The organism is Enterobacter cloacae complex sp. XAL002 (assembly GCF_049236805.1).
GTDB lineage: Bacteria > Pseudomonadota > Gammaproteobacteria > Enterobacterales > Enterobacteriaceae > Enterobacter > Enterobacter intestinihominis.
In genome coordinates this window covers 230,021-286,594 of record NZ_JBMKJN010000001.1, presented here as the reverse complement: position 1 = coordinate 286,594, position 56,574 = coordinate 230,021, and the positions used below count along the sequence as shown (strand labels likewise).

Sequence of the window (56,574 nt, the reverse complement as noted above, 5' to 3'; positions counted from 1 at the left end):
TCTGCCCCTTTAGCTACCCCTAGCAGCAACGGATGGTTCTTATCCCACTCCACGTCGAGCGATTCGAATACCGCCTTCGCCTGCCCCAACTGCCCTTTCCCGCCGTCGATAAGGATAACGTCCGGGATTTTGCTCTCTTCAATCGCTTTACCATAGCGACGACGCAGCACCTGATTCATGGCGGCATAATCGTCACCGGGCGTAATGCCGGTGATGTTATAGCGACGATACTCTGCCCGCAGTGGGCCATTGGCATCAAAGACCACACACGACGCCACGGTCTGCTCACCCATCGTATGGCTGATGTCGAAGCATTCCATGCGTTTCACTTCCGGCAGCTTGAGCAGCGCAGCAAGGGCTGTTAAACGTTGGCTGACGGTCGATTGCTGGGAAAGTTTGGTGGTCAGCGCCGTGGCGGCATTGGTTCGCGCCAGCTTCAGATAACGCGCACGATCGCCGCGCGGTTTCGTCTGGACATTCACCCGGCGGCCTGCCAGCTCTGAAAGTGAGTCCGCCAGCAGGGTTTTATCGTCCAGCGTGAAGTCGAGCAGGATCTCCGAGGGCAGCGTACGCATCTGGCTGCCCTGCAAATAAAACTGGCCGACAAAGGTCTCCACCACTTCACCCATCTCAGTCCCGCCCGGCACTTTCGGGAAGTAACTGCGGCTGCCGAGCACTTTGCCCTGACGAATAAACAGCACGTGAACGCAGGCCAGGCCGGCGTCAAAGGCAACGCCGATGACATCGAGGTCGTCGCCCGTATTGGAAACAAACTGCTTCTCGGTCACCCTGCGCACCGCCTGGATCTGGTCGCGGATGCGTGCGGCCTCCTCAAATTCCAGCGCCGCGCTGGCTTTTTCCATGCGGGTAATCAGTTGCGTCAGCACCTGATCGTCTTTCCCGGCTAAAAACAGGCGGACATATTCCACCTGCTGCGCGTACTCTTCTTCGCTCACCAGCCCTTCAACGCATGGTCCCAGGCAGCGGCCAATCTGATATTGCAGGCATGGCCGGGAGCGGTTGCGATAAACGCTGTTTTCGCACTGGCGAACAGGGAAGATTTTTTGCAAAAGCGCCAGCGTTTCCCGCACGGCATAACCATTCGGGAAGGGGCCGAAATATTCTCCTTTCGCATGCTTAGCGCCACGATGCATCGCCAGCCGCGGGTGCGTGTCGCCGCTCAGGAAGATAAACGGATAGGACTTGTCATCACGCAGCAGAACGTTGTAGCGCGGCTGATACAACTTAATGTAGTTGTGCTCAAGGAGCAGCGCTTCCGTTTCCGTGTGCGTTACGGTGACATCAATGTTGTGTATAAGTGCGACCAGCGCTTCGGTTTTACGGGAGGCAAGGTTGCTGCGGAAATAACTTGAAAGGCGTTTCTTCAGATCTTTCGCCTTACCGACATAGATAACCGTACCGCCAGCATCATACATCCGGTAGACGCCAGGCTGGCTGGTGACGGTTTTCAGAAATGCTTTTGAATCGAACGCTTCACTCACTGACTTATTAACGACTCCGCATTGCACAAACCATGGCGAATGGCCAGGTGAGTCAGTTCGACATCACCGTGGATGTTCAGTTTACTGAACATCCGATAGCGATAGCTGTTGACCGTTTTCGGGCTGAGATTCAGCTGTTCAGAAATCTCATTCACCTTCTGACCTTTAGTGATCATCAGCATAATCTGCAATTCGCGCTCAGACAAACTGGCAAACGGAGATTCCGTTTTTTCCGGTTCAATCTGACTCAACGCCATCTGTTGAGCAATATCAGAAGCGATATAGCGCTGCCCTGCGTGAACGGTGCGGATCGCATTGACGACTTCCTGCGGCGCAGCGCCTTTACTGAGATACCCCGCAGCCCCCGCCTGCATGACCCTGGCGGGCAGCGGATTTTCGGTATGGACGGTCAGCATGATGACTTTGGTATCAACGAACATGCGCGCGATTTTGCGCGTGGCTTCAAGCCCGCCAATACCGGGCATGTTCATATCCATCAGCACCACGTCTGCGGAGTTCGCGCGACACCATTTGACGGCATCTTCGCCACAGCACGCCTCGCCGGCAACTTTAATACCCTTTATATCTTCAAGAATGCGTCGTATCCCTGCGCGCACCAGTTCGTGGTCATCAACAAGAAGGACGTTGATCAAAGGAAATGTCTCCAGAATAGGGATAACGCTACTGACTGCTAATTGGGTTTATATTAACGGTTTTCCATGCAAGATTAAAACGCTAAAAAATCGGCTATACGATTCGGGTCTCGTTTTTGGAAATTAGGCTGTACAGTAAGTGGAAAGAAAACCCATGTGTACTGGGCTTTACCGCTATTTTTTTAGCACCAGCATTCAAAAAGCCACCAAAACATTTGTTAACGTAAACTAAAAAATGCTCTCATTTTTTTGTAACAACAATTAACGGATGGCGTACCGGCGATAAACATTTAATTGTCGCTAACATATTGGGCAGATTACCTTCATAATCCGCACCGGCCAATAATCAATACGCGTAAAAGTATAAAAAACAACCACTGCATTTTTTGCCGCAGCTTGTGGTATACTCCGCCGCCTTAACTTTCATCGTCGCGCTCATGCGCTGTTTTATAATGAGGAAAATAAATGAGCACACCTGAATTTGCCACTGCCGAGAATAACCAGGAACTGGCACAGGAAGTAAACTGCCTGAAGTCGCTGCTGACGCTTATGCTACAGGCGATGGGCCAGGCTGATGCTGGACGTGTGATCATTAAAATGGAAAAACAGATCGCGCAGATGGAAGATCAGGCGGAATCCGCTGTTTTTGCCAATACAGTTAAGCAAATTAAACAAGCCTACCGCCAGTAACAAAAAAGGCTGGATGCAGTGCATTCAGCCTTTTCCTCGTCTGACACGCAGAACGTGATATCAGTCAAATAAGCCCAGTCGCCGCGGCATAACACGCTATCTGAATCTTATTCGGCGCGTTGAATTTCTTCTGCATATTCTTCTGATGGAAGTTGACGGTATTTTCCGAGATGGAAAGAATGATGGCAATTTCTGCCGACGTCTTCCCTTCTGCGGTCCACTTCAGAATTTCCCGTTCACGCTTGCTGAATTTCATTTCCGGCGGCATCACCGTCTCATGTTCAAAGCGCAACAGTGTAGTGAGCGCCATCTGAACCAGCATTTGTAAACGCAGCTCAATTTCTTCACTGGATATCGAGTGTGCCTGTAAGCTAGTACATGACACGGAGAGGAAGCCGAGCGCATGATTTGGCAGCATCAGACACTGGGTAATTCCCTTACGTAAACCGTGGTCCCGCGCGCCGTCCCATAATTGCTGGGCATCCGTGAATAATTCATCCGTCCAGGGCAAATGACCCTGAATGAAATTCTCCGGCTTCAGTACCGGGTCAATGGCGAAATAATTCTCGGATTGATATTGCGCCATCCATTGTTGCGGATAACTGGAATGGACGGATGTTCGCGGGCGGGTAAATGGCACAGGGTGTCGAACACAAAGCGCATAATAATCGAATTCAAGCGCCTGCGTTTGTCGCTGAAGTTCCTGATATACCTCGTCAGCACAGGTCATTTCCTGAAACCGGAGGACGCATTCCCGTCGCCAGGTGAAAAAGTCTATATCCCTCATACTTGCCGAATGAAGCCTCTGATAAAGATAATCATTATTATGGTGAATATAACCTAACACATAAAGCAGGATCATTTATATAAAATATCGACCACAGACGGATTATCTTTAATTTGGCGATGGCTTATCCACATCGGGCGGAATAAAAAATCAACAAAACTGAAGTTATGGGAGGATAATTTGCTCCAGAAGCGACATCTGGAGCAAATTGAGCGTGAAAATGCTACTGCATTAAGAATTTTTCAAGGAACTGGCGGGTTCGAGGCTGCTGAGGATTGGCAAACAGCGCCTTAGCTGGCCCCTGCTCTACTATTCGCCCCTGATCCATGAAAATTGCCCGATCGGCAACGTCGCGAGCGAAGCTCATTTCATGCGTCACAATCACCATCGTGCGTTTTTCCTGCGCCAGCTGTCGGATAGTGTTAAGCACTTCCCCGACCAGCTCAGGATCGAGTGCGGATGTGGGTTCGTCGAACAGGATCACATCCGGGCGCATCGCCAGCGCGCGCGCAATGGCGACACGCTGCTGCTGTCCGCCAGATAACCGACGCGGATAGCTCGTCTCCTTCCCGGCCAGGCCAACCTTCGCCAGCAGCTCGCGGGCGCGGGCCGTCGCGTCTTCCTTTGGTTCACCCTTTACGATGACCGGACCTTCGATAATATTTTCCAGCACCGTACGGTGCGGAAAGAGATTAAAGCTCTGGAATACGAAGCCAACATGCTGACGCAGGCGGCGAATCAGCCCTTTTTGCTGGCTGATGGGTTTCCCGGTATCAATGGTGATATCGCCCACGCGGATCGTCCCGCCTTCAGGCTGCTCAAGCAAATTAATGCTGCGCAACAGCGTGGTTTTCCCTGACCCACTCGGGCCGATAATTGCCACCACTTCGCCCTGCTCAACCTCAAGGTCGATGCCGTGCAGCACCGTTTGCCCGTGGAATTTTTTCACCAGGTTTTTGACGTCAATTGCACTCATTTTGGATCTCGCTCCTGGCGGTTAAGCTGGTTTTCAAAATAGTTTTGCAGGGCGGACAGCACCGTCGCCATCACCCAGTAAATCAGCGAGGCCGCCAGATACATGGTAAACACTTCCAGCGTGCGCGAGGTGATCAGCTGCGCCTGACGGAACAGCTCCGGCACCTGAATGGTCGCCGCAAGCGAGGTGTCTTTCACCAGGCTGATAAAGCTGTTGCTCAGCGGAGGTAGCGCCACGCGCGCCGCCTGGGGCAGGATCGCCCGGCGCAGCGTCTGCCACGGGGTCATCCCGATACTGGCCGCCGCTTCCCACTGTCCTTTATCGATGGACGAGATCGCCGCACGCAGCGTTTCAGAGGTGTACGCCGCCGTATTCAGCGACAGGCCAATCATCGCCGCCGGGATCGGATCCAGCTCGATACCGAACTGGGGCAGCCCGTAGTAAATCATAAACAGCTGGGCGATAAGCGGCGTTCCGCGAAACACGGAGATGTAAAACCGCGCCAGCCACCGCACCGGCCAGACGTTCGACATGCGCATCAGTGCCAGCACAAACCCGAGCACCAGCCCGAAGAACATCCCGCCGATACTGAGCTGTAAAGTAAACACCGCGCCCTTAAGCAAGAACGGCAGCGAATCAATAACCAGTTGAATACTTTCTTGCATTATTATTTTTCTACCTGATTTTTAGACATGGGGATGATAGGCAAACAGCGCAGGCGCCCCGCCAGTATGAACAAACAAAATAGGTCCTTCATCCTTAAAGCGCTTGCGGGCGATACCGTCGATAAGGCCCGCCATCGCCTTACCGGTATAGACAGGGTCAAGCAGAATACCTTCGAGGCGGGCCAGCAGCTTAACGGCCTCCATCCCTTCATCATTGGGGGTACCATAGCCCGGCGCGAAGTAGTCATCCCACAGCAATATTTCCGCCTTCGCCTGAAGCGCAAGCTGTTCTGCCACCGCCTGTTGCAGGGTGACGACTTTCGGCTTTTGATCCGCAACGCTTCTGGAAACCGTCACGCCAATCAACTCTACGTCCGGCATCAGTTGCTCAAGCCCGACCGCTAAACCGGCATGGGTACCCGCGCTGCCGGACGCCACTACCACCGAGGACAAACTCACCGCGCCTTCGCACTGCTGGGCGATTTCCAGCGCGCTCTCAACATAGCCGAGAGCACCCAGCGCATTCGAGCCGCCAACCGGGATGACGTACGGACGAAAGCCCTGCGCTTCCAGGCGCGTCGCCAGTTCATCAAGCTGTGCAGCCGGGTCGGTCAACGCGTCAACCATTTCAACCTGCACGTTGAACAGATCCAGCATCAGGCGGTTACCGTTAGTCAGGTAATTCTCTGCCTGCGTGCCAATCGGGTTCTCCAGCAGGGCTACGCAGTGAAGGCCCAGCTTCGCCGCCACTGCCGCCGTCTGGCGAACGTGGTTAGACTGAATTGCCCCGGCGGTGATCAGCGTATCCGCGCCCTCGCGCAGGGCATCGGCGGCGAGAAATTCCAGCTTGCGCAGCTTATTCCCGCCCATCGCCATGGGCGTCACATCGTCACGCTTAATGAAAATATCGCGCCCCAGATAGTCAGAAAATCGCGGCAGATACTCCAGCGGCGTGGGTGCGCCGATAAATTCCAGACGGGGAAAGCGCGTTAAATTCTGTAGTGACATGGTTCCTCCGGTCACGCAAACAATTGTTATTTCATTATGCACGCAGACGCGCTAGAAATAAAAAAGGCGCTTTTAAAAGCGCCTTTTTTTGTCGGTCAGAGACTTATTTCGTCACGTCTGCGCCGAACCACTTCTCAGAAAGCGCCTTCAGGCTGCCGTCTTTCTGCATTTCAGCAATGGCAGCATCAATGGCTTTCAGCAGATCTTCGTTACCTTTACGCACCGCCACGCCGGACTCCTGACGGGAGAACGCATCGCCCGCGACGGCCAGGGTATTGTTGGTTTTCTTCACCAGATCCAGCGCTGCCAGGCGGTCAACCAGAATGGCGTCGATACGGCCTACGCGCAGATCCTGGTATTTCGTCGGGTCATCATCATAGGTGCGGATGTCCACGCCCTGCACGTTCTGGCGCAGCCACTCTTCGTAGTTGGTGCCCAGACCGACGCCGACTTTCTTACCTTTCAGATCCGCGGCGGATTTGATGCTGCCTTCGTTACCTTTCTTCACCAGCGCCTGGATACCAGACACAGTGTACGGCGTAGAGAAGTCATACTTCTTCTTACGCTCGTCAGAAATGGTCACCTGGTTAATCACCACGTCGATACGTTTGGAATCCAGTGACGCCAGCATACCATCCCATTTGGTCGGTTTCAGGGAGGCTTTGACGCCGAGATGCTTGGCCAGCTCTTGCGCAAACTCCACTTCAAAACCGGTCAGCTTACCGTCGTCGCCCTGGAAGCTGAACGGAGGATAGGTTCCTTCCAGCCCAACCAGCAGCGTGCCGCGCTCTTTGACTTTGTTGAGCAGATTATCTGCCGCGAACGTTTTCACGCTCATCCCCGCGACCAGCGCAACGGCCATCATCCCCATCAGCGCCTGACGACCCAGAACTGCTAATTTCATAAGTACTCCGATACAGTGGAATTTTTGAGTAGTGTAGAGAAATCGCCTGCAACGTCAAAGGCGGCTGCGCTACATCTTATTCTTTTTTAATATATATCAGAAGTTGTTCCGGCGTGGACTTTCTGCTTTATGACGCCCGGCATCTGGACTTTATATTGCGCGTACTTTCGCAGCGCGATGCGGTAATTGTTGGTACTGGTGGCGGGCAGCCAGGGCTCCAGATTTTCATCCAGGTATCCGGTCGTCAGCAGATCGCGGGAGATATTTTGCATGGTCAAATGCTGACCCAGGCGGCGCAGGCGAACCACGTATTCACGCACGGTGCCGTGACTCATCTCCGTTTGTTCAAACAGGAATTGCTTGAAGCCGATAATATCGAAGAAGTCGCTTTGCTCTTTGCAGTGGAGATCGCCACAGAAACGGCAAAGCGCTACCCACTCTTTTTGCTCTTCAAGCCAGGCGGCTTCATCCATCAGCGTGTCGAGGCGGGAAATCGCAATCTTATTCACGATTTCACCGCGACGAACCAGCGTGATGCGGTCGAGTAATTTTTTACAGTGGGCGCAATGCGTCTGGCTGTGTTTAAAGTCTTTCAGGTAGCGGCTTAAAGGCCGTCTTTTAGATTGCTGCACCGTCATGATAACTCCTGGTTGTCAATACGTTGTGCGGCATTTCCAAGGCGAATGACTCACCTATAACTTACCCAGTTTTGTGCGCAGGCGTTTAATGGCCTGGCTGTGCAGCTGGCTCACCCGTGACTCGCCCACCTCCAGCACGGCGCCAATCTCTTTGAGATTGAGCTCTTCCTGGTAATAGAGGGTTAACACCAGTTGCTCACGTTCAGGTAAAGCTTCAATCGCTTCCATCACGCGCTGGCGTAAATTCCCTTCCAGTAAGTGGTGTAACGGGTTTTCTTGCTGATGTTCATCCGTCACCAGCTCGATGCTATCGCCATGCTCTTCGCGCCACTCATCATAAGAGAAGAGTTGGCTGTTATTGGTATCGAGCAACATCTGGCGATACTCTTCAACAGGAATGTCCAGACGCTCCGCCACTTCGGTTTCCGTCGCGTTGCGCCCCAGTTCCTGTTCCAGCTGCCCCATCGCATGCGCCACTTCGCGCGCGTTGCGGCGAACGCTGCGCGGCACCCAGTCGCGGCTGCGCAGCTCGTCCAGCATCGCACCACGAATACGCTGCACTGCGTAAGTCGTAAATGCCGTTCCTTGCAGAGCGTCGTACCGGTCAACTGCATTCAATAACCCGATACCGCCCGCCTGTAGCAGATCGTCCAGTTCCACGCTCGCCGGCAAACGCACCTGGAGGCGCAATGCTTCGTGACGCACCAGCGGAACATAACGCTGCCACAGCGAGTGTTTATCCATTACACCTTCAGCGGTATAGAGTGAATTCACGATAAACAGCCCTGCGTTAGTTGAGTTATCGGCATGATTATCCGATTCTGGAGGGGTTTTAATCGGGTGAATAGTGGGTGAAATGAGGGGTTATTTGGGGGGTTACGCTTGTGCATGGATAGAAAAAACCCCGCCGAAGCGGGGTTTAAGCGTAATCAGGCGATTAGCCTTGCAGCAGAGACAGAACCTGCTGAGGAACCTGGTTAGCTTTGGACAGCACGGAGTTACCGGCCTGCTGAACGATCTGCGCTTTGGACATATTTGACACTTCGGTCGCATAGTCGGCGTCCTGAATACGGGACTGCGCTTCAGACAGGTTGGTGGTGGTGTTGTTCAGGTTGGTTACCGCAGAGCTCAGACGGTTCTGAACCGCACCCAGTGAAGAACGGAACTGGTCAACAGAAGCGATCGCTTCGTCCAGTTTAGCCAGTGGGTTAGATGAAGAACCTGTAGTCAGGTTTTTCAGGCTCAGGCTTGAAGTATCGATAGTGAAGGCTGCAGTATCACCACCAGCGGTGGTTACAGCAGCTTGTGGATCAAGAGCAATGAAATAATCTTTACCTTTTCCTGCTTCGCTTTCAAAACCATTTGCTTTCAGGTTGTTGACTTCAGCTGCATCAGTTGGAGTAATGGTTACTTTCGCAAACAGATTACCATTATCATCTTTGTAAACTGCATCACCTTTTAAAACGACACTTGTATCTGCAACACCAAGACGAGTCGCTAAATCTTTTGGAGTTTTTTCAACTACGGTTGCTTTGTCAACGCTAGTGGTAGCGCCATAATACGCTGTGAAATCGGCGTTAGCTACTGTACCTAAAGTTCCTTTTTCATCTTTAGGACCGTTAACGTTGAAGCTGTCCAGACCCAGAGTTTTGGAGTCAATTTTCTTCAGATCAATGGTGATGGTTTCGCCATCGTTAGCACCAACCTGAATATTCATTTTGCCGTCTTTTGCCAGGACGTTCACGCCGTTGAACTGAGTCTGGCCAGATACACGGTCAATTTCAGACAGACGGGATTTGATTTCGTCCTGGATTGAAGACAGGTCAGAATCAGAGTTGGTGCCAGTTTGAGACTGAACGGTCAGTTCACGGATACGCTGCAAGTTGTTGTTGATTTCAGACAGTGCGCCTTCAGTGGTCTGAGCAACAGAGATACCGTCGTTAGCGTTACGTGCAGCCTGAGTCAGGCCTTTGATGTTAGAGGTGAAGCGGTTAGCAATCGCCTGGCCCGCAGCGTCATCTTTCGCGCTGTTGATACGCAGACCAGAAGACAGACGCTCGATAGAAGAAGACAGAGCGGACTGGTTCTTGTTGATGTTGTTCTGAGTGATCAGCGAGAGGCTGTTGGTATTAATGTACTGTGCCATGATTTCGATTCCTGTTGTTCATCAAATCTGTTTGGTTAGATTTGGGTTTCCACCCTTCGGCTTCATCGCCGTCAAAGGTGTTATCGTCTGGTCCAAAACAACCTTTAGATTTTTTTTCAGGATCGCGTTAATTTTTTTAGCCACGGAAAAGCTCTTCTCTATTAGCGTTATTCCCGCCATTAAAAAAAAGAAATTAACCGTAAACTTTCCCCCATAAAGGCCGATAACCCCACTATTCGTTCTACGTGTCGATAGATTAAGGAATAAATATGGCAAGTATTTCATCATTGGGGATTGGATCGGGTCTTAAGTTAGCAGACATTCTGGATAGTCTGACTACGGCCGAAAAAGCGCAGCTGACGCCGATTTCCAAACAACAGTCATCTTATACCGCCAAGCTGAGCGCTTACGGCACGTTGAAGAGTTCACTGGAAGCCTTTCAGACTGCCAACACCGCGCTGAATAAAGCCGATCTGTTTACGGCGACCAGCACGTCGAGCAGCACCACGGCATTCAGCGCCACCACCACCGGCAGCGCGATTGCCGGTAAATACACCATCAGCGTGTCGCAGCTGGCGCAGGCGCAAACCCTGACGACCAAAAATGCGCAGCCGGACAGCAAAACGGCCATTGCCACGGCTGACAGCAAGATCACCTTTACCGCCGGTAACGGTAAAGATCCGGTGACCGTCGATATCAGCGCGGCAAACTCCTCGCTGACCGGCATTCGCGATGCGATTAACAAAGCTGACGCCGGCGTGACCGCCAGTATTATTAACGTCGGTAATGGTCAGTATCGTCTGTCCATCACCTCCACCGAAACCGGGGCGGACAACGCGGTCAGCATCAGCGTGAGCGGCGACAGCGCCCTGCAATCCTTTATGGGTTACAACGGCACCAGCACCGACGCCAGCAACGGCATGACGGAAAGCGTCACCGCGCAGAACGCGAAGCTGAAGGTGAATAACGTTGATATCGAAAACAGCAGCAACACCATCAGCGATGCGCTGGAAGATATCACCCTGAACCTGAACGATGTCACCACCGGTAACCAGACGCTGACGATCGCTAAAGATACGTCGAAAGCGGAAACGGCGATGAAAGCCTGGGTGGATGCCTACAACACCCTGCAAGATAGCTTCGCCTCACTGACAAAATACACGGCGGTAGATCCGGGTAAAGATGAGCAAGATACCAGCAACGGCGCCCTGCTCGGAGACACTACGCTGCGTACTATCCAGACGCAGCTGAAAACCATGCTGGGCAATACCGTCGGCGGAACCGCCTATAAAACGCTGTCTCAGGTCGGCATTACTTCAGATCCAAGTACGGGTAAGCTGGAGCTGGACAGCGACAAGCTGAAAAAAGCGCTGACGGATAACCCGTCTGCCGTGAAAGATTTGGTTGTGGGTGACGGTAAAACCACCGGGATCACTACCACCATGGCCACCCATCTGACTGACTGGCTTTCCAGTAAAGGCATTATCCAGGCGGCCAAAGATGGCGTCAGCAAAACGCTGAACAAGTTAACGGATCAATATAACGCCGTGAGCGAACGTATTGATGCAAGAGTGGCGCAGTACAAAGCCCAGTTTACCCAGCTGGACGTACTGATGACCTCGCTGAACAACACCAGCAGCTACCTGACGCAGCAGTTCGAAAATACGTCCAGCAACAAGTAGTAAACGCTAATCAGACCCGAGGGGGATAACATGTACGGCGCAAAAGGCACGCAGGCCTACGCAAAGATAGAAGTTGAAAGCGCGGTGATGAGCGCCAGCCAGCAGCAGCTGGTAATCATGCTATTTGATGGAGCCCTCAGCGCGCTAGTACGCGCGCGTCTGTTCCTGGCAGACGGTAATATTCCTGCTAAAGGGCTGGCGCTCTCAAAAGCCATCAACATTATCGAAAACGGGCTGAAGGTTGGCCTGGTGGAAAATAACGGTGATGAGCTTACGCAAAACCTGATTGCCCTTTATGCCTATATGGTACGTCGCCTCCTGCACGCCAACGTGAATAACGACGCCAGCGCCATCGAAGAGGTGGAAAACCTGCTGCGCAATATCGCTGACGGGTGGAAGGAGGTTGCCGGTACGCCACAACTGATGCAGGACGCCGTCTAATGAGTAACGCACCGCAACTTTATGCCCTTTATCAGCAACTCCTTGAGCAGAGCCAGTTGATGTTGCGACTGGCGCGGCAGGGACTATGGGATGATCTAATCATCTGTGAAACCGACTATGTTAATGCGGTGCACTCACTGGCTCGTCTCACTCAGGAAAGTGAACCTTCGATGCAGATTCAGGAGCAGCTTCGCCCGACGCTGCGGGTGATCCTGGACAACGAAGGCCAGGTAAAAACATTGCTGCAAGCCAGAATGGATGAGCTGGCGAAGCTGGTTGGGCAATCCTCCATCCAGAAAACCGTTCTCTCCACCTACGGTAACCAGGGCGGTCATGTCCTTGTTCCGCAAAGTAATAGCGATATTAATTAGCCATTTAACTGGCGGGCAAGCGTTAACCGTTTCGTTCGCCAGGCATTTCTGCCAAACCTGCTCCATACTTGAGTTTCGCGACCTCATGGAGATGGTGCATGCGCAACCCAACACTTTTACAATGTTTTCACTGGTACTACCCCACCGGCGGTGAATTGTGGCAAGAAGTCACGGCATTAGCCCCCAACCTGAACGAAATCGGCATCAATATGGTCTGGTTACCCCCGGCCTACAAAGGCGCATCCGGCGGCTATTCCGTCGGGTATGACTCTTATGACCTTTTCGACCTCGGTGAGTTTGACCAGAAAGGCAGCGTCGCCACCAAATACGGCGATAAAGCCCAGCTGCTGGAGGCCATCAACGCCTTAAAAAGCAACCAGATTGCGGTGCTTCTGGACGTGGTGGTCAACCATAAAATGGGGGCCGATGAAAAGGAACCCGTCCGCGTGCAGCGCGTGGATGCTCAGGATCGCACCCAAATCAGCGATGAGATCATCGAATGTGAAGCCTGGACGCGCTACACCTTCCCCGTTCGGGCCGGGCAGTATTCGCAGTTCATCTGGGATTACAAATGCTTTAGCGGTATCGACCACATTGAAAATCCCAGTGAGGACGGTATCTTCAAAATCGTTAACGACTACACCGGCGAAGGCTGGAACGATCAGGTCGACGACGAGATGGGCAATTTCGATTACCTGATGGGTGAAAATATTGATTTTCGCAACCACGCGGTGACGGAGGAGATCAAATACTGGGCGCGCTGGGTGATGGAGCAAACCCACTGCGACGGCTTCCGCCTGGACGCGGTAAAACACATTCCAGCATGGTTCTATAAAGAGTGGATTGAACACGTCCAGGAGGTGGCCCCGCAGCCTCTGTTTATTGTGGCGGAATACTGGTCTCACGAAGTGGATAAATTGCAGCAATACATCAATCAGGTGGACGGCAAAACCATGTTGTTTGACGCGCCGCTGCAAATGAAATTTCACGAAGCGTCACGCCAGGGACGCGACTACGATATGAGCCAGATTTTCACCGGTACGCTGGTGGAAGCCGATCCGTTCCATGCCGTAACGCTGGTGGCCAACCATGACACCCAGCCCTTGCAGGCGCTGGAAGCCCCGGTTGAAGCCTGGTTCAAACCGCTGGCCTACGCGCTCATCCTGCTGCGTGAAAACGGCGTGCCGAGCGTGTTCTACCCGGATCTTTTTGGCGCCAGCTATGACGACACTGGCGGGGATGGTGAGACGTATCACATTGATATGCCGGTGATTGAACAGCTCCACGAGCTGATCCTCGCCCGGCAGCGTTTTGCCCACGGCGTGCAAACCCTCTTTTTCGATCATCCAAACTGCATTGCGTTTAGCCGCAGCGGGACAGAGGAGCACCCGGGCTGTGTGGTGGTGCTGTCGAATGGTGATAACGGTGAGAAGACGATCTGCCTCGGCGAGAATTACGGCAATAAGACCTGGCGGGATTTTTTAGGCAACCGCGAGGAAACCGTGACCACGGCGGCGGATGGCGAAGGGACGTTCTTCTGTAACGGGGGAAGCGTCAGCGTCTGGGTGATTGAGGACGCGCTGTAGTACGGGATAGGTGCGGCCTGATGCCCTCACCCCGACCCTCTCCCACAGGGAGAGATATCCCCAGTAATTTGAAAGCAGAAGCAATAACGTTGCCTTCATAATAACTGAGGGCTTTCAGCGATGCCCTGGTCCGGCTGTAAATCGCCGAAGCGTTTCCGAAAGGCCGGGGCGAGGCGCAGGGAAGCGCCGAGAGGGCGTGGCCTGCATGGATGCAGGCTCATGCCCGTCCCGATAGCCTGAAGGAAAAAGCTGAGGGTACCGCGAAGCGGCGATTTTCCGCCGGGAGCCCGGGTCGCCAGGGTGGTGGCGACTGAGCCACCCTGGCACGTTCACCGCTCATGTCGCTACAGAGTAGCAAGGAACATAAAGTGAACGGAATGACCACCAGAGCCGTATGTTCCCCCTCACCCCAGCCCTCTCCCTCCAGGGAGAGGGGGCCGACGGTGAAGGCATTATTTTGTGGAGATCCCTCAGACCACGGGTAGAGGGCGCAAACTCCAAAACGGTTACGGAAGCTTACTCTCCAGCGGATTCTTGCTCAGGTAATCTGCGCATTCCACCGTTGGGCGGTCAACCTTGTACAGTTCCATGCCGTCATACTCCAGCGCCGCCCCATCACGATCGAGCGGATAGACGTCTCGTTTTTCGGTCACGTTATAATAATCATCTGAACGCAGCATGATCTTACCCGGCACCGCGATAACGCGCTGCCACTGACGGCAGTCCAGGGTATCACCCTCTGGCGTCACCACCAGCGTGGCAATCGCCTCCGGGCTCACCATCGCGCTCTGCGGCCCTTTCGACTGCCAGTAACCTGCCAGATGCGAAGGTGCCGGATGCTTAACCACTTCCTGATAGTTTTCGACCTGAACGCATCCCGCTAACGTCAGAATTGCAGCCACAATTGCTACTTTTTTCATCATCTTTCCTGCATGCGAAGAAAAAAATATTGTGGCATTAAAGCCATCAGGCTGCCAGCGTAAGATTGGAAGGTTTCACACCTGCATCGACATCACGTCCTGATACGCCGACACCAGCTTGTTACGCACCTGCAACCCCATCTGCAATGACACCGACGCTTTTTGCAGATCGGCCATCACATCGTTGAGCGCCACGCCGGGTTCACCGAGGGTAAATCTCTCAGCCTGGGTACGGGCCGCGTTTTGCTTATCGCTGATCCGGTCCAGCGCCGCATGCAGTTGACCGGCGAAGCTAATGCCCTGCGGCTGGTCAGTTACGCTCTGATTACGGGCGGTCATCGCCGTCGCCTGTAACTGACTGAGTACCCCTTCAATGCCCTGTATAGCCATGACTCTCCCCTGGATGGTTTTTTACGAGGTCAAGACTAACAGCTTGTCAATAAGATAATGGCGGTAAATAGCGTTAAAAAACCAGGTTATTTGACGCATAGAAAATCCCGATTCATCAAATAATGGCAGGGCCATCAGTATGGAACTTTTGTCGTGTTTGCCGACCCGGGAGTCAGTTTTGTTTCTCTACACGAATAACGTAAACCACCAGGATTTAAGAGGTGCGCAATGAGTGCGACAGCAGCATCGACAGCGCCGCAGAATAAATCACTCGAGTGGATGAACCGCCTTCGCGCCAACCCTAAGATCCCGTTGATTGTGGCAGGCGCTGCCGCCATTGCGATCGTTGTCGCGATGGTCTTATGGGCAAAAAGCCCGGACTACCGCACGCTCTACAGCAACCTTTCCGACCAGGATGGCGGTGCCATCGTCACCCAGTTGACCCAGATGAACATCCCGTATCGCTTTGCCGATAACGGCGGTGCGCTTGAAGTGCCGGCAGATAAAGTGCACGAGCTTCGCCTGCGTCTCGCCCAGCAGGGGCTGCCGAAAGGCGGCGCGGTTGGGTTTGAACTGCTGGATCAGGAAAAATTCGGCATCAGCCAGTTCAGCGAGCAGGTTAACTACCAGCGCGCGCTGGAAGGTGAGCTGGCCCGTACGATTGAAACCTTAGGCCCGGTGAAAAGTGCCCGCGTGCACCTGGCGATGCCTAAGCCGTCCCTGTTTGTCCGCGAACAAAAGTCCCCTTCTGCCTCTGTGACGGTTAACCTCGAACCCGGTCGTGCGCTGGATGAAGGCCAGATCAGCGCCGTCACGCACCTGGTCTCCAGTGCGGTAGCCGGTCTGCCGCCGGGTAACGTTACGCTGGTGGATCAGAGCGGTCACCTGCTGACGCAGTCCAACACCGCCGGGCGCGATCTCAACGACGCCCAGCTGAAATACGCCGCCGACGTGGAAGGCCGTCTCCAGCGTCGCATCGAAGCGATTCTGGGCCCGGTGGTGGGCAACAGCAACGTGCATGCGCAGGTCACCGCGCAGATTGATTTCTCGAATAAAGAACAGACCGAAGAGCAGTACGCCCCGAACGGGGATGCTTCTCGCGCCGTGTTACGCTCGCGTCAGATCAATGAGACGGAACAGGTCGGTGGCCAGTATCCTGGCGGTGTGCCGGGTGCGCTCTCTAACCAGCCTGCGCCTGCCAACGCCGCGCCAATCTCCACGCCGCCGGCCAACCCGCAGAACGGTCAGCAAACGAATCAGCAGACGACCTCGACCGCGAACAGTGCCGGCCCGCGTAACAGCAGCCGTAACGAAACGACCAACTACGAAGTCGACCGGACTATCCGCCATACCAAACTGAACACGGGCGATATTCAGCGTCTCTCTGTTGCCGTGGTGGTGAACTACAAAACGCTGCCGGACGGTAAACCGCTGCCGCTCACGGCAGAGCAGATGAAGCAGATCGAAGATTTGACCCGCGAAGCGATGGGCTTCTCTGAAAAACGTGGCGATACCCTCAACGTTGTGAACTCACCGTTCAACCCGGTGGATGAGACCGGTGGCGAACTGCCGTTCTGGCAACAGCAGGCGTTCTTCGATCAGCTGATGTCCGCAGGCCGCTGGCTGCTGGTGCTGATTGTCGCGTGGCTGCTGTGGCGTAAGGGTGTCCGTCCTCAGCTTCAGCGTCGCGCTGAAGCCGAAAAAGCTGCGCTGGAACAGAAGAACGCGCGTCCGGACGAGGAAGAAGCGGTTGAAGTTCGTCTCAGCAAAGATGAACAGATGCAGCAGCGTCGTGCTAACCAGCGTATGGGCGCAGAGGTGATGAGCCAGCGCATTCGCGAAATGTCAGATAACGATCCGCGCGTCGTCGCGCTGGTCATCCGCGGTTGGATGGGTAACGAACATGAGTAATACGCTTACAGGCACCGATAAGAGCGTCATCCTGCTGATGACCATTGGCGAAGATCGCGCGGCGGAGGTGTTTAAACACCTCTCTCAGCGAGAAGTGCAGATCCTCAGCGCGGCGATGGCCAACGTGCGCCAGATCTCCAACAAGCAGCTGACCGAAGTGCTGGCGGAGTTTGAGCAGGAAGCCGAGCAGTTTGCTGCGCTCAACGTCAACGCCAACGAATACCTGCGCTCCGTGCTGGTTAAGGCGCTGGGCGAAGAGCGCGCCGCCAGCCTGCTGGAAGATATTCTCGAAACGCGCGACACCGCCAGCGGGATCGAAACGCTCAACTTTATGGAGCCGCAAAGCGCCGCCGATCTTATTCGCGACGAGCACCCGCAGATTATCGCCACCATTCTGGTCCACCTCAAACGGGGCCAGGCGGCCGATATTCTGGCGCTGTTCGACGAGCGCCTGCGCCACGACGTGATGCTGCGTATCGCCACCTTCGGCGGCGTCCAGCCAGCCGCGCTGGCGGAGCTGACCGAAGTGCTGAACAACCTGCTCGACGGCCAGAACCTCAAGCGCAGCAAAATGGGCGGCGTGAGAACGGCAGCGGAAATCATCAACCTGATGAAAACGCAGCAGGAAGAGGCGGTTATTACGGCGGTGCGCGAGTTCGACGGCGAACTGGCGCAGAAAATTATCGACGAGATGTTCCTGTTCGAAAACCTGGTCGAAGTGGACGATCGCAGCATCCAGCGCCTGCTTCAGGAAGTGGATTCGGAGTCCCTGCTTATCGCCCTCAAAGGCGCCGAGCAGCCGCTGCGCGAGAAGTTCCTGCGCAACATGTCCCAGCGTGCGGCCGATATCCTGCGCGACGACCTGGCCAACCGTGGCCCGGTGCGTTTGTCTCAGGTGGAGAACGAACAGAAAGCGATCCTGCTTATTGTTCGTCGTCTGGCAGAAACCGGCGAGATGGTGATTGGCAGCGGAGACGACACCTATGTCTGATGAACTGTCGTGGAAGCGCTGGACGCCTGACGACCTCTCCCCTCCCACCGCAGAGTTCACCCCTGCCATAGTGTCGTCCGATGAGGGCGACGCCGGGGCGGGCGTGCCCGAGCTGAGTGAAGAGGAACAGCGCGCCCAGATGCTGGCCCAGATGCAAATGCAGGCGCACGAGCAGGGCTTCAACGCCGGGATGAACGAAGGCCGTCAGACCGGGCACGCACAGGGTTATCAGGAAGGGCTGGCGAAAGGTTTAGAGCAGGGCATTGAGCAGGCGCGCCAGCAGCAGGCGCCGCTGCATGCCCGCATGCAGCAGCTGGTGAGCGAGTTTCAGCACACGCTGGATGCGCTGGACAGCGTGATTGCCTCGCGCCTGATGCAGATGGCGCTGGAGGCGGCCCGTCAGGTGATCGGCCAGACGCCGGTCGTGGATAACGCCGCGCTGATTAAGCAAATCCAGGGGCTGCTCCAGCAGGAGCCGCTGTTCAGCGGCAAACCGCAGCTGCGCGTGCATCCTGATGATTTGCAGCGCGTGGAAGAGAGCCTCGGCGCGACGCTGAGCCTGCACGGCTGGCGGCTGCGCGGCGATCCGTCGCTCCATCACGGAGGCTGTAAGGTCTCGGCGGATGAGGGCGATCTGGATGCCAGCGTCGCGACCCGCTGGCAGGAACTGTGCCGCCTGGCGGCACCGGGAGTCGTCTGATGACCGCACGCCTTACGCGCTGGCTTAACACGCTCGATAATTTTGAAACGAAGATGGCGCAGCTGCCATCCGTTCGTCGTTATGGACGCCTGACGCGTGCCACCGGTCTGGTCCTGGAAGCCACGGGTCTGCAACTTCCGCTCGGCGCCACCTGCGTGATTGAGCGTCAGGACGGGAGTGAGACGCGTGAAGTGGAAAGTGAAGTGGTCGGGTTTAACGGCCAGCGACTGTTCCTCATGCCCCTTGAGGAAGTGGAAGGGATTTTGCCCGGCGCCCGCGTCTACGCGAAAAACATCAGCGGTGACGGCCTGCAAAGCGGCAAACAGCTCCCGCTCGGTCCGGCGCTGCTGGGGCGCGTGCTGGACGGGAGCGGCAAACCGCTCGATGGCCTGCCCTCCCCTGATACCACCGAAACCGGCGCGCTGATCACCCAACCCTTTAACCCACTGCAACGCACGCCAATCGAGCACGTACTGGATACCGGCGTGCGGCCAATTAACGCCCTGCTCACCGTGGGACGCGGCCAGCGTATGGGGCTGTTTGCCGGCTCCGGCGTGGGTAAATCGGTCCTGCTCGGCATGATGGCGCGTTATACCCAGGCGGACGTTATCGTCGTCGGCCTGATTGGTGAGCGTGGTCGCGAAGTCAAAGATTTCATCGAAAACATTCTTGGTGCGGAGGGTCGCGCCCGCTCGGTGGTGATCGCCGCCCCGGCGGACGTGTCGCCGCTGCTGCGTATGCAGGGTGCCGCCTACGCCACGCGTATCGCGGAAGATTTCCGCGACCGGGGCCAGCACGTGCTGCTGATTATGGACTCCCTGACCCGCTACGCGATGGCGCAGCGTGAGATTGCGCTGGCCATCGGCGAGCCGCCCGCGACCAAAGGTTACCCGCCGTCGGTCTTCGCCAAGCTCCCGGCGTTGGTTGAGCGTGCGGGGAACGGCATCAGCGGCGGAGGCTCCATCACCGCGTTCTATACGGTACTGACCGAAGGCGATGACCAGCAGGACCCGATTGCCGATTCTGCGCGCGCGATCCTCGACGGCCATATCGTGCTGTCGCGCCGTCTGGCCGAAGCCGGGCACTACCCGGCGATTGATATTGAAGCCTCGATCAGCCGTGCGATGACGGCCTTGATCACCGAACAACACTACGCGCGCGTGCGTAACTTCAAACAACTGCTCTCCAGCTTCCAGCGCAACCGCGATCTGGTAAGCGTCGGAGCGTACGCCAAAGGCAGCGATCCGATGCTCGATAAAGCGATTGCCCTCTGGCCGCAGCTGGAGGCATTTCTGCAACAGGGTATTTTTGAACGCGCCGACTGGGAAGATTCCCTCCAGGCACTGGAGCTGATTTTCCCGCAGGTGTAACACAGGTGGAGGGCGAAGGTCATGGCGCAGAACAGCGCGTTATCAACGCTGAAAGATCTGGCTGAAAAAGAAGTTGATGATGCCGCATTGCAACTTGGCGCAATGCGACGCGGGTGCCAGCAGGCTGAAGAACAGTTGAAGATGTTAATCGACTATCAGCATGAATATCGCACCAACCTTAACACCGACATGACGCAGGGCATTGGTAGCCAGCGCTGGATTAACTATCAGCAGTTTATCCAGACGCTGGAAAAGGCGATTGAGCAGCATCGCCAGCAGCTTAACCAGTGGACGCAAAAAGTCGATACCGCGCTGAATTTCTGGCGCGAGAAAAAACAGCGGTTGCAGGCCTGGCAAACCTTACAGGACCGGCAGATTGCAGCCTCGACCCTGGCGGAAAACCGTCTGGATCAGAAAAAAATGGATGAGTTTGCCCAGCGCGCATCAATGAGGAAACCAGAATGATCACACTGCAACAACTGCTGATGACCGACAGCGACCCGTCCGGCGGCACACTGACCGGAAAAGGCGCTGAGGGCGCGCAAGATTTTCTCTCTCTGCTGGCGGGCGCGCTGACCGAGACCACCGGCAAAGGCAAAGATGCTCCGCTGACGCTGGCCGATCTGAAAGCGGCGGGAAGCAAGCTGTCGACAGCGGCACAGGAAAAAAACGGTGATACCACGCTCCAGGCCAAAATCGCCGAGCTGCTCTCCCGCCAGGAGACCCTGACTGATGAAGATACCGCCGTCTCCCTGCAAAGCCTCGTCTCCGGCCTGAAACCCGCAGCGAATACGGATGCGCTGAAGGCGCTGACCCGGACGGACGCGAAAGCAAACAGCGAGACCACGACTGAAGAAGAGGAGCTGGCCGGGTTAAGCGCGCTGATGGCGATGTTACCACACCAGCAGACTACCACCCCAATGGCGACGCAGCCAGCAAGCACCGGGGAGGTCGCCCCTCGTGTCGCCCTCCCCTCTGCGCTAGCCCAGACGGACAACGGCCAGCATCAGCCGCTTAGCCATGCGTTAACGGGTCAGGAAAAAACGTCGGTTCAGGACAGCGACACGTCGCTGCCCGCCACGGCAGCCGTTACGCCAGCTGTTGCCGCCGTCGCGGAGAAGCAGGACGTAGTGAGCACGGCGTCGTCTGCCGTCAGCCCAACCGCGACGCTGGCCCCGATCGTTAGTCACCTGGCAACCCCCCAGTCTGCCGCTACCGTTGCGACCGCGCCGGTGTTAAGCCAGCCGCTGGGCACGCACGAATGGCAGCAGAATCTAAGCCAGCACATCACCCTGTTCACCAGACAGGGCCAACAGACCGCAGAGCTACGCCTGCACCCGGAAGATCTGGGTCAGGTGCAAATTTCGCTTAAGCTGGATGACAACCAGGCGCAGTTGCAGATGGTTTCGCCCCACAGCCACGTTCGTGCGGCGCTGGAAGCGGCCCTGCCGATCCTGCGCACGCAGCTTGCGGAAAACGGCATTCAGCTTTCCCAAAGCAGCGTCAGCAGCGAAGGCTTTGCCGGGCAGCAGCAATCTTCATCCGGGCAACAACAGCACGCTTCGCGTTCAGGCCAGCATGGCGGGTTTAACGAGGAGAGCGAAGAGTTATTGCCTGCCCCTGCCGCCCTGCAATCCGCCGCGCGCGGCAGCCGTGCCGTAGACATCTTTGCCTAAACGCCAGAGGTAACGTGATTATCCCCGTCTTTTCCACGCTTTGACCTAAGCCGGACACGGGATAATCACCGTATTAAGCTGTACCGAAACAGGAAGCTCGTATCAGATGACAGACTCCGCTATCACCAAAAAAAGCAAGCGTTCCATCTGGATCCCGCTGCTGGTGTTGATTACCCTCGCGGCCTGCGCCACCGCAGGCTACAGTTACTGGCGTATGCAGCAGGAACCCTCCAGCGCAGCCGCCAAAGCTGAAGCGCCGCCTCCACCGGCGCCGGTCTTCTACCCGCTGGATACATTCACCGTGAACCTCGGCGATGCGGATCGCGTGCTTTACGTGGGCATTACGCTGCGTCTGAAAGATGAAGCGACCCGTGCACGTCTGAACGACTACCTGCCAGAAGTGCGTAGCCGTCTGCTGCTGCTGTTTTCTCGTCAGGATGCCTCCGCGCTCGCCACAGATGTGGGCAAGCAAAAGCTGGTCGATGCGATCAAACAGACGCTGGCGACCCCGCTGGTCAACGGCCAACCTAAGCAGGAAGTCACTGACGTTCTGTATACAGCCTTCATTCTGCGGTAACGACATGGGCGACAGTATTCTTTCTCAGGCAGAAATCGATGCGCTGCTCAATGGCGACAGCGATAAGAGTGACGATCCGAAGCCGGGTCTGACCGGCGACGATAATATTCGTCCCTACGATCCCAATACCCAGCGTCGCGTGGTGCGCGAGCGTTTACAGGCGCTGGAGATCATCAATGAACGTTTCGCACGTCAGTTCCGAATGGGGCTGTTTAACCTGCTGCGTCGTAGCCCGGATATCACCGTCGGTGCGATCCGCATTCAGCCGTATCATGAGTTTGCCCGCAACCTGCCGGTGCCAACCAACCTTAACCTGATCCATCTGAAACCGCTGCGTGGTACCGGCCTGGTGGTGTTCTCGCCAAGCCTGGTGTTCATCGCGGTGGATAACCTGTTCGGTGGCGATGGCCGTTTCCCGACCAAAGTGGAAGGCCGCGAGTTTACCCATACCGAACAGCGCGTTATCAACCGCATGCTGAAGCTGGCGCTGGAATCCTACAGCGACGCGTGGAAAGCGATTAACCCGCTGGAAGTGGAGTACGTCCGTTCCGAGATGCAGGTGAAGTTTACCAACATCACCACTTCACCGAATGACATCGTGGTGAACACCCCGTTCCACGTCGAAATCGGCAACCTGACGGGCGAGTTCAACATCTGCCTGCCGTTCAGCATGATTGAACCGCTGCGCGAACTGCTGGTGAACCCGCCGCTGGAGAACTCACGCCATGAAGATCAGAACTGGCGTGAGAACCTGGTGCGCCAGGTTCAGCACTCGCAGCTGGAGCTGGTGGCTAACTTTGCCGACATCTCCATGCGGTTATCGCAGATCCTGAAATTACAACCCGGCGACGTTTTGCCGATAGATAAACCCGACCGCATTATTGCCCATGTGGATGGCGTACCCGTGCTGACAAGCCAGTACGGCACAATTAACGGCCAGTATGCGTTACGCGTTGAGCACTTGATCAACCCGATTTTGAATTCGCTGAATGAGGAACAGCCCAAATGAGTGACATGAACAATCCGTCCGATGAAAACAGCGGAGCACTGGACGATCTGTGGGCTGACGCGTTAAACGAGCAAAAAACGACGCCGACGAAAAGCGCGGCAGACGCGGTCTTCCAGCAGTTAGGCGGCGGCGACGTCAGCGGGACGTTACAGGACATCGACCTGATTATGGACATTCCGGTCAAGCTGACCGTTGAGCTGGGCCGCACCCGCATGACTATTAAAGAGCTGCTGCGCCTGACGCAGGGTTCCGTTGTAGCCCTGGACGGTTTAGCGGGTGAGCCACTGGATATTCTGATCAACGGCTACCTGATTGCACAGGGCGAAGTAGTGGTGGTGGCCGATAAATACGGCGTACGTATCACCGACATCATTACCCCTTCCGAACGTATGCGTCGCCTGAGCCGTTAAGTATGAAAACCCAGGCAACACTGTCCGCGCCCTCCGCCGTACCCGGCTCCCCGCTGCTTCAGGTGAGCGGCGCGCTGTTCGGTATTATTGCCTTTATCCTTATCGCTGCCTGGCTGGCAAAGCGTTTCGGTCTGGCAGGGAAAACGGCCGGCACGCGCGGACTGAAGGTCAGCGCCAGCACCACACTCGGCCCACGCGAGCGCGTGGTCATTGTGGAAGTGGAAGATGCGCGACTGGTGCTGGGCGTGACCGCCTCCAGCATTAACGTTCTTCACACGCTGCCCCCTGCGCCTGTCACGGTGGAGGCTAACGCCCAGGCCCCTGCGGATTTTCAGTCCGTTATGAAGAGTTTGCTCAAGCGTTCCGGGAGATCCTGATGCGCCGTTTGTTATTGCTTACGCTGGCAGGTCTGGGCCTGTTCGCGCCTTCTGTGTATGCGCAGCTGCCGGGGCTGGTTTCCACGCCGCTGGCGAACGGGGGACAAAGCTGGTCCCTCTCCGTGCAGACGCTGGTGTTCATCACCTCACTGACCTTTATCCCGGCGATCCTGCTGATGATGACCAGTTTCACCCGCATCATCATTGTGTTTGGTCTGCTGCGAAATGCGCTCGGCACGCCGTCCGCGCCGCCCAATCAGGTGCTGCTGGGTTTAGCCCTGTTCCTGACCTTTTTCATTATGTCGCCGGTGATCGACAAGATTTACACCGAGGCGTACCAGCCGTTCAGCGAAGATAAAATTTCCATGCAGGTTGCCCTGGAAAAGGGGGCTCAGCCATTACGTGAATTTATGCTTCGCCAGACGCGCGAAGCGGATTTGGCCCTGTTTGCCCGTCTCGCTAACACGGGCGAGTTACAGGGACCGGAAGCGGTGCCGATGCGCATTCTGCTGCCAGCGTATGTGACCAGTGAACTGAAAACGGCGTTCCAGATTGGCTTCACCATTTTCATTCCGTTCCTGATTATTGACCTGGTGATCGCCAGCGTCCTGATGGCGCTCGGGATGATGATGGTCCCGCCCGCAACCATTGCCCTGCCCTTTAAGATCATGCTGTTCGTGCTGGTCGACGGCTGGCAGCTGCTGGTCAGCTCGCTGGCGCAGAGTTTCTACAGTTGAGGAGCGCGCAATGACGCCTGAGTCGGTCATGATGATGGGCACGGAAGCGATGAAAGTCGCGATTGCCGTCGCCGCGCCCCTGCTTCTGGTTGCGCTGGTAACCGGTCTGATTATCAGTATTCTTCAGGCCGCCACGCAGATTAACGAAATGACCCTGTCGTTCATCCCGAAGATCATCGCCGTCTTCGTGGCGATTATCGTTGCCGGGCCCTGGATGCTCAATTTGCTGCTGGACTACATGCGCAACCTGTTCACCAATCTGCCTTACATCATCGGCTGACGGACGATGCTGCAATTCACCAGCGATCAGTTTGTTCAGTGGCTCGGGATCTATTTCTGGCCGATGCTGCGCATCATGGCGCTGATCTCCACCGCCCCCATACTCAGTGAAAAGTCGGTGCCTAAACGCATCAAAATTGGGTTGGGCATGGTTATCACCATTATCGTTGCCCCTTCCCTGCCGGCGGTGGATATTCCGATTTTTTCCCCGAATGCGATCTGGATTGCCCTGCAACAGGTGATGATTGGCGTGGCGGTCGGATTTACGATGCAGCTCGCCTTCGCCGCGGTACGAACGGCGGGCGAACTGATCGGTTTGCAGATGGGTCTGTCTTTCGCGACGTTCGTTGACCCGGGCAGCCATCTGAATATGCCCGTGCTGGCGCGTATTATCGACCTGCTGGCGATGCTGTTGTTTCTCTCGTTCAACGGCCACCTGTGGCTCATCTCTATGCTGGTGGACACCTTCCACACGCTGCCGATTGGCGACAACCCGGTGAACAGTAACGCTTTTCTGGCGCTGGTGCGGGCTGCCGGGCTGATCTTCCTCAACGGGCTGATGCTGGCGCTGCCTGTCATAACCCTGTTGCTCACCGTTAACCTCGCATTGGGTTTACTCAACCGAATGGCCCCGCAGCTGTCGGTATTCGTCATCGGCTTTCCGGTGACGTTGACGGTTGGCCTTTTATTAATGTCATTATTGATGCCACTTATCGCCCCCTTCTGCGAGCATTTATTCAGCGAGATATTCAATCTCTTAGCGGATATTGTCAGCGAACTTCCACGCAAATAATAACCCGCAGTGTTTGCAATGTCTTTCTGAGGATATTCCTAAAAATAATCTTGAAAAACATCTACCAGGATATATCTGACGCGGTTTAAATGTTTCTAACCACCTCACAATACTTAATATTTACTTTACTTTAAGATGATTCCTGGCAAATTATACGTAACTTTACGGGATAGTGAGTTCGCCTGAAAGTCTTTGTCATGCTCACAGGTTTTATTAGATTTTTTCCATCCCGTATGGCTGTTTATGAGCTCTCAGGCAGGTGGTGAATTATCGTTACGCATTGAGTGAGGGTATGCCATGTCAACGATCATTATGGATTTATGCAGCTACACCCGGCTAGGGTTAACCGGGTACTTAGCAAGCAGAGGGGTAAGAAAGAGAGACATCAACGATGCACACACCGTTGAAGAACTCGCAGCCGCTTGTGAGACTCACAAGCCCGGCGTGGTGTTTATTAATGAGGACTGTTTCATTCACGACCCCGCTAACAGTCAGCACATTAAGCAGATCATTAATCAGCATCCCAGAACCCTGTTTATTGTTTTTATGGCGATCGCCAATATTCATTTCGATGAGTATTTGTTGGTGCGTAAAAACTTATTAATCAGTTCGAAATCGATTAAACCAGAGTCGCTTGATGACATTCTGGGCGATTATTTGAATAAAGAAGTTAAGAATGTAGGGGCGGTTAACTTACCCACTCTATCATTAAGCAGAACTGAATCAAGTATGCTAAGAATGTGGATGGCTGGACAAGGGACAATTCAGATCTCAGACCAGATGAATATCAAGGCAAAAACAGTATCGTCACACAAAGGAAATATTAAAAGGAAAATTAAAACGCATAATAAGCAAGTGATATACCATGTCGTACGCCTGACAGATAATGTGACGAATGGGATTTTCGTTAATATGCGCTAATTTGCACGGCCATGTTGTACCCTACCTTGATCTCTGGCCTGGCCAGAGATTTTGCTTTTCAGCAGCCGGGCCGGGGAGAAGACGCCCCCGACGCCGACCTATTCCGCCGTTTCCACAAAGATCCCATCCGGGTGCCCCAGTTCGTTGAAGAACCAGATGCCGAGCGGGTAATCTTCCAGCGACACCAGATACATTGTGCCTTCATTAAACTCTTCTATTGCCAGCACCACGCCCGGGCGGCGCGGCCCACCGTCCGTTTTGACGGTTACCCGATCGTTGACCTTCATACATTCCTCCTGTGGTTTTGAGCCAGTGTAGAACAAATTACCCTGGCTGGCATCGCCGCCTGACGCGAATGGCGTTTTTGTGTGCGGTCTATACTTAGCTGTTGAGACGGTTAAATGAGGAGCCCGCCATGAAGACTGACAAAGAGTACAGCGACACCATTAAGCGTGAGGTGGAAGTGGATGTCGATGCCCTGCTTGCCGCCATTAATGAAATCAGTGAGTCCGAAGTTCATCGCGCGGAGGATAATTCAGACCGTGTCGTGGTCAATGGTCGTGATTACCATACCTACCGTGAACTGGCTGAAGCATTCGAGCTGGATATCCATGACTTTAGCGTCTCGGAAACGAACCGCTAAGGCGAAAAAAATCCCGGTCATGGGGATGACCGGGATCAAACTTGCTTATGCAAGAAGCACTTGTAAATTCGTTACACCAGGAAATCTGATGCAGGTAAGACATTATCCCCAACAGATTTGTCTTACAAGCATATATTCTCTTAGCGAATATTATATTTTATACATGTGAATTTTGGTTATGAGTATAAACATGCGCCGCGTGTGGGTTTATCGGGATCGTTTCCACTTCAACGGGACATCAATGCTGAGTTTTTTTAAGACTTTTCTTAGATGAACATCATTATTCAGGAGACGTTATGCCTTCGCTAAAGGAGACTCTGCTCGTCTTTACCGATCTCGACGGTACGCTGCTGGATTTTCACACTCTCGACTGGCAGCCTGCCGCTTCCTGGCTGAAGAGATTACAGGATGAACAGGTACCAGTCATTCTGTGCAGCAGCAAAACCGCGTCCGAAATGCGTGACATCCAGCAGGAACTTGGCCTTGGCGGGCTGCCCTACATTGCGGAAAACGGCGCGGCGATCCAGCCTGACGTACGGTGGGAAAACGCCGCACGGTTCATCTCAGAAAAGAAGCATGACGATATCCGGCAGTTTATTGCCCGGGTACGCCAGGAGATGCATCTGAAATTCACCACCTTCGACGATGTGGATGAGCGCGTGGTCGCCGAATGGACCGGGCTAAGCCGTCCCCGTGCGGCGCTTGCACGTAAACACGAGGCTTCCGTGACGCTGATCTGGCGTGACAGTGATGAACAAATGAAACGCTTCGCAGCCGAACTGGCCCGGCAGGGGCTGAAGATCGTCCCGGGTGCTCGCTTCTGGCATATTCTGGACACGAGCTGTGGCAAAGACGTGGCGGTGCACTGGCTTGTGGAACAATATCGCCTGCACGACGTATTTGACCCGACAACGCTGGGCCTGGGCGACGGCCCCAATGATGCCCCTCTGCTGGACAGCGTAGCCTTCGCCGTGGTGGTGAAAGGCTTCAACCGGGAGGGGGTCAGCCTTAAGAACAACGATCCCACACGGGTTTATCGCACTCAGCACACCGGACCGGCCGGCTGGCGCGAGGGGCTTGATTACTTTTTAACGTGATCCTGCCAGATGACCCGGTTACGCCCGCGCTGTTTCGCCTCATACAGACGCGCATCGGCGGTGGATTGCAGATTTTCGAAGTGATAATTGCCCTTCTCCTGCGCGCCAGAGACGCCAAACGACGCGCTCACGCGCAGGGTAGTACTTTTCTTAATCAGGATCTCTTTGCTGTCGATACGCTCACGGATCTGCTCTGCAACTTCCGCCGCCTCTTCAAGCGTCATGCCGGGCAGCACCACACAGAACTCTTCGCCGCCGACGCGCCCGGCAATATCTTTAGTGCGCAGGGTACTGGCAATCAGCCCCGCAGCATGGGACAACACCTTATCACCCGCCTGGTGCCCGAACCGGTCATTAATGCTCTTAAAGCAGTCAAGATCGATCTGGATGACAGAGAAAGGCAGCGCCTGCTGTTCACACTGCTTCGCCAGTATTTTCGCCCGCTCAAACAGCGACCCACGATTATTCAACCGGGTCAGAGGGTCGTGCCAGGCCTGCCATTGCAGCGAATTCTGCAACGAATACATATTACTGACCATGCGCCGGATCACCAGCCATGAGATGAGCAGCATCGCGGTGAACAGCGCCCAAAGCAATGCCAGCACAATACTGATGCTGCCGAAATCGCCGCGCACCCCTTCTTCCAGGGTGTGCACGCGCAGGACAATGCCATCAAAGTGGTCGAGACGCTCCCAGCTGACAAAACGACTCCCCAGGCGAATGCCGCCTTCGGAATCCGATTCTATTGCGTGCGCTATCTGCGCTAGTTCGGGCGCGTCAAAATGATTAACGTCCGCAGCAGATGATCCAGACGTCGCAAGCAGGGTGAGACGACTGTCATACAGCTGGTATTCCCCTTCCGGGTTATCGCCTACGGCCTCCACCAGCAGACGACGCAGGGTGGCAAAGGTGAAATCCATCGCCACCACGCCATACCAGACGTGATTGTAATAAACAGGCACACTGGCGGTGATCAGCGGCTTCTTGCCCACGAAGGAGGAAGGAGGCGAGATAAACCAGCGCACGGCACGCGCACGGTTCCCACGCTCGGACTGTTGGGTAAACCAGGGCTGAGTGACCAGATAGTAGTAACGCTGCACGATATCGCTGGCATTTTCCGGCGTATCCGTTTCCAGAAAGAATCCGGCGCGAGAGACATAAATCACGCGCTCTTCGTTGCCGGAAGAACTGGATGCCAGACGCAATAAATACCCCACTTCAAGCGCGGCGGACAGTTCATTATCAAGAAACTCATCATCGCGATTCAGAAGGGTGGTCTTTTCAACGAAGGCATCCGACACACCGTTGATCGGCAATGTGCGCTGTTTATCAACCTCAATTTGCCAGGTGGGGGATGCGCGCAAACGGGCAAAACGCTTTACCGCATCATGCAGAACGCCAAACGCCAGCGGCGTTTCCAGCGCATCACGCATGCTGTGGCGAAAAAACAGCATTTTATCGACGCTGAACTGGAGTTGTCTGTCCAGCGCACTGGCAACCGTTTCCAGATGGTTACGCTGACTGGAGATATAGGCATCTTCCAGTACCACAACTTCGCGCCAGGTCAGGAGGGTGGAAAAGATCAGGACAACGATAAAACAGAGGTTAACAACCAAACGGGGATTGCTACGCTTATGCAGCCACTGCAAAAAAGATTGTTTTACAACAAAGGTATTGTGCTGCACACGCACTCCCTGAGTGTCGCTCACCATCCGATATGATAAGTCTTCTGCCAGTAAAAACGCCCGGCAAGGCCGGGCGTTGTGTGATTAAGCCTTATCGCGTTTTTGCCTTTTATCACCAGGCTGAAGCTCATCTTCACGAAAAGCCTCCCGCTTAATGCCGTATCCGTCATGCCACCGACACTCCACCATTCCACTGGAATAACCGGTGACAATCATGCATGGACCACCATTCTTTGGCTTAACTTCATCACTGACCAAAAAGACCATACCTGCCTCCTGTATCAGGGTGAAACGTTTTCAATTTAGACGAGGAATGGTCTTTTTGCATCCGGGGTCAGCAAAAATTAATGCGATTTTCCGCGTACTTTTTCTACCAGCTTGACCACTGCCACCACAATGACACCTACGATAAAGCCCAACACAAGGTTAAGCAGCGTCGGCAGAATGGCGGCGATCACCGAACCATGTCCCGACGCCAGATGTTCAATTGCATGATGCAGCGAAGCAACGCCGTGCACGATAATACCGCCGCCGACCAGGAACATCGCCAGAGTTCCCACTATCGACAAACTTTTCATCAGCCACGGCGCCAGCACCAGCAGGCTTTTGCCGATAACGCGGGCAATGGCGCTGGATTTTTTTTCCAGCCAGAAGCCGATATCATCCAGCTTGACGATGAGACCGACCAGCCCATACACCCCAACCGTTACAAGAATGGCAATCAACGAAAGCACCATGACCTGATTCATCAGCGGTGCTTCGGATACGATCCCAAGCGTAATCGCCACAATCTCGGCCGAAAGGATAAAGTCAGTACGGATCGCACCTTTGACCTTATCGCGCTCGAACGTTTTTGGATCCTGCGCGGCCAGCGCTTCCAGACGCTGCTGGCGCATTTCCGGGGTGTCTTTCTCTTTGCGTGCGGCAAACATATGCAACACTTTTTCGGCACCCTCGAAGCACAGGAACGCCCCGCCAATCATCAGCAATGGCGTAATGGCCCAGGGTATAAAGGCGCTAATGAGAAGCGCCAGCGGAACAAGGATCACCTTGTTAATAAAGGACCCTTTCGCTACGCCCCACACCACCGGCAGCTCACGGTTCGCCCGCACGCCGCTGACCTGCTGCGCGTTAAGCGACAAGTCATCCCCCAGTACCCCGGCGGTTTTTTTCGCTGCCAGTTTCCCCATGACTGAAATGTCATCCAGCAAGGTGGCGATATCGTCCAGTAATGTTAATAAGCTACTTCCTGCCAAAATCTCTATCCTTCTTTTTTTGCTAATTAAGTGAATAGTATGGAACAAAACTCAACGCCCGGAAACAGGCACCTCACGTCAACAAAAATTTCACATTAACAACACAATTAAAGCACTCGCCAGCCCGATAGTTTTGGCGTTAACTATGATCGAACTTTTTATTTCGTCGTGAGGGACTATGCGTTTTCGGCATTTATTACCGCTCATTGGAGCACTTTTTTCCCTGTATATCATCTGGGGATCCACCTACTTTGTCATTCGTATTGGCGTGGAAAGCTGGCCCCCGCTGATGATGGCCGGTATTCGTTTCCTTACGGCTGGCGTGCTGCTGATGGCGTTTTTATTGCTGCGCGGCCACAGGCTACCGCCGCTGCGTCCCCTGCTTAACGCCGCCCTGATTGGCCTGCTGCTGCTAGCGGTGGGCAATGGCGCAGTAACCGTCGCCGAACACCAGAACGTGCCGTCGGGCATCGCCGCCGTGGTCGTCGCGACCGTGCCGCTGTTTACGCTCTGCTTTAGTCGTCTGTTCGGGATCCGCACCCGTAAGCTCGAATGGCTGGGCATCGCGATTGGGCTTGTGGGTATTATCATGCTGAACAGCGGCGGTAACCTGAGCGGAAACCCCTGGGCTGCCGTTATGATCATGATCGGCTCGATGAGCTGGGCGTTCGGCTCGGTCTACGGCTCCCGCATTGAGCTGCCCTCCGGGATGATGGCGGGTGCCATTGAAATGCTCGCGGCAGGCATCGTGCTGCTGATTGCCTCGGCGTTGACGGGTGAAAAACTGACGGCAATGCCAGATCTCTCAGGTTTCCTGGCCGTCGGGTATCTGGCCCTGTTTGGCTCGATTATTGCCATCAACGCCTATATGTACCTGATCCGCAACGTCTCACCGGCGGTTGCCACCAGCTACGCCTACGTTAACCCGGTGGTTGCCGTGCTGCTGGGTACCGGTTTTGCGGGCGAAGTGCTGTCGACGATTGAATGGCTGGCGCTGGGCGTGATTGTCTTTGCCGTGGTGCTGGTCACGCTGGGTAAATATTTACTGCCCGCGAAACCGATTGTCACGGCGTGTGAGGTGGAGAAACCGTGATCGGGTGAATGCCCTGGGTATCGATCTGCGCGGCCTGACCGCCGCCGCAGATCCACTCTTCCAGCCGCTCCGTCAGTTCCACGTCATTCAGCTTCATTCTTCCGCGCAGTGCGCACTCCCAGACAATCAGCACCCGCCAGCCCTGGGCGTAAAGCTGCGAAACATCGCGTTTATCACGCTCGACGTTCCTGCCAATCTTCTCCAGCCAGAAGTCGGTGCGTGTCGCCGGGACTTTAAACAGATAGCAGTCGTGATGATGCCAGAAACAGCCGTGGGTAAAGATGATGCATTGATACGCATCGATCACGAAATCAGGACGCCCGGCAAGCGTGGCATCCTGAACCCTGAATTCAAACCCGATGGAGGTAAGGAGGCCAGCGATCCGTTTTTCGATCGCGGTATCACGCGTGCCGATGGCACGCATGTTTTTACTGCGCGTGGCCTTATTGTGAACGTCCGCCATTGACGGCCTCACTCTGACGCAGCTGAACGGCCTTGCTGATGCGTGAGGCCAGCAGTTTTGCGACGGCGGCAAAGGCTGGCACCACCACCGAGTTGCCAAACTGACGATAGGCTTGTGTATCCGACACCGGAATGCGAAAACTGTAGCCCTGCGGCGCCTCAAAGCCCATTAAGCGGGCGCACTCGCGCGGCGTTAAGCGCCGCGGTCGGTGCTGTTGATTCTGAGGGTCGTCGAAATCTTTTTCGCCCAGCGCCTTATCCCAGCCCCGATCGATAAGAATTTCCGCGCCATCTTTGTAATAGCGCGCCGACAGCGTACGCGTCACGCTGTCAGGATTAAGCGGATTGACCATGCCAAACCCAAAGCCATTGCCTTTGGCCTGATGCTTTTTGGCATAGCGATAGAGGTATTTCCACAGCACTGGCGTCAGAATGAATTTCGCATCGACGGCGGGCTCCAGCAGATCGGCCACTGTCGGACGGCGCGCCGGATACAGCGAGGGCAAATCGCGCAGCGTAAAATCGCCTTTCAGATTGAGATCGCGGCGGAATCCCACCAGCACGATGCGTTCGCGGTGCTGTGGCAGGAAGTGTTTGCCGTCGATAATTTTCGGATCGTCCGGCCCCATGTCCTCTGCATCCGCCACGTCGTAACCCAGTTCATCCAGCGTTTGCATGATAATGCGGAAGGTTTTGCCGCCGTCATGACTCTTTAAATTCTTGACGTTCTCCAGCACAAAAATTGCCGGGCGGCGGGCATCAATAATCCGGGCAACATCAAAGAACAGTGTGCCCTGCGTATCACAGGCAAAGCCGTGCGCACGTCCCAGCGCGTTCTTTTTCGACACGCCAGCCAGTGAGAACGGCTGACACGGGAAGCCTGCCAGCAGCACATCGTGCGCCGGAATGGTGTTGCGAATGTGCTCAGCGGCTTCTTCGTCGCTGACGCCGGTTTTGTGGCTCAGGGTGACGTCGCGGATGTCGGCATTAAACTGGTGCTCGTCGGGGTCGCAGTACCAGTTCGCCTTATAGGTGCGGACGGCATGTTTGTTCCATTCACTGGTGAACACGCACTGCCCGCCAATAGCTTCAAAGCCATGGCGAATGCCGCCAATACCGGCAAAGAGATCGATAAAGCGAAAGGCATAATTCGGATGCGCAGCAGGCGGGCGCGGCAGCAGGTTGCGCAGATAACGGAACTCGCCGTCGCTCAGGCGGTGCCCTGCCCTGTCGCTTATCAGCAGCCGCTTGAGTATTGCCGGGCTCCAGTGGCTCTCGCCATGTGCCACCAGCTGGTTTGCCAGCGTTTTAGCATCATACATTTCCAGCAGCTGACGCAGGAGTGCCTGCACGGCTGCCGTTGATTTCTCAACCCGCTCAGGCGCGGGCACAGTCACTGATCGATTTTCCTGCATTCTCTTAACCGGACAATAAAGACAGAAAACAGAGTACCACAGTTCAGGATCGCACACTGCGACGGAAATGGGTCAATATCTGGCTGTCGGTTCCGAGGTAATCGCCCTGTAATTCGGCACTCAGCTTCGCCATAAACTGGATCAGAAAATCGGCATTGTGACGCGCAAGTTCGCGTCCCCGTGCGGTTTGCATGGTGTCCGGCAGGCGCAGGAGTTTGGTCTGAAAGTGATCGAGCGCGAAAGCTTTATCATCCAGCGCACGCGCCCCGGCAAACGGGTCGTCGGCATCAAACAACGCGGTGCCCAGCGCACCGGACACGGCAAAGACGCGCGCAAGGCCGATGGCGCCTAACGCCTCCAGCCGGTCGGCATCCTGGACCGTTTTGGCCTCCGGGCTTTGCGGCGCGATACCGGCACTGAAGCTGTGCGCTTCAATGGCATGCTCAACGGCCGCATACCGATCGGGCGGAAAATCAGGAAAATCGCGGCTCAGGATCTGGCGCGTTTCTCGCGCTGCCAGCCGCGAGGAGTGACTACGCTGCGGGTGATTTTTCGGCAGGCTGACAATGTCATGGAAGTAGCATGCGGTCAGCACAACCAGCGGATCGCAATCCCCGTCAGCCATAATGGTCTGCGCCGTCATCCAGACGCGGCGAAAATGGGCGATATCGTGCGCCGCATCATCAGTAAAATGATTTTCGTCGAGCCAGCGCTCAAAACGGTGCTGCCACTGCGCAAGTTCCATCATCCCATCCTGTTGCTCAAAAGAGAGTGAATTATAATACACCCGAATCAAAACCCTTAATAAATAGAATTTAGAAATACTTAATAATAATTACCCGCTATATTTTCAATGAATTAATTCACGCGAAAAATAAAGAGATAAAAAGAAATATTTTGTAATATTTTTACCAGTTTAATTACATTTATTTTTGAACCTAAATAATAATCCATAGAATAGTATCAGCCATGTAGTTACGGAGGGTAATTACATATATTCAGACAATTTATATTTAAAGGGAATATATAATGAAAAGAAAAGTTCTGGCAATTCTCGTACCCGCGTTATTAATGGCTGGCGCAGCAAATGCGGCGGAAATGTATAACAAAGACGGCAACAAAGTTGACCTGTACGGTAAAGTTGATGCACGTCATACCTTCTCCGACAACCCAGGCGACGACGGCGATGAAACCTATGTCCAGATTGGTTTCAAAGGCGAAACACAAATTAATAACGATCTTATTGGTTACGGCCAGTGGGAATATAAAACCTACGCTAACGATACCGAAGGCGCAGGCGACACCTCTTTTAACCGTCTGGCCTTTGCTGGCCTGAAATACGGCGAATATGGCTCATTCGATTACGGCCGTAATTACGGCGTCGTGTATGACGTTGAAGCCTGGACCGATATGCTGCCAGTATTTGGTGGCGACTCCTATACCTGGACCGACAACTATATGGTTGGCCGTACTAACGGTGTGGCGACCTACCGTAATAATGACTTCTTCGGTCTGGTTAACGGCCTGAACTTTGCACTGCAATATCAGGGTGCTAATGAAGGTGCTAACGCAAACGAAAATCAGGAAGGCACCAAAAACGGCCATGATGATGTTCGTTTCCAGAACGGCGACGGCTTCGGTATGTCAACTACCTATGACTTCGATTTCGGTCTGTCGCTGGGTGCCGCTTATTCATCGTCTGACCGTACCAACGACCAGGTTGCTTACGGCGCAGGTACCTATAATCGCTTCAGCAAATATGCCGGCGGTGAACGTGCGGAAGCGTGGACAATCGGTGCAAAATACGATGCGAATGATGTCTACCTGGCAATGATGTATGCGGAAACCCGCAACATGACTCCGTACGGCAACGATGGCATCGCCAACAAAACTCAGAACTTTGAAGCCGTAGCGCAGTACCAGTTTGACTTCGGTCTGCGTCCATCCCTGGCGTGGGTCTATTCAAAAGGCATCGATTTGGGTGGCAACGATTATCATCCAGGCAATGGTTATGACTATGTAGACCAGGATCTGGTTAACTACATCGACGTGGGCATGACCTACAGCTTCAACAAGAACTTCTCCACCTACGTTGATTATAAAATCAACCTGCTGGACGAAGATGATGCCTTCTACAATGACAACGGTATTGCAACCGATGACATCGTTGGCATCGGTATGATCTACCAGTTCTGATCCCCATAAATAGCAAAGCCCGCAACGCGGGCTTTTTTTATTTGACGCTGAAATATTACGGCGCTTCCTGCAAGGCCAGGCGAACAAACCCGTTATTCTGCGCCAGTAATTCATGTGCTTTCCAGGCATCCATACCCGTCAGCACCATTAGCACCGCCGTTTTACACTGATGGTTACAGCTTTCCAGCGCCGCCTTCGCCTGCGCCCGGGAGCATCCCCCCGCTTCCATTACAATGGCAATTTGTCGCTCGGCCCATCTGGTATTGCTTGCCTCCAGATCAACACGCAGGTTGCTGTACACCCGTCCTGTCCGTATCGCCAGACCGGTGGTGACCATATGCATTATCATGCTTTGCGCAATGCCCGCTTTGGCGTTGGTATACCCGGCAACCACATCCGCGCCCAGATCGGGGGCAATAACCATGCTCGCCAGCTGCGCCGCTTCACTTTGCGCATCCTCCGTAATGAGCGCGACCGTTGAGCCCAGAGACCACGCATGACGCATCGCGCCCCAAACCCATGGCGTTTTGCCGCTGACGGACAGCGCCAGCATCATGTCGTGCTCGCCGAATTTTATCGTCTGAAGGTCGGCAACGCCGCGCGCGTAGCTTCCGGCGTTATCGCCTGCTGTCATCGCAATGACCGGATGTTTTCCCGGCGCGAACGCTTCTGCCGCCTGCTTCGCCACGCCTCCGGACGCGCCTGCGCCGATCAGCACCAGACGTCCGCCGTGACTAAGCGTCGCCGCCGCGTTATCCACCACGCGAGCCAGCATACTTAAGTGAGGGGTAAGTGCAGAAGAGATTTGTGCGTCATCCTGGTGTATGACATTAAGCATATCCAGCGTAGATAATCTGTCGATGTTCATCGTGCTGGCGTGCCGTCTTTCCCTGGCCGTACCGGTAAGCATAATGCTCATAAACTGCCTCCTTATTATGAGTACCCCCACACTATAAAGTGTTTTATACAGGTCACATGAGAGAAGGCTCACGAAACGCCTCTCTTTACATGGCTTTATGAAATGCCCGTCATCAGCGATAATTAGCCCTTTCTTTTTCATCGCGGAGTGTTAATGAGCGATTTGCAGCCCTTCCCCCCGACGCGCAAGCGCCCTATGAAGCTGAATACGCTGGTTACGCTGATGGTGTGCGCCATTATCGGTTCTGTGCTGCTGGTGGTCTTCGCGCTGTACTCTGTGCAGATCACCCGTGCCACGCGCGATGACGTGAAAGATACTGCGCTGGGTATCGCCCGAACGCTGGCCGACAGCCCGGAGATCAAGCGTGGCCTGATGGAATCGCCGCAGGCTGGCATCATCCAGCCGATTGCCCAGGCGGTGACGAAGCGCAACGACCTGCTGTTTACCGTGGTTACCGACCTGCGTGGGATCCGCTATTCCCATCCAAACGAAGCGCTGTTAGGTTTGCATTTTATTGGCGACGATCTGACGCCCGCCCTCGAAGGGAAAGAGAATGTCTCCGTGAACCGCGGCGCACTCGCGGAAGCACTGCGCGTCTTTACGCCCGTTTATGACGATCGGCACGACCAGATCGGCGTGGTCGTGGTGGGTATTTCGCTGAATAAAGTTGAAGATCAGATTGCCCGCGGTCGGCTCAATGCCGTGTGGACCATCTTATTCAGCGTTCTGATGAGCTCAGTGGCGATATGGGGTCTGGTCCGGGTTCTGAAACGTATTCTCTTCGGGCTTGAGCCTTACGAGATCTCCGCCCTCTTTGAGCAGCGCCAGGCCATGTTGCAGTCCCTGCGCGAAGGCGTGATGGCTGTTGATATGCACGGGCGCGTGACGATGATTAACCACACCGCCAGAGAAATTTTGCTCCTGAGCTCGGGTGAGCACTCCGAGAGCAGCGGCGAACCACTGCTGGCCAGCCTGCGGGAAGTGGCGAAAACCGGCATTGCTCGTCAGGATCAAGAGATCGGCTGTAACGGACGGCTACTGCTGTGCAACATGGTCCCCGTGAAAAGCCAGAATCAGGTCATCGGGGCAATCAGCACCTTCCGCGATAAGACCGAAATCAGCCAGTTAATGCAGCGTATCGATGGTATGGTCAACTATGTTGATGCCCTGCGCTCACATACGCATGAGTTTATGAACAAGCTACACGTGATCCTCGGCCTGCTGCACATGAAGCGCTACGATAAGCTGGAAGAGTACATCATCCAGACCGCACAGAATTATCAGACGGATATCGGCGCGATACAGCGCAAGGTTAAATCGCCGGTCATTGCGGGTTTCCTGCTGGGTAAAATCAACCGCGCCAAAGAGGCGGGAGTGACCCTGACGCTGGCCGAGGAGAGTCAGCTTCCTGACACCAGCAATGAAGAGCAGGTTGCGGTTCTGATCACCGTGCTGGGCAATTTAATCGAAAATGCCCTGGATGCGATGGAAGGTCAGCCGGAAGGCGAGATCGGCCTGCTGCTGCATTATCAGAACGGCTGGCTGAGCGGTGAGGTCAGCGATGACGGTCCCGGCATTAATCCCGAGCGGCTGGAGGCTATTTTTACAAAGGGCTACTCAACAAAAGGTGAAAACCGTGGCGTTGGGCTGTTCCTTGCACGTCAGCAGATCCAGAACCTGGGCGGAGATATTACCGTCGAGTCGGAGCCTGGCGTATTTACCCAATTTTTTGTTCAGATCCCCTGGGATAGCGAGAGGAATATCGCGTGATAAATGTATTAATTGTCGATGATGACGCCATGGTAGCCGACCTCAACCGTCTGTATGTTAACCGCGTTGAGGGTTTTAACTGCTGCGGCGTCGCTTCTACGCTCAACCAGGCCGAAGCATTGATCGCAAACCCAGGCCAGCCGATCGATCTGGTGCTGCTGGATGTCTATATGCAGCAGGATAACGGGCTGGATCTATTGCCCATCATCCGGGCATCGGGCCGCCCGATTGACGTTATCATGATTTCGTCAGCCTCCGACGCCGCAACGATCCAGACGTCGATGCACTATGGCGTGGTGGATTACCTGATTAAACCGTTCCAGTTCCCGCGTTTTGAAGAGGCGCTGAACGGCTGGAAGGCAAAGCGCAGTCTGATGGGCTCGCATCAGTATTATGAACAGGCCGACGTCGACAGGCTGATCCACGGCGGCGCGCCGGAGCTGGCCGACAGCAAAAAATTACCGAAAGGCCTAACGCCGCAGACGCTGCGCACCATTTGCCAGTGGATCGACAGCCATCCGGAGATAGAATTTTCCACCGACGATCTGGCGAATGCGGTCAACATTTCCCGCGTCTCCTGCCGCAAATACCTGATCTGGCTGGCGCAAATCAATATCCTGTTCACCAGCATTCACTACGGCGCCACCGGTCGACCGGTATATCGCTACCGTTTGCAGCCGGAACAGGTCGGCCTGCTCAAACAGTACTGCCAGTAATTCGGTAGCTGTCGTCCAGAAGGGTAAAACGGAAGTGGTGCATCGAGGAGATCACCACTTCTTTTGTTTTGGTGACAAAAATGGCTTCAATATCGGGGCGCGAACGCAGCGCGGCGCAGCCCTGCTCCACGCCCATGCCGTAGATCAGCGTGGTCCAGATATCGCCGTCGAGGGAGTCCTGCGAAATAATCGTCACGCTGTCCAGTTCGTTATCCAGCGGGTAGCCGGTACGCGGGTCAAGTATGTGATGATAACGTTTGCCGTTCTGCTCGAAGTAGCGCTCATAGGTGCCTGACGTCACAACCGACCGGTTTTCTACCGTTATGGCGCCAATCAGCGCGTCACCAGCGAACGGTTTTTTCAGGCCGACGTGCCAGCCGTCCTCCGGCGAGCCTAACGTCTGGACGTTGCCGCCAAGGTTGATCAACCCGAGTTCGGCGCCCTCTTTATGCAAGTAATCCCGCACCCTGTCGGCGATATAACCTTTGGCGATAGCCCCCAGATCGATCTCCATTCCCTGGCGTGTAAGAAACACGCTGCTGTTGGCGTCATCCAGTACCACGTTCGCAGGATCCGTGATACTCAGCAAGGCGGCGATCTCGTCCGCGGGCGGTACAGCGTCCCCCTTAAAGCCAATTTTCCAGCGTTTGACCAGCGGACCTATCGCCAGGTTGAACGCACTGTCTGTAGGCAGGCTGGCCGCTTTCGCGCAGCGGATCAGGTCAAACACCGGGCGACTGACGACAACCGGATGCTGACCGGCAGCATGGTTGACATCCATCACCTGCGAATCCGCACGGTTGACGGTGAGGAGATCTTCGTACTGTTTGATCAGGCGAAACACGCGGGACGCGAGGGCTTCGTCATGGGAGAAGAGTTTCAGGAGGATGGGCGAGCCCATCAGAACGGCGTTGTAACTGTAAACGCGATGGCTATCAGGCATTGCATAAGTCCTCAGATGTAGCCCCGGCAAGCACCGCGCCGCCGGGGAAACAGGAGCCTTACCGTGTTTTCGAACGCATAGCCGCCTGATGTCCGGCAAGCGTACCAAAAATAATGATATCTGCCACCGCATTACCACCGATGCGGTTACCGCCGTGGATACCCCCGACAACCTCACCCGCAGCAAACGCTCCCGGTAATACGTTGTGGTTGCTGTCCAGCACGCAGGTTTCTGTATTGATGGTCACACCGCCCATGGTGTGGTGCACGCCCGGCGCAATCTGAATGGCATAGAACGGCCCTTCGTTGATAGGCGCACGCAGCGCGGTGGTGCGGCCAAAATCATCGTCATGCTGTTTTTCCACAAAGCCGTTGTAGCGTTCCAGCGTTGCCAGGAACTGGTGGTGATCCATCCCCAGCGCTTCCGCCAGGGCTTTTGGTGAGCTGGCGCTGGTGACAAACCCTTTCGCGATGTACTCATCCGCGGCTTTGTTTTTGGCGCGAACATGCTCGTCAAAGACGATGTAAGCGTATTTCTCCGGCAGCGCGATGATTTGCGCCGAAACTTTGTCGCGGGTCGACATTTCGTTATAGAAGCGGTTGCCCTGCTGGTTTACCAGAATCGCCCCGCCGCCGCGGATGGATTCGGAAATCAGGTACGACGTTTTCTGCTCAACGGTTGGGTGGATCTGGATTTCGCCCATATCGACGGTGCCTGCGCCAATACGCTCCAGCAGCGCGATACCGCCGCCGGTTGCGCCTTTGTGGTTAGTCGTCACGAACCCTTCCAGGTCCGGACGGTATTTCACCACCATCTGGCTGTTGGCGCTGAAGCCGCCCGTCGCGACAATTACGCTTTTGGTTGCCACGGTGAGGGTTTCGTTCTCTTCGGTGGTCAGACGCACGCCGGTCACTTCGCCGTTTTCGAAGATGATGTCGCTCACGGAGGTATCCAGCATCACCTCGATGTTGCGTTTGTTGACATTGCGCACCAGGCCGCTAATCAGATATCCGCCCACCGCGGAACCATCTTTCGGACGGTGCGTACGGTCGATGCTCATCCCGCCGGTGGTGGTGATGTCGTTGAGCATAATGCCGCGCGTTGCCAGCCATTCGATGGCCTCCGGCGCGTTCTCGACAAAGCGACGCAGCAGTTCAGGGTTGTTCTTATTGCCACCGCCTTTCAGGCTTTCCTGGTAGAACAGCTCTTTGCTGTCCTGAATGCCCTTCACGCGCTGGAAGCGGGTCTCAGCCGCGTTCATCCCGGCAGAGGCTTTAATGGTGTTCCCGCCAATAGTCGGCATTTTCTCAACGATCAGCACGCTCGCGCCTTCGTCGTGAGCCTGAATCGCCGCCGCCAGACCGGCACCGCCGCTGCCGACCACCACCACGTCCACGCTTTTAGTCTCATTCGGGTCAGCGCCCTCTTCTGCCGCCAGCGCTTTGCTGGATTTCAGCATCGCCTTCGAGACCGCTTTTTTCACCGCCTCGCTCTGGCTGGTTGCGCCGGTGATAGCATCCACGTGCGGGGTATTGGCATCCAGAATACGGGTACGGATCTCTTCGAAGCTGGTCACAAACGCCACGTCTTCACTCGGGCCGGAGGCCAGTTCGATATCGGCGATGCGGTCGGTTTCGAGGCTGACGTTAATCACCAGTTCGTTAGCATCGTCCTGCACTTTTTCAATAAAGGTGCCCGGTTTGAATTTAGATTCGCCCATGCTCATGTCGCGGATCATCGCTTCCACCAGCGAGAAGCGCCACAGCGGTTCCGGGATGCTCAGTTCTTCGCGTCGGGTACTGTCCATAAACAGCTCCAGGCTTTCGCCCGCCGCGATGCGATCGGTCCAGTCCGGATAGGCGATGGTGGCGCGGCCAACGGCAATCAGGTCGTAACCGTGATCCAGCGCTTCATTCACATCCGTGGCATTCACCACGCCGCCAACGCCCATCACCGGTACCTGCGCCAGCGTGTCAGAGCGCATGGCGCAGTATTTTTCGATAAGTGGCGTCGGGTCCTGAGTATCGACGATAGAAGGACGCAGGGCGGCGCCAAGGGAGAAGTGCAGATAATCCACCCCACGAGCGGCCAGTTTTTCCAGCAGATACAGGGTGTCTTCGAAGCGAATGCCGGGGACTTCCAGCTCTTCCGGTGAGAAGCGGTAGCCAACGATGAACGCGTCGTCCGCATACTGGCGCACCATCTTGTGGGTAATGTCCAGCACCGCCAGCGGGAATTTCGCGCGGTTATCGCGGCTGCCACCCCACTCGTCGTCGCGCTGATTAGAGTTCGGGGAGTAGAACTGCTGGATCAGATAGGTATTCGCCCCGTGGATTTCGACGCCATCGAAGCCGGCCTGAATTGCGCGGCGTACGGCTTCGCCGAACTTGCCGATCATGCCTTCCACTTCTTCTGAAGTCAGAGCAACCGGCGTCGCGGCACCGTCACGCGGCGCGGCAACCGCGCTTGGGCCAACCGGCGTGCGGCCGCCGATCAGTTTTGGGTCGACCATACGGCCGCCGTGGTAAATTTGCAGAAGGGCTTTGGAACCTTTGGACTTAATGGCGTCAGCGATTTTTGCCAGTCCGGCGATTTTTTCGTCGTTATCAATACCAATTGCGCCCGGGAACGCAAGGCCGAGATCGTCAACAAAACAGCATTCAACGATAATGGTGCCGATGCTGCCAGCGCGGGCACGGTAGTACTCCACCAGCTCGCTGGTCACGGTGCCATCGTAATACCCCGTACAGGTTGTCATCGGGGCCATTAACAAACGGTTTTTCAGTTCAGTACCATTCGGTAATGTGAAGGGGCTTAAAATACGTTCGTTAGTGCTCATAATAGAAACTCCAAACTTTAAAAATTAAGAATTCGTTATCGGTATGGATTTTTTATTTCGTGTTTTTGCCGATGTCATGACATTAATATAAAGCTTTTTTTAGTTTCTAAAGTCATTACGTTAGTTAATAAACTATTTAATCCCTGCGATAACATTAATAACACATTGGTGTTAGTGTGAATGTTTTATACGTTCACATTAATTTAAAAAAAGTTAAATCAACAATGGTAAAGCCAATACACCAAGAACATCAAAAACCCTTTAAAATCAAAACCTAAAACACAGTCCAAATTAATAATGTTATAAAATTGATAAATAAAATGCTTAAAAATAGCGAATAACCACACTACTCAGAGTGGTTATTATAAAAAGTATAAAATTACGTCCTCAATTCTGTTTTTTTGATCGCGATCAATAGTAATGGCATCCAAAGGCGCAATATAAAAACATCATCATTTTTTATTTAGCGCAAACAAAAATGCGTTAAATCGCTATTACTGAAAACACAAAAACGCACCTTAAATAACTAAAAAAAGCAAAACGAATAAAGTAATCGAATTTGTGTTTTCGCTGTACGACGAATTTTTGACAACTTAAGACGTGAAACTATGAAAACAAAAACTGCTGTAACGCCTCCTGCGGCGAATCTGGCATCAAATGGAACAGCAAAACGCCTGCTGATGATGGCCCTGCCCGTCATTGTCGCCGTCCTGCTGTTGTTTGTCCCCGTTCCGGAAGGTCTGCCGCCTTATGCGTGGCACTACTTCGCCATCTTTGTTGGCGTCATCGTCGGGTTGATTTTCGAACCTCTGCCGGGCGCCGTAATCGGCCTCACCGGCGTGGTGGCGATTGCGCTGTGCAGCCAGTGGGTGCTCTTTAGCCCCGAACAGCTGGCTGACCCGAAATTCAAGCTGGCGGGCGCCTCCTTTAAATGGGCGGTGAGCGGGTTTGGTAACTCCACCGTCTGGCTGATTTTCGGTGCCTTTATGTTTGCCGCAGGCTACGACAAAACCCGCTTCGGCCGCCGTCTGGCACTGATTCTGGTGAAGTACCTGGGCCGTCGCAGCCTGACGCTCGGTTACGCCATTACCTTCGCGGACCTGCTGCTGGCCCCGTTCACCCCGTCCAACACCGCGCGCAGCGGTGGGACCATCTACCCGATTATCGCTAACCTGCCGCCGTTGTACGGTTCAAAACCCAACGACCCAAGCGCGCGCAAAATCGGATCCTATCTGATGTGGGTGGCAATCACCGCGGCTTGTATCACCAGCTCGATGTTCCTTTCCGCTCTGGCACCTAACCTGCTGGCACTGGCGCTGGTGAAAAGCACCGTTGGAATTGATATCTCCTGGGGGACCTGGTTCCTCGCCTTCCTGCCGCTGGGTATCCTGCTGATCCTGACCATGCCGCTGCTGGCCTACTGGTTCTACCCACCAGAAGTGAAGGTAAACAATGAAGTACCACTGTGGGCGACCCGCGAACTGGAAAAACTGGGCAAACTGTCGCGCAATGAGATCCTGCTGCTGGTATTCGTGTGCTGCGCGCTGCTGATGTGGATCTTCGCCGCGGCGTGGATTGAACCGGCCATGGCTGCCCTGCTGATCGTTGGCCTGATGCTGTGGACCGGCGTGCTGGAGTGGAACGACATCACCGGCAACAAAGCCGCGTGGAATACCTTCGTCTGGTTCGCCACCCTGGTGGCGCTGGCGGATGGTCTCTCCTCCACCGGCTTTATCAGCTGGCTGGGTAAAGAAGGCGGCATGCTGATGAGCGGTATCTCTCCGGGTGTGGCCACCATCGTCCTGCTGCTGGCGTTCTACCTGCTGCACTACCTGTTTGCCAGCACCACCGCGCACACTACCGCGCTACTGCCAGCGATGCTGACGATTGCCTCCACCATTCCGGGCATGAATATGGAAGTGTTCGTTCTGCTGATGGTGACCTCGCTGGGCGTGATGGGGATCATCACCCCGTACGGTACGGGCCCAAGCCCGATTTACTACGGTAGCGGCTACCTGCCAACCAAAGACTACTGGCGCCTCGGCACCATCTTCGGTGCCATCTTCCTGGCAGCTCTGCTGCTGATTGGTTACCCGTGGATGTCCATGATGTTCTGATTTCTGACCGCCGGACATTTCCTCCGGCGGTTAAATTTTTGTGGAGCAAGCTATGTCAAACAAACCCTTTATCTACCAGAACCCCTTCCCACTCGCGCATGACGACACCGAATATTATCTGCTGACCAAAGAGCACGTTTCCGTTGCCGAGTTCGACGGTCAGGAAGTGCTGAAAGTCGAGCCAGAGGCGTTGACCCTGCTGGCCCAGCAGGCCTTCCACGACGCGGCGTTTATGCTGCGCACCTCTCATCAGAAGCAGGTTGCGGCTATACTGAGCGACCCGGAAGCCAGCGAGAACGATAAGTACGTCGCCCTGCAATTCCTGCGCAATTCCGAGATTGCGGCGAAAGGCGTGCTGCCGACCTGCCAGGATACCGGCACGGCAATCATTATGGGTAAGAAAGGCCAACGCGTCTGGACCGGCTGCGGTGACGAAGCCGCGCTGAGCCAGGGCGTGTATAACACCTATATTGAAGACAACCTGCGCTACTCGCAGAATGCGGCGCTGGATATGTATAAAGAGGTGAATACTGGCACCAACCTGCCCGCGCAGATCGACCTCTACAGCGTGGATGGTGACGAGTACAAATTCCTCTGCATGGCGAAAGGCGGCGGTTCCGCCAACAAAACTTATCTGTATCAGGAAACCAAAGCGCTGATCACCCCGGCGAAGCTAAAAAATTATCTGGTTGAGAAGATGCGGACCCTCGGCACCGCGGCCTGCCCGCCTTACCATATCGCCTTCGTTATCGGCGGCACCTCAGCGGAAGCCACGCTGAAAACCGTCAAGCTCGCCTCTGCGCGCTACTATGATGGCCTGCCAACCGAAGGCAATGCGCACGGCCAGGCGTTCCGCGACGTCCAGCTCGAGCAGGAACTGCTTCAGGAAGCGCAAAACCTCGGCCTTGGCGCGCAGTTTGGCGGGAAATACTTCGCGCACGATATTCGCGTGATCCGTCTGCCGCGCCACGGTGCCTCCTGTCCAATCGGCATGGGTGTTTCGTGCTCCGCCGACCGCAACATCAAGGCGAAGATTAACCGCGAGGGGATCTGGATTGAGAAGCTGGAGCACAATCCGGGCCAGTATATTCCTGAATCCCTGCGCCAGCAGGGGGAAGGCGACGTAGTAAGCATTGATCTGAACAAGCCGATGCCCGATATTCTGGCGCAGCTTTCCGCGCACCCGGTCTCCACCCGCCTGTCGCTGAATGGCACCATTATTGTGGCGCGCGACATCGCCCATGCGAAGCTGAAAGAGCTGCTCGACAACGGGGAAGAACTGCCGCAGTACGTCAAAGATCACCCGATTTACTATGCAGGCCCGGCCAAAACGCCAGAAGGTTACGCGTCTGGCTCACTCGGCCCGACCACTGCGGGACGTATGGACTCCTACGTGGACTTATTGCAATCCCACGGTGCGAGCATGATCATGCTGGCGAAAGGTAACCGCAGCCAGCAGGTGACGGACGCCTGCCAAAAGCACGGCGGCTTCTACCTCGGCAGCATTGGCGGCCCGGCGGCGGTGCTGGCGCAAAACAGCATCAAGAGTCTGGAGTGCGTGGCGTATCCGGAACTGGGAATGGAAGCGATCTGGAAAATTGAAGTGGAGAACTTCCCGGCGTTTATCCTGGTGGATGACAAAGGTAACGATTTCTTCCAGCAGATCCAGAACAAGCTGTGCAAAGGCTGTTCACAGCGCTGAGTCTTTCCACAATGACGGCAGCAGCGACAGCGTTTCATTAATTAACCCGCGCTTGTCGCTGCCCGGTTTCCAGATCGTCACCATCGTTTGACCGATCCCCTGGCTGCCCACTTCGGTGGGCAGCCTTTTTACATTTTTCCACTGCGTTGCGTGAAGATGGGTCGGCAAAAACCCCCAGCCGCAGCCCTGCTCCAGCAGGCCGCGCAGCATCTCCAGTTCGTTAGTGAAAAGCGTGTGCCCTGAAATTTGCAGGCGACGGGCAACCGGCTCGTCTGACGCGGCATGCATAATCACCTGCGGAACCAGAGAGAGATCGAGCAGCGACACCGGCGACGCAACCTCCGCAAAAAGCGTCGTTGCGGCGTAAAAATCCATTTCGATCGCCCCCAGCGCCCGCCACTCCATCTCATTGCCCACGCTGCGGTTGCGCGCCTGGCAGATCCCCAGATCGGCCTGACCGTTCGCCAGCATAGCTTCCGCCTCATCGCGCGATGCGCTGGTCAGGCTCAGGCGGATCTTTTTCGCCGCCAGTGTGGCAATCAGCGCCTGTAAAAAAGCTCTGGGGGTGAACGGATCGTAAACGAGGGCAATGTCCTGCGTGGCGCTGTCCGGCACCGATCGGGCAAACGCCTCAAATGCTTTGACCTGCCGCATCAGCAGGTGCGCCTGCCGCTGAAGCTGCTCCCCCTCCGGCGTCAGGCGCAGGCTGCGCCCCTCCCGCAGGAACAGAGCGTAGCCCAGCCCATCCTCAAGAAAATCGATCAGATCCCGCAAGGTTGTACGATCTTTGCCGAGTTTACTGGCCGCCTTCATCAGGCTGCCGTGCTCAGCGACGGCGGTGAACGCCTCAAGTTGGGCAAAGGAATAGATCAGTGATGCCACGTCATTCTCCACGCGATTTTTCCGGGGGATTTTCCCCCATAACGCGTTTTTTATTATAGGCCGCAGGTTCTTAAACTGAAGTCCTTCCTGAGCCAAACGAGATAAATATGAAAATCAAAACAAACCGCACGCTGCTCGCGGCGCTGGTTGTCAGCAGCCTGCTCTCGCCCGCCGTCATGGCGGCCTGCAACGGTACCGACCTCACGACCTATCCGGCGCCTTTCGATGCCAGACTCCCGGACGCACATACCATGCTCACCTGGAGCCAGGCCGATCGCGTGGTGGGCTTTCGCAATGACTACCGCAACTACGCGGGCGATGTGTTCCGCCACGGCAACGCAACGCCGCTGCTGCCCGCAGAAAAACCGCTCACTGATGCCCGCTATCAGGTGAAGGGTAAGATTTACAATCTTCAGGATTACCTGAAACGCCAGAACGTCAGCGGCATGCTGGTGCTGAAAAATGGCAAAGTGGCCTATAAATACCTGGGAGAAGGCAATACCAACACAACGCTCTGGACGTCGCGTTCCGTGGGCAAATCGGTGGTTTCCGCGCTGGTGGGCGTTGCGATAAAACAGGGTAAAATCCACTCCCTGGACGACCTCATCACCCAGTACGAACCGGATTTAAAAGGCACCGCCTGGGAGGGCGTAACGCTAAAACAGCTCATCACCCACACCTCGGGCGTGGCGTGGAACGAAGATTACACTAACCCGCAGTCAGACTTCGCCCGGCTTACCGAATGCGAAGCGAAACCGGGCACCTACGACTGCGTGCGCACACTGGTGAAAGGATTACACCGTGAACACCCGGCGGGTGAAAACTGGTCCTATTCCTCGGGTGGCGCCTGGCTGTTAGGCGATGTGCTTGAGCGCGCCACCGGCATGACGCTCGCGGCGTATCTGGAGAAAAGCATCTGGCAGCCGTACGGTATGGCGAGCGACGGCGTGTGGCATGCCTACAGCAAAGGCCAGCACGACGTGGGTGCGCATGGATTTAACGCCACGCTGGAAGACTGGGGGCGTTTCGGGGAGTTTATACTGCATAACGGTACACTGCCGGACGGAAAGCAGATCCTCCCCGAGGGCTGGGTGAAGCAGTCCTCAGCCTGGACACAGGCCAAAGGATCGGTGTCCGCCGCGCATCCGAAAGGCTTGTACGGCTACCAGTGGTGGAACAACGAAGTGCCGGCCACCGCCACAAACGTGGAGCCGAAAGTCGAAAATTCGCTGAAGGATTCCCTGTGGGCGCTGGGTATTTTTGGTCAGATGATCATGGTTAATCAGAAAGAAAAACTGGTTATCGTCCAGTGGTCCACCTGGCCGCAGGCAGAGCCGTCATTCAGCGCCCAGCCGCTGGAAGCGTCGCTGATGTTTAGCGCGATTGCCAACGCGCTGCGCTGATAATCCCAAGCCAGGCCCCGCCTGGCTTCTCACCTGCGCGGTGTCACAAAACTGATATATCAGCAACTTAGCGAAAAGTGGTAAATAAAAGATCACCGAAATGTTAAGTTATTGTTGAATATGTAAATACTGGTCAACGCTTTGTCATTAATGCACCATACGCATCAGTCCATGCGCGATTTGCGCTTATCAATTTCCACTTCCTGATCCAGTTTTCAGAAACAGACGAGCATAACGTCACTATAAAACTGGAGATAATCATGGTTTCCTCAACCTCACCTGCAACGGTTCGTTCGAAAGCGGGCGCGATTTTCCGCGTCACGTCGGGCAACTTTCTTGAGCAATTCGACTTCTTTCTGTTCGGCTTTTATGCCACCTACATCGCCCACACGTTCTTCCCGGCAAGCAGTGAATTTGCGTCACTGATGATGACCTTCGCCGTCTTTGGCGCGGGCTTTCTGATGCGTCCGATCGGGGCCATTGTGCTGGGGGCTTACATTGATAAAGTGGGCCGCCGTAAAGGGCTGATCGTCACCCTGTCGATTATGGCCGCCGGAACCTTTCTGATTGTGCTGATCCCTTCTTATCAGAGCATTGGCCTTTGGGCGCCGCTACTGGTGCTGACTGGCCGCCTGTTGCAGGGCTTTTCGGCAGGCGCCGAGCTGGGCGGGGTTTCGGTTTATCTGGCGGAGATCGCCACGCCGGGCCGCAAGGGTTTCTACACCAGCTGGCAGTCGGGTAGCCAGCAGGTCGCCATTATGATCGCGGCGGCGATGGGCTTTGCGCTGAATATGGTGCTGGAAGAGAGTGCCATTCGCGAATGGGGGTGGCGTATTCCGTTCCTGTTTGGCTGTCTGATTGTGCCGTTCATCTTTTTCCTGCGCCGCAAGCTCGAAGAGACCGAGGAATTCAGCGCCCGTCGCCACCATCTGGCGATGCGTCAGGTCTTCACAACGCTGCTCGCCAACTGGCCAGTAGTCGTCGCGGGTATGCTGATGGTGGCGATGACCACCACCGCGTTTTACCTGATCACCGTTTACGCGCCGACCTTCGGTAAAAAAGTCCTGATGCTCAGCGCCTCGGACAGTCTTTTGGTCACGCTGCTGGTAGCCATTTCTAACTTCATCTGGCTACCGATTGGCGGTGCACTATCGGACCGCTTCGGACGCAAACCGGTGCTGATCGCCATGACGCTGCTGGCGCTGGCGACCAGCTATCCGGCACTGACGATGCTGGCGGCAGCCCCGAGTTTCTCAATGATGCTGACCGTGCTGCTGTGGCTCTCTTTCCTCTACGGCCTGTATAACGGCGCGATGATCCCGGCCCTGACGGAGATCATGCCAGCAGAGGTGCGTGTGGCGGGCTTCTCGCTGGCTTATAGCCTCGCAACGGCGGTCTTTGGCGGTTTCACGCCGGTGATTTCTACCGCCTTAATTGAGTACACCGGCGACAAAGCCTCCCCGGGGTACTGGATGAGCTTTGCCGCCGTTTGCGCCCTGCTGGCAACGCTTTATCTCTATCGTCGTCGCACGTTAATCCTGCAAACCACCGTTAAGGAGTGATCCCTCATGCTTACATTCAGAACGGTGATTGCCGCCCTGACCTTCGCCACCCTCAGCGCGGGCGCGCTTGCGCAGGAGGTGACGGTGATGATTTCTGGCGGCTTCAAAGCGGCGCTGGAGAAGCTGGCGCCGCAGTACGAAGCGCAAAGCGGCGACAGGCTCATTGTGGTCTCCGGCCCGTCGATGGGCAAAACACCGCAGGCCATTCCGGCCCGGCTCGCCCGGGGCGAAAAAGCGGACGTGGTGATTATGGTTGGAGATGCGCTGGCGAAACTGGAACAGGATCGCAGGACGGCGGCGGGCTCCCGCGTGGAGCTGGCGGATTCGCCCGTCGGGATGGTCGTCAAAGCGGGCGCGCCGGTGCCGGATATCAGTACGGTACCCGCCCTGCGGCAAACGCTGCTGAAGGCGCATTCCATGGCTTATTCCGACAGCGCCAGCGGCCGGTATGTTGAGAGCCAGTTGTTCCGTAAGCTGGGCATCGACGGCCAGGTCCAAAATAAAGCGCACCGGGTTGAGCGCATCCCGGTGGCGTCTGAAGTGGCAAAAGGGAAATACGATCTCGGCTTTCAGCAGGTGAGCGAGCTTCTGCCGATCCCGGGCGTGACGTTTGTGGGTAAGTTGCCTGACGACATGCAGTACATTACCCGTTTCGCCGGAGCCGTAACGCAGAAGGCCGACCATCCCGAACAGGGAAAAGCGCTGCTGGCCTTTCTCTCCTCGCCACAGGCGGCCAGCGTCATTACGGCAACGGGCTTAACGCCCGTCAGTGCACCTCGCGATACTGCTCGGTGATCAGCGTTTCGAGTTCGGCAGCAATGTAGGACTGGATCCGCCCGCGGCGGCGAATCAGCCCCACGGTTCGCCTGACCTCTGGCTCGGTTAAAGGCACCGACGTCAGCAGCGAATGCTCTGCGCGGGGCATTGACATGGCGGGAACGGCCGCAATGCCGATCCCGGCTTCAACCATCCCGAGCATAGTCGTCACGTGCCGCGTTTCGCAGATGCTGGGGCGCTCAGGCCGAATATGTCCGACCCGCTGGTCGAGAAGATTGCGGTTGCCGGAGGTCTTATCCAGACCGATATAATCCTGCTGATAAAAAGCCTGCCACGTCAGGCTTTTTCTTTTTGCAAGCGGGCTGTCTCGTCGGCAGGCGGCCACGTAGACGTCCTCCACCAGCGGGACAAACTCGATGTCGGGCTGTAAACTCCGGGCAAAGCAGATACCAAAATCCGCCTGTCCGCGGGTGACGGCCTCGATAACATTTCCGGCGCTGCTGTCGATAAGTTTAATGCGCACGCGGGGGTAACGGGACTGAAAGCGGCGGATCACATCCGGCATAAAGTAACAGGCGGCAGACGGCACCGTCGCCACGGTGATTAATCCCGTGCGCTCCTCGCTGGCCTTATCGATATCCGAAAGCATGGACTCCACGTCGACAAGCAGTTGCCCGCACCGGTCGGCAAAGGTCTGTCCATACAGAGTCAGCGTGACGCGCCGGGTGGTTCTGTCGAACAGTTTTGTCCCCAGTGCCGCCTCCAGCTTTTCAATTCTGCGACTCAACGCCGACTGGGAAAGGCAAATAGACTCCGCCGCAAGACGGAAATTGCCGTATTCCAGTAAAGCGCGGAAGGCGTAGAGATCGTTGAGGTCAAAATTGACGGGCATACTGACGGGATCCTTAAGCACGGTAGGGTAAGAAGAGATTTATCATAGCCGCGTACGACATACTTCACAAAATGAAGGGGATACCCCTAAAGCGCTATCAACCTTACGGCACATAGTGATAGTTTATGCGGGCTGGATTCCTCCTAAACAGGCTGCCAGTCTGCATGCCGCCGAAGAGGAGTGTCATACTGCTTAACAGAGTATGTTGGCATGCTAACAGCCCCTGACCTTTCCATTTTGTTCACGTGCGAGTAACGAGCAAAGCGATGATTAAGTGGCCCTGGAAAACGAACGAAGCTGGTCGAAATATGGCGCTGCCCTGGGATGAGGCTCTGGCGATCCCCGTGCTGGCGAATCTCTTGCCTGAAGAGCAATCAAAGCTGATTCAGCTGGCCGAGCGTTTTTTACAGCAAAAACGGCTGGTGCCGCTACAGGGCTTCGAACTGGATCCGCTTAAAAATTCGCGCATCGCCCTGCTCTTCTGCTTACCGGTACTGGAGCTGGGTATCGAATGGCTGGATGGCTTCCACGAAGTGCTGATCTACCCGGCGCCGTTTATCGTCGATGATGAGTGGGAGGATGACATCGGGCTGGTGCACAACCAGCGTATGGTGCAGTCCGGGCAGAGCTGGCAGCAAGGGCCGATCATCCTCAACTGGCTGGATATTCAGGACTCGTTCGATGCCTCGGGCTTCAACCTGATCATTCACGAAGTAGCGCATAAGCTGGATACCCGCAACGGCGATCGCGCCAGCGGCGTGCCGCTGATCCCGCTGCGTGAAGTCGCGGGATGGGAGCACGACCTGCACGCGGCGATGGAAAACATTCAGGATGAGATAGACCTGGTGGGTGAAAGCGCGGCCAGCATTGATGCCTATGCCGCGACCGATCCCGCCGAGTGCTTCGCGGTGCTGTCCGAGTATTTCTTTAGCGCACCTGAGCTTTTCGCCCCACGCTTCCCGGCGCTGTGGCAGCGTTTCTGCCAGTTTTACCAGCAGGATCCGCTCCAGCGTCTGCGGCAAAGTGAGGACGCAGCCAGCACCTCCTCTCATCCGTTCCACTAATGTTCAGCAGGGGTACGATCGGTCGATCGTACCCACACGCTCACCGCGAGAAACAGCAGCGCCATTCCCCATGCGGCAGTAATCAAAAACTGCTCACCGTAAAAGCGCGTCACCACGGGTACCAGCAGCGCACTGGCCCCGTACCCCAGCGTATGGCTGGTGGCGATCACCCCTGCCCCTTTGCCCGTCGTCAGCCGATCGTTGAGCAAAAGCTGGTATCCCGGCGTGGCCATGGCGGCACCCAGCGAGGTGATGACAATGCCCACGTAGAACAGGGCTAAACTGGCGAGACACATCAGCCCAAGCCCCGCCACCATCAAGACCGCGGCAATTAAGAGTAAAACCCTCGGGCTAAAATGCTGCGGGCGTACCACCAGAAACTGCGCCGCCAGGGTCGCCAGCGCGGCCAGGCTCAGCAGCAGGGCGACATGATGGCTGATTTGCACGGCATCGCCATTAAATAACGGATGAAGATGCGGCGATAAACCAAGCTGCATCAGGCTGACCAACGCCGCCAGCAGCAGCGCCAGCAGCAGGAAAGGCATCATAGAGGCCTGTAACCGCGTCGACTGGTGCGCCACCGGCGGCAGCGGGGGATCGGCGGCTTCGCGCAGCACCAGAAGCAGCGCGATAAACGGCGCCAGCGCCATCAGCCAGAGCGGTGCGACCGGGCTGACGCTGAGCATCAGCGCGGCCAGAGGCGGTCCCAGCAGACGCCCGCAGCTAAGGCCAGAGCTTATCGTTGCCAGCGCCGCCATTCTTTTATCCAGCCCCGCGCGTTGAATGGCCCACGTCTGGGCCGCAGGCACCAGCCCCGATACCGTCAGGCCGTACAGCATGCGCGACAGAACCAGGCCCGCCATTCCCCAGAGGGCATTCAGCGCGCCGTTGGCCATCGCCCAGACCACCAGCGCCATCAGGACGAAGCTCGCTAGATAGCCGCCTAACGAGGCCAGCATCACGACCTTACAGCCGTGCCGCTCGCTCTGGCGTCCCCACCAGGGCGATGCGGGTAAAAAGAGCATCGAGCCGAACATCAGCAGCCCGGCCCAGACGGAGAGCGACAGTCCGGTCAGGGAGACCAGCTGCGGCAGCATGACCAGCAAACCGTTTTGTCCGATACCCAATAAACCGGTGCCCAGTGCAAGGGGCCAGTTTGCCTTCGGGGCCATATTGTCAGTGATGTTCTCAGTACAGGTGCGCATAGAATTGTGAAGATAATGTCAATAAATGTGTGGAAATTATGAAGTTTATGAAAACAAATATTGCAAAAATAGTTGCGACTGTAAACAGAATGAATATCATAACGAGAATTATTATCAGTCATGGAATGAGGTACATCTATGCGTGCTCTGCCCCGCTCCGCCGGTACAGATGTTGCGGCCCAGTGTTTTTTGAACGCGCTGCTGCGTGAAACGAAGGACTGGCACTATCTTCCCGCAACCCGTGCGGATGAGTTATCGCAGATACATATCCCGCTCTCCCCAACCCAGGCCATCCGGGTTCCGGTACGCTATTTCTCCCCCACGCAGCATCACCAGTATTGTTTCCCGGCCACGCTGATTCAGGCCGACAGCGACGGCGGTGACACGGTCACATTCCATCAACTGATTGATTTCATTATTGAAAAAGAGACAGTAAAAGGCGCTCTGGATGGCGATACGCTGGCCCGCTTTAAGCAGCGCGTCCTGGAGAGCCATACGCACACCTGGCAGGCCATTGATTTACGCCACAACTGGGCAAACCTGCGCGATAAGCCGCTGACCTTTGCCGAAGCGGAACAGGCGCTGCTGGTCGGCCATGCTTTTCATCCTGCCCCAAAGTCGCACGAGCCGTTTAACGAGGCCGAGGCGCGCCGCTATCTGCCGGATTTCGCCTCGAGCTTCCCGCTGCGCTGGTTTGCGGTTGAGCATGAACTGATTGCCGGGGAAAGTCTGAACGTCTCCCTGCGTGAACGTCTGCTGCGCTTCGCGGCCCAGAGTGCGCCGGATCTTCTCGGCCACTTCACCGACACCCGCTGGCTGCTGCCGA

At 55.4% G+C, this 56,574-nt stretch carries 57 protein-coding genes and 1 pseudogene (2 of these 58 only partly in view); 33 read left to right on the top strand and 25 right to left on the bottom strand.

The genetic code is table 11. The annotated features are described in order from the left end of the window. Together uvrC and uvrY are read right to left on the bottom strand one after the other, a co-directional pair. Positions 1-1,502, bottom strand: the 5' portion of a protein-coding gene (gene uvrC / locus ACOT0L_RS01255) for an excinuclease ABC subunit UvrC (protein ID WP_022648536.1). 331 nt of this gene lie to the left of the window's left edge; the window shows 1,502 of its 1,833 coding nt (coding positions 1-1,502); its start codon is at positions 1,500-1,502; its stop codon lies off the left edge, out of view. Continuing rightward, complete coding sequence (gene uvrY, locus ACOT0L_RS01250) at positions 1,499-2,155, bottom strand: UvrY/SirA/GacA family response regulator transcription factor (protein ID WP_017384478.1); 657 nt, start codon at positions 2,153-2,155, stop codon at positions 1,499-1,501. The genes uvrC and uvrY overlap by 4 nt, the downstream gene beginning before the upstream one ends. Positions 2,156-2,553: 398 nt before the next feature. Between uvrY and ACOT0L_RS01245 the strand changes: the two genes are divergently transcribed. Then, positions 2,554-2,634 (top strand): hypothetical protein, encoded by an 81-nt coding sequence (locus ACOT0L_RS01245; RefSeq protein ID WP_418235935.1) that lies wholly within the window; start codon positions 2,554-2,556, stop codon positions 2,632-2,634. Next, positions 2,621-2,845: a DUF2594 family protein gene (locus ACOT0L_RS01240; RefSeq protein WP_003859644.1), complete on the top strand. Its 225-nt coding sequence runs from the start codon at positions 2,621-2,623 to the stop codon at positions 2,843-2,845. Before ACOT0L_RS01245 ends, ACOT0L_RS01240 begins: the two co-directional genes overlap by 14 nt. 64 nt (positions 2,846-2,909) lie before the next feature. Here the strand turns inward: ACOT0L_RS01240 and sdiA are convergent, their stop codons facing one another. From sdiA to ACOT0L_RS01200, 8 genes are all read right to left on the bottom strand, one after another. Next, positions 2,910-3,632, bottom strand: coding sequence for a transcriptional regulator SdiA (gene sdiA / locus ACOT0L_RS01235; RefSeq protein WP_032622448.1), 723 nt, complete (start codon positions 3,630-3,632; stop codon positions 2,910-2,912). A gap of 223 nt (positions 3,633-3,855) precedes the next feature. Continuing rightward, on the bottom strand, positions 3,856-4,608 hold the full coding sequence (tcyN, locus tag ACOT0L_RS01230; RefSeq protein ID WP_023306513.1) for an L-cystine ABC transporter ATP-binding protein TcyN: 753 nt from the start codon (positions 4,606-4,608) through the stop codon (positions 3,856-3,858). Next, positions 4,605-5,273: a cystine ABC transporter permease gene (gene tcyL, locus ACOT0L_RS01225; protein WP_022648540.1), complete on the bottom strand. Its 669-nt coding sequence runs from the start codon at positions 5,271-5,273 to the stop codon at positions 4,605-4,607. The genes tcyN and tcyL overlap by 4 nt, the downstream gene beginning before the upstream one ends. A 21-nt stretch (positions 5,274-5,294) precedes the next feature. After that, the gene (gene dcyD, locus ACOT0L_RS01220; protein ID WP_022648541.1) at positions 5,295-6,281 is read right to left on the bottom strand and encodes a D-cysteine desulfhydrase; all 987 of its coding nucleotides are present in this window, start codon (positions 6,279-6,281) and stop codon (positions 5,295-5,297) included. 103 nt (positions 6,282-6,384) lie between these two features. Then, positions 6,385-7,185, bottom strand: a complete 801-nt coding sequence (gene tcyJ / locus ACOT0L_RS01215; RefSeq protein ID WP_023300481.1) for a cystine ABC transporter substrate-binding protein — start codon at positions 7,183-7,185, stop codon at positions 6,385-6,387. Positions 7,186-7,271: 86 nt separating this feature from the next. Continuing rightward, on the bottom strand, positions 7,272-7,823 hold the full coding sequence (fliZ, locus tag ACOT0L_RS01210; RefSeq protein ID WP_023300482.1) for a flagella biosynthesis regulatory protein FliZ: 552 nt from the start codon (positions 7,821-7,823) through the stop codon (positions 7,272-7,274). Between the two features lie 54 nt (positions 7,824-7,877). Continuing rightward, positions 7,878-8,597 (bottom strand): RNA polymerase sigma factor FliA, encoded by a 720-nt coding sequence (locus tag ACOT0L_RS01205; protein WP_126503778.1) that lies wholly within the window; start codon positions 8,595-8,597, stop codon positions 7,878-7,880. Between the two features lie 163 nt (positions 8,598-8,760). Next, positions 8,761-9,969, bottom strand: coding sequence for a FliC/FljB family flagellin (locus tag ACOT0L_RS01200; protein WP_045622421.1), 1,209 nt, complete (start codon positions 9,967-9,969; stop codon positions 8,761-8,763). Positions 9,970-10,238: 269 nt separating this feature from the next. Between ACOT0L_RS01200 and fliD the strand changes: the two genes are divergently transcribed. The 4 genes from fliD (at position 10,239) to amyA (ending at position 14,049) form a co-directional block, all read left to right on the top strand. After that, a complete protein-coding gene (fliD, locus tag ACOT0L_RS01195; protein ID WP_045622420.1) occupies positions 10,239-11,651 on the top strand; it encodes a flagellar filament capping protein FliD in 1,413 nt (470 codons plus the stop codon). Between the two features lie 30 nt (positions 11,652-11,681). After that, positions 11,682-12,092, top strand: a complete 411-nt coding sequence (fliS, locus tag ACOT0L_RS01190) for a flagellar export chaperone FliS (RefSeq protein WP_003859616.1) — start codon at positions 11,682-11,684, stop codon at positions 12,090-12,092. Continuing rightward, positions 12,092-12,463, top strand: a complete 372-nt coding sequence (gene fliT / locus ACOT0L_RS01185) for a flagella biosynthesis regulatory protein FliT (protein ID WP_006811148.1) — start codon at positions 12,092-12,094, stop codon at positions 12,461-12,463. Before fliS ends, fliT begins: the two co-directional genes overlap by 1 nt. A gap of 98 nt (positions 12,464-12,561) precedes the next feature. Further along, a complete protein-coding gene (gene amyA, locus ACOT0L_RS01180) occupies positions 12,562-14,049 on the top strand; it encodes an alpha-amylase (protein WP_023306517.1) in 1,488 nt (495 codons plus the stop codon). 506 nt (positions 14,050-14,555) lie between these two features. On the opposite strand, the gene yedD is transcribed toward amyA, so the two are convergent. Both yedD and fliE read right to left on the bottom strand, forming a co-directional pair. Next, positions 14,556-14,969, bottom strand: coding sequence for a lipoprotein YedD (gene yedD / locus ACOT0L_RS01175; RefSeq protein WP_063146292.1), 414 nt, complete (start codon positions 14,967-14,969; stop codon positions 14,556-14,558). Between the two features lie 75 nt (positions 14,970-15,044). Next, the gene (gene fliE, locus ACOT0L_RS01170) at positions 15,045-15,359 is read right to left on the bottom strand and encodes a flagellar hook-basal body complex protein FliE (protein ID WP_022648548.1); all 315 of its coding nucleotides are present in this window, start codon (positions 15,357-15,359) and stop codon (positions 15,045-15,047) included. Between the two features lie 228 nt (positions 15,360-15,587). Between fliE and fliF the strand changes: the two genes are divergently transcribed. The 14 genes and pseudogenes from fliF (at position 15,588) to rcsA (ending at position 27,110) form a co-directional block, all read left to right on the top strand. Further along, the gene (gene fliF, locus ACOT0L_RS01165) at positions 15,588-17,270 is read left to right on the top strand and encodes a flagellar basal-body MS-ring/collar protein FliF (RefSeq protein WP_022648549.1); all 1,683 of its coding nucleotides are present in this window, start codon (positions 15,588-15,590) and stop codon (positions 17,268-17,270) included. Continuing rightward, a complete protein-coding gene (gene fliG, locus ACOT0L_RS01160) occupies positions 17,263-18,261 on the top strand; it encodes a flagellar motor switch protein FliG (protein WP_003859608.1) in 999 nt (332 codons plus the stop codon). The genes fliF and fliG overlap by 8 nt, the downstream gene beginning before the upstream one ends. Next, entirely contained in the window at positions 18,254-18,961 is a 708-nt protein-coding gene (fliH, locus tag ACOT0L_RS01155) for a flagellar assembly protein FliH (protein WP_022648550.1), read from the top strand. The genes fliG and fliH overlap by 8 nt, the downstream gene beginning before the upstream one ends. Then, positions 18,961-20,331, top strand: a complete 1,371-nt coding sequence (fliI, locus tag ACOT0L_RS01150; RefSeq protein WP_032624018.1) for a flagellar protein export ATPase FliI — start codon at positions 18,961-18,963, stop codon at positions 20,329-20,331. The genes fliH and fliI overlap by 1 nt, the downstream gene beginning before the upstream one ends. Before the next feature lie 21 nt (positions 20,332-20,352). Further along, positions 20,353-20,796 (top strand): flagellar export protein FliJ, encoded by a 444-nt coding sequence (gene fliJ, locus ACOT0L_RS01145; RefSeq protein ID WP_006811155.1) that lies wholly within the window; start codon positions 20,353-20,355, stop codon positions 20,794-20,796. Beyond that, the gene (gene fliK, locus ACOT0L_RS01140) at positions 20,793-22,007 is read left to right on the top strand and encodes a flagellar hook length control protein FliK (protein ID WP_126503780.1); all 1,215 of its coding nucleotides are present in this window, start codon (positions 20,793-20,795) and stop codon (positions 22,005-22,007) included. The genes fliJ and fliK overlap by 4 nt, the downstream gene beginning before the upstream one ends. A gap of 106 nt (positions 22,008-22,113) precedes the next feature. Continuing rightward, positions 22,114-22,584, top strand: a complete 471-nt coding sequence (gene fliL, locus ACOT0L_RS01135) for a flagellar basal body-associated protein FliL (RefSeq protein ID WP_003859598.1) — start codon at positions 22,114-22,116, stop codon at positions 22,582-22,584. 4 nt (positions 22,585-22,588) lie between these two features. Beyond that, positions 22,589-23,593: a flagellar motor switch protein FliM gene (fliM, locus tag ACOT0L_RS01130; protein WP_006811158.1), complete on the top strand. Its 1,005-nt coding sequence runs from the start codon at positions 22,589-22,591 to the stop codon at positions 23,591-23,593. Beyond that, the gene (gene fliN / locus ACOT0L_RS01125; RefSeq protein WP_003859592.1) at positions 23,590-24,003 is read left to right on the top strand and encodes a flagellar motor switch protein FliN; all 414 of its coding nucleotides are present in this window, start codon (positions 23,590-23,592) and stop codon (positions 24,001-24,003) included. The genes fliM and fliN overlap by 4 nt, the downstream gene beginning before the upstream one ends. Before the next feature lie 2 nt (positions 24,004-24,005). Further along, positions 24,006-24,380 carry a flagellar biosynthetic protein FliO gene (gene fliO / locus ACOT0L_RS01120; protein ID WP_022648553.1) on the top strand — a complete coding sequence of 125 codons (375 nt, stop codon included), beginning with the start codon at positions 24,006-24,008 and terminating at the stop codon, positions 24,378-24,380. Beyond that, positions 24,380-25,117 carry a flagellar type III secretion system pore protein FliP gene (gene fliP / locus ACOT0L_RS01115; RefSeq protein ID WP_022648554.1) on the top strand — a complete coding sequence of 246 codons (738 nt, stop codon included), beginning with the start codon at positions 24,380-24,382 and terminating at the stop codon, positions 25,115-25,117. Before fliO ends, fliP begins: the two co-directional genes overlap by 1 nt. A gap of 10 nt (positions 25,118-25,127) precedes the next feature. After that, the gene (gene fliQ, locus ACOT0L_RS01110) at positions 25,128-25,397 is read left to right on the top strand and encodes a flagellar biosynthesis protein FliQ (protein ID WP_003859587.1); all 270 of its coding nucleotides are present in this window, start codon (positions 25,128-25,130) and stop codon (positions 25,395-25,397) included. A gap of 6 nt (positions 25,398-25,403) precedes the next feature. Next, positions 25,404-26,196: pseudogene (gene fliR, locus ACOT0L_RS01105) on the top strand (flagellar biosynthetic protein FliR); the annotation flags it as partial. A gap of 290 nt (positions 26,197-26,486) precedes the next feature. Then, on the top strand, positions 26,487-27,110 hold the full coding sequence (gene rcsA, locus ACOT0L_RS01100; RefSeq protein ID WP_022648556.1) for a transcriptional regulator RcsA: 624 nt from the start codon (positions 26,487-26,489) through the stop codon (positions 27,108-27,110). 98 nt (positions 27,111-27,208) lie between these two features. Here rcsA and dsrB read toward each other — a convergent pair whose 3' ends face one another. Further along, entirely contained in the window at positions 27,209-27,397 is a 189-nt protein-coding gene (gene dsrB / locus ACOT0L_RS01095) for a protein DsrB (RefSeq protein ID WP_003859583.1), read from the bottom strand. A gap of 128 nt (positions 27,398-27,525) precedes the next feature. Here dsrB and yodD point away from each other — a divergent pair, with 128 nt between their 5' ends. Together yodD and ACOT0L_RS01085 are read left to right on the top strand one after the other, a co-directional pair. Then, complete coding sequence (gene yodD, locus ACOT0L_RS01090) at positions 27,526-27,753, top strand: YodD family peroxide/acid resistance protein (RefSeq protein WP_017383339.1); 228 nt, start codon at positions 27,526-27,528, stop codon at positions 27,751-27,753. Between the two features lie 296 nt (positions 27,754-28,049). Then, entirely contained in the window at positions 28,050-28,850 is an 801-nt protein-coding gene (locus tag ACOT0L_RS01085; protein ID WP_126503782.1) for a mannosyl-3-phosphoglycerate phosphatase-related protein, read from the top strand. Here ACOT0L_RS01085 and dgcQ read toward each other — a convergent pair. From dgcQ to ACOT0L_RS01070, 3 genes are all read right to left on the bottom strand, one after another. Next, positions 28,835-30,535, bottom strand: a complete 1,701-nt coding sequence (dgcQ, locus tag ACOT0L_RS01080; RefSeq protein ID WP_032677290.1) for a cellulose biosynthesis regulator diguanylate cyclase DgcQ — start codon at positions 30,533-30,535, stop codon at positions 28,835-28,837. The two genes, ACOT0L_RS01085 and dgcQ, sit on opposite strands and share 16 nt — an antisense overlap. 84 nt (positions 30,536-30,619) lie before the next feature. Further along, positions 30,620-30,802 (bottom strand): YodC family protein, encoded by a 183-nt coding sequence (locus ACOT0L_RS01075; RefSeq protein ID WP_022648559.1) that lies wholly within the window; start codon positions 30,800-30,802, stop codon positions 30,620-30,622. Between the two features lie 77 nt (positions 30,803-30,879). Beyond that, positions 30,880-31,794, bottom strand: coding sequence for a DUF808 family protein (locus ACOT0L_RS01070; RefSeq protein ID WP_169441341.1), 915 nt, complete (start codon positions 31,792-31,794; stop codon positions 30,880-30,882). Positions 31,795-31,969: 175 nt separating this feature from the next. Here ACOT0L_RS01070 and yedA point away from each other — a divergent pair, with 175 nt between their 5' ends. Next, complete coding sequence (yedA, locus tag ACOT0L_RS01065; protein ID WP_023300492.1) at positions 31,970-32,884, top strand: drug/metabolite exporter YedA; 915 nt, start codon at positions 31,970-31,972, stop codon at positions 32,882-32,884. Here yedA and ACOT0L_RS01060 read toward each other — a convergent pair. The 3 genes from ACOT0L_RS01060 to ACOT0L_RS01050 are packed head-to-tail and all read right to left on the bottom strand — an operon-like array spanning position 32,856 to position 35,506. Next, positions 32,856-33,347 (bottom strand): very short patch repair endonuclease, encoded by a 492-nt coding sequence (locus ACOT0L_RS01060; protein ID WP_022648562.1) that lies wholly within the window; start codon positions 33,345-33,347, stop codon positions 32,856-32,858. The two genes, yedA and ACOT0L_RS01060, sit on opposite strands and share 29 nt — an antisense overlap. After that, positions 33,328-34,761: a DNA cytosine methyltransferase gene (locus tag ACOT0L_RS01055; RefSeq protein ID WP_113787992.1), complete on the bottom strand. Its 1,434-nt coding sequence runs from the start codon at positions 34,759-34,761 to the stop codon at positions 33,328-33,330. Before ACOT0L_RS01055 ends, ACOT0L_RS01060 begins: the two co-directional genes overlap by 20 nt. A gap of 43 nt (positions 34,762-34,804) precedes the next feature. Next, on the bottom strand, positions 34,805-35,506 hold the full coding sequence (locus tag ACOT0L_RS01050; protein WP_023306528.1) for a phosphohydrolase: 702 nt from the start codon (positions 35,504-35,506) through the stop codon (positions 34,805-34,807). Between the two features lie 284 nt (positions 35,507-35,790). On the opposite strand from ACOT0L_RS01050, the gene ompC reads away from it, so the two are divergent. Then, entirely contained in the window at positions 35,791-36,957 is a 1,167-nt protein-coding gene (ompC, locus tag ACOT0L_RS01045) for a porin OmpC (protein ID WP_022648565.1), read from the top strand. Between the two features lie 55 nt (positions 36,958-37,012). Here ompC and ACOT0L_RS01040 read toward each other — a convergent pair whose 3' ends face one another. After that, positions 37,013-37,876, bottom strand: coding sequence for an N-acetylmuramic acid 6-phosphate etherase (locus tag ACOT0L_RS01040; RefSeq protein ID WP_023300495.1), 864 nt, complete (start codon positions 37,874-37,876; stop codon positions 37,013-37,015). A 153-nt stretch (positions 37,877-38,029) separates the two neighbouring features. Here ACOT0L_RS01040 and ACOT0L_RS01035 point away from each other — a divergent pair, with 153 nt between their 5' ends. Together ACOT0L_RS01035 and dcuR are read left to right on the top strand one after the other, a co-directional pair. After that, the gene (locus tag ACOT0L_RS01035; protein ID WP_126503784.1) at positions 38,030-39,646 is read left to right on the top strand and encodes a sensor histidine kinase; all 1,617 of its coding nucleotides are present in this window, start codon (positions 38,030-38,032) and stop codon (positions 39,644-39,646) included. After that, the gene (gene dcuR / locus ACOT0L_RS01030) at positions 39,643-40,362 is read left to right on the top strand and encodes a two-component system response regulator DcuR (protein WP_023300497.1); all 720 of its coding nucleotides are present in this window, start codon (positions 39,643-39,645) and stop codon (positions 40,360-40,362) included. The genes ACOT0L_RS01035 and dcuR overlap by 4 nt, the downstream gene beginning before the upstream one ends. Here the strand turns inward: dcuR and ACOT0L_RS01025 are convergent. Both ACOT0L_RS01025 and ACOT0L_RS01020 read right to left on the bottom strand, forming a co-directional pair. Further along, a complete protein-coding gene (locus ACOT0L_RS01025; protein WP_032624009.1) occupies positions 40,343-41,305 on the bottom strand; it encodes an FAD:protein FMN transferase in 963 nt (320 codons plus the stop codon). The genes dcuR and ACOT0L_RS01025 overlap by 20 nt on opposite strands. Before the next feature lie 58 nt (positions 41,306-41,363). Continuing rightward, positions 41,364-44,144 (bottom strand): flavocytochrome c, encoded by a 2,781-nt coding sequence (locus ACOT0L_RS01020; RefSeq protein ID WP_126503786.1) that lies wholly within the window; start codon positions 44,142-44,144, stop codon positions 41,364-41,366. A gap of 608 nt (positions 44,145-44,752) precedes the next feature. On the opposite strand from ACOT0L_RS01020, the gene ACOT0L_RS01015 reads away from it, so the two are divergent. After that, on the top strand, positions 44,753-46,261 hold the full coding sequence (locus ACOT0L_RS01015; RefSeq protein ID WP_072201094.1) for an anion permease: 1,509 nt from the start codon (positions 44,753-44,755) through the stop codon (positions 46,259-46,261). 52 nt (positions 46,262-46,313) lie between these two features. Then, positions 46,314-47,963, top strand: coding sequence for a class I fumarate hydratase FumA (gene fumA, locus ACOT0L_RS01010; protein WP_126503788.1), 1,650 nt, complete (start codon positions 46,314-46,316; stop codon positions 47,961-47,963). On the opposite strand, the gene ACOT0L_RS01005 is transcribed toward fumA, so the two are convergent. Next, positions 47,952-48,857, bottom strand: coding sequence for a LysR family transcriptional regulator (locus ACOT0L_RS01005; protein ID WP_126490205.1), 906 nt, complete (start codon positions 48,855-48,857; stop codon positions 47,952-47,954). The genes fumA and ACOT0L_RS01005 overlap by 12 nt on opposite strands. A gap of 95 nt (positions 48,858-48,952) precedes the next feature. Here ACOT0L_RS01005 and ACOT0L_RS01000 point away from each other — a divergent pair, with 95 nt between their 5' ends. The 3 genes from ACOT0L_RS01000 to ACOT0L_RS00990 all read left to right on the top strand — a co-directional run bounded on the left by ACOT0L_RS01000 (position 48,953) and on the right by ACOT0L_RS00990 (position 52,605). After that, positions 48,953-50,248 carry a serine hydrolase domain-containing protein gene (locus ACOT0L_RS01000; protein ID WP_126503790.1) on the top strand — a complete coding sequence of 432 codons (1,296 nt, stop codon included), beginning with the start codon at positions 48,953-48,955 and terminating at the stop codon, positions 50,246-50,248. A gap of 260 nt (positions 50,249-50,508) precedes the next feature. Continuing rightward, on the top strand, positions 50,509-51,810 hold the full coding sequence (locus ACOT0L_RS00995) for an MFS transporter (RefSeq protein ID WP_126503792.1): 1,302 nt from the start codon (positions 50,509-50,511) through the stop codon (positions 51,808-51,810). A 6-nt stretch (positions 51,811-51,816) separates the two neighbouring features. Next, positions 51,817-52,605 (top strand): substrate-binding domain-containing protein, encoded by a 789-nt coding sequence (locus tag ACOT0L_RS00990; RefSeq protein ID WP_126503794.1) that lies wholly within the window; start codon positions 51,817-51,819, stop codon positions 52,603-52,605. Here the strand turns inward: ACOT0L_RS00990 and ACOT0L_RS00985 are convergent. Beyond that, positions 52,577-53,479, bottom strand: coding sequence for a LysR family transcriptional regulator (locus ACOT0L_RS00985; protein ID WP_023300505.1), 903 nt, complete (start codon positions 53,477-53,479; stop codon positions 52,577-52,579). The two genes, ACOT0L_RS00990 and ACOT0L_RS00985, sit on opposite strands and share 29 nt — an antisense overlap. A gap of 266 nt (positions 53,480-53,745) precedes the next feature. Between ACOT0L_RS00985 and mtfA the strand changes: the two genes are divergently transcribed. Further along, the gene (gene mtfA / locus ACOT0L_RS00980; protein ID WP_022648578.1) at positions 53,746-54,543 is read left to right on the top strand and encodes a DgsA anti-repressor MtfA; all 798 of its coding nucleotides are present in this window, start codon (positions 53,746-53,748) and stop codon (positions 54,541-54,543) included. Here mtfA and ACOT0L_RS00975 read toward each other — a convergent pair. Next, complete coding sequence (locus tag ACOT0L_RS00975; protein ID WP_126503799.1) at positions 54,540-55,748, bottom strand: MFS transporter; 1,209 nt, start codon at positions 55,746-55,748, stop codon at positions 54,540-54,542. The two genes, mtfA and ACOT0L_RS00975, sit on opposite strands and share 4 nt — an antisense overlap. A gap of 138 nt (positions 55,749-55,886) precedes the next feature. Here ACOT0L_RS00975 and ACOT0L_RS00970 point away from each other — a divergent pair, with 138 nt between their 5' ends. Further along, positions 55,887-56,574 carry the beginning of an IucA/IucC family protein gene (locus ACOT0L_RS00970; RefSeq protein WP_126503801.1) on the top strand. Its footprint extends 1,055 nt past the window's final position, so only the first 688 of its 1,743 coding nucleotides appear in the window; the start codon lies at positions 55,887-55,889; its stop codon lies beyond the right edge, outside the window.

Coding starts and splice junctions, on each gene's coding strand:
- fliH (WP_022648550.1), top strand. CDS start 18,254: ATGTCTGATGAACTGTCGTGGAAGCGCTGGACGCCTGACGACCTCTCC.
- fliZ (WP_023300482.1), bottom strand. CDS start 7,823: ATGACGGTGCAGCAATCTAAAAGACGGCCTTTAAGCCGCTACCTGAAA.
- yedA (WP_023300492.1), top strand. CDS start 31,970: ATGCGTTTTCGGCATTTATTACCGCTCATTGGAGCACTTTTTTCCCTG.
- ACOT0L_RS01060 (WP_022648562.1), bottom strand. CDS start 33,347: ATGGCGGACGTTCACAATAAGGCCACGCGCAGTAAAAACATGCGTGCC.
- fliL (WP_003859598.1), top strand. CDS start 22,114: ATGACAGACTCCGCTATCACCAAAAAAAGCAAGCGTTCCATCTGGATC.
- fliN (WP_003859592.1), top strand. CDS start 23,590: ATGAGTGACATGAACAATCCGTCCGATGAAAACAGCGGAGCACTGGAC.
- dsrB (WP_003859583.1), bottom strand. CDS start 27,397: ATGAAGGTCAACGATCGGGTAACCGTCAAAACGGACGGTGGGCCGCGC.
- ACOT0L_RS01240 (WP_003859644.1), top strand. CDS start 2,621: ATGAGCACACCTGAATTTGCCACTGCCGAGAATAACCAGGAACTGGCA.
- fumA (WP_126503788.1), top strand. CDS start 46,314: ATGTCAAACAAACCCTTTATCTACCAGAACCCCTTCCCACTCGCGCAT.
- ACOT0L_RS00975 (WP_126503799.1), bottom strand. CDS start 55,748: ATGCGCACCTGTACTGAGAACATCACTGACAATATGGCCCCGAAGGCA.
- fliK (WP_126503780.1), top strand. CDS start 20,793: ATGATCACACTGCAACAACTGCTGATGACCGACAGCGACCCGTCCGGC.
- yodD (WP_017383339.1), top strand. CDS start 27,526: ATGAAGACTGACAAAGAGTACAGCGACACCATTAAGCGTGAGGTGGAA.
- ACOT0L_RS01000 (WP_126503790.1), top strand. CDS start 48,953: ATGAAAATCAAAACAAACCGCACGCTGCTCGCGGCGCTGGTTGTCAGC.
- ACOT0L_RS01075 (WP_022648559.1), bottom strand. CDS start 30,802: ATGGTCTTTTTGGTCAGTGATGAAGTTAAGCCAAAGAATGGTGGTCCA.
- fliF (WP_022648549.1), top strand. CDS start 15,588: ATGAGTGCGACAGCAGCATCGACAGCGCCGCAGAATAAATCACTCGAG.
- ACOT0L_RS00995 (WP_126503792.1), top strand. CDS start 50,509: ATGGTTTCCTCAACCTCACCTGCAACGGTTCGTTCGAAAGCGGGCGCG.
- amyA (WP_023306517.1), top strand. CDS start 12,562: ATGCGCAACCCAACACTTTTACAATGTTTTCACTGGTACTACCCCACC.
- dcyD (WP_022648541.1), bottom strand. CDS start 6,281: ATGTCACTACAGAATTTAACGCGCTTTCCCCGTCTGGAATTTATCGGC.
- ACOT0L_RS01035 (WP_126503784.1), top strand. CDS start 38,030: ATGAGCGATTTGCAGCCCTTCCCCCCGACGCGCAAGCGCCCTATGAAG.
- ACOT0L_RS01200 (WP_045622421.1), bottom strand. CDS start 9,969: ATGGCACAGTACATTAATACCAACAGCCTCTCGCTGATCACTCAGAAC.
- ompC (WP_022648565.1), top strand. CDS start 35,791: ATGAAAAGAAAAGTTCTGGCAATTCTCGTACCCGCGTTATTAATGGCT.
- yedD (WP_063146292.1), bottom strand. CDS start 14,969: ATGAAAAAAGTAGCAATTGTGGCTGCAATTCTGACGTTAGCGGGATGC.
- ACOT0L_RS01050 (WP_023306528.1), bottom strand. CDS start 35,506: ATGGAACTTGCGCAGTGGCAGCACCGTTTTGAGCGCTGGCTCGACGAA.
- tcyN (WP_023306513.1), bottom strand. CDS start 4,608: ATGAGTGCAATTGACGTCAAAAACCTGGTGAAAAAATTCCACGGGCAA.
- ACOT0L_RS01055 (WP_113787992.1), bottom strand. CDS start 34,761: ATGCAGGAAAATCGATCAGTGACTGTGCCCGCGCCTGAGCGGGTTGAG.
- ACOT0L_RS00985 (WP_023300505.1), bottom strand. CDS start 53,479: ATGCCCGTCAATTTTGACCTCAACGATCTCTACGCCTTCCGCGCTTTA.
- fliG (WP_003859608.1), top strand. CDS start 17,263: ATGAGTAATACGCTTACAGGCACCGATAAGAGCGTCATCCTGCTGATG.
- ACOT0L_RS00990 (WP_126503794.1), top strand. CDS start 51,817: ATGCTTACATTCAGAACGGTGATTGCCGCCCTGACCTTCGCCACCCTC.
- fliE (WP_022648548.1), bottom strand. CDS start 15,359: ATGGCTATACAGGGCATTGAAGGGGTACTCAGTCAGTTACAGGCGACG.
- fliQ (WP_003859587.1), top strand. CDS start 25,128: ATGACGCCTGAGTCGGTCATGATGATGGGCACGGAAGCGATGAAAGTC.
- fliJ (WP_006811155.1), top strand. CDS start 20,353: ATGGCGCAGAACAGCGCGTTATCAACGCTGAAAGATCTGGCTGAAAAA.
- fliT (WP_006811148.1), top strand. CDS start 12,092: ATGAGTAACGCACCGCAACTTTATGCCCTTTATCAGCAACTCCTTGAG.
- ACOT0L_RS01085 (WP_126503782.1), top strand. CDS start 28,050: ATGCCTTCGCTAAAGGAGACTCTGCTCGTCTTTACCGATCTCGACGGT.
- tcyJ (WP_023300481.1), bottom strand. CDS start 7,185: ATGAAATTAGCAGTTCTGGGTCGTCAGGCGCTGATGGGGATGATGGCC.
- mtfA (WP_022648578.1), top strand. CDS start 53,746: ATGATTAAGTGGCCCTGGAAAACGAACGAAGCTGGTCGAAATATGGCG.
- fliI (WP_032624018.1), top strand. CDS start 18,961: ATGACCGCACGCCTTACGCGCTGGCTTAACACGCTCGATAATTTTGAA.
- ACOT0L_RS01040 (WP_023300495.1), bottom strand. CDS start 37,876: ATGAGCATTATGCTTACCGGTACGGCCAGGGAAAGACGGCACGCCAGC.
- ACOT0L_RS01020 (WP_126503786.1), bottom strand. CDS start 44,144: ATGAGCACTAACGAACGTATTTTAAGCCCCTTCACATTACCGAATGGT.
- ACOT0L_RS01015 (WP_072201094.1), top strand. CDS start 44,753: ATGAAAACAAAAACTGCTGTAACGCCTCCTGCGGCGAATCTGGCATCA.
- ACOT0L_RS01025 (WP_032624009.1), bottom strand. CDS start 41,305: ATGCCTGATAGCCATCGCGTTTACAGTTACAACGCCGTTCTGATGGGC.
- fliP (WP_022648554.1), top strand. CDS start 24,380: ATGCGCCGTTTGTTATTGCTTACGCTGGCAGGTCTGGGCCTGTTCGCG.
- fliS (WP_003859616.1), top strand. CDS start 11,682: ATGTACGGCGCAAAAGGCACGCAGGCCTACGCAAAGATAGAAGTTGAA.
- fliO (WP_022648553.1), top strand. CDS start 24,006: ATGAAAACCCAGGCAACACTGTCCGCGCCCTCCGCCGTACCCGGCTCC.
- fliD (WP_045622420.1), top strand. CDS start 10,239: ATGGCAAGTATTTCATCATTGGGGATTGGATCGGGTCTTAAGTTAGCA.
- sdiA (WP_032622448.1), bottom strand. CDS start 3,632: ATGAGGGATATAGACTTTTTCACCTGGCGACGGGAATGCGTCCTCCGG.
- tcyL (WP_022648540.1), bottom strand. CDS start 5,273: ATGCAAGAAAGTATTCAACTGGTTATTGATTCGCTGCCGTTCTTGCTT.
- fliM (WP_006811158.1), top strand. CDS start 22,589: ATGGGCGACAGTATTCTTTCTCAGGCAGAAATCGATGCGCTGCTCAAT.
- rcsA (WP_022648556.1), top strand. CDS start 26,487: ATGTCAACGATCATTATGGATTTATGCAGCTACACCCGGCTAGGGTTA.